Here is a 57,375-nt window from a genome sequence, read left to right as displayed (position 1 = left end):
GTTGGCGGACGGGAGCAGCATCACCTCCATCAGCTTGCGCTGGGTGAGCCGCTGCCCCTCGGTGACGGGGGCCGTGGACTCGCTCGCCGAGGCCGACTCGGCTGCGGCCTGCGCGTCGACCGTGATCGTCGGCCCGTCCTCGCCGTCCTTGAGCGGGTGGTCCCGGAGGACAACGTACGCCGTCATCACCTTGGTGACGCTCGCGATCGGCACCGGCTGCTGCTGCGGCCCCTTGACCCCGAGGACGCCGGCCTTCGCCACGGCGACGGCCGACTGCCCGTCCGTCGGCCACGGGAGGTCGAGGTCGGCGACGGCCCCGGGCGCCGGGATCACCAGCGCCCCGTCCGCCCGGGCGGCCCCGCCCGCGCCGGGGCCCGACCCCGGACCGCCGTCGGGCAGGGCGGCCAGCGCGCCCCCGCCGACCCCCGCGACCAGCAGCCCGGCCAGCGCCCGGAGCACCCCGCGGCGGGGCACCCGGCCCCGGCCGGACGCGGTGCGACCGTCCCGGCCGGCGGGTTTCGCAACGACTTTCGCAACGGCTTTCGTAACGACGGACACGACGGCTGCCTCCCGGAGCAGAGGGACACGGGCCCCGGTGCCGCCGACGGCCACCGGGTGTGCCCACAGCCTCCGGGACCAGCGCTTCCGCCCGGTCGGAGCGGGACTTCCACCGGCGCGCAGTCGTGTATCAGCCGTGTACCGGTGGCCGCCGACACGCCTCGGCCCGTACCGATGCCGTCGGAGGGCACACCCGTGCGGAGGCGGACGAGTTGCCGGAATGGGAGCATGGTCGTAGTGATGACGGCCGTCCGGACACCCGGAGATCCGGAGCCCCGTGGACCCGGAGACCTGGGGATTCCGGTTCGGGGGATGGACCGAACTGCGCGGGCTTGCGGGCTCTCGGCGCGGGAACTGCTCGCCCATGGTGCACATCCGTGAGGAGCTCCTCCCATGCCAGGGCCCATTCAGCCACCACCCGACCACTTCGCACGGTCCGGCGAGAGCGTCGAACTGCGACCGCCGAACGGCCCGCCCGCGGTCCCCGGCTTCGACCCCGCCGAGCTCCCGCCGGAGCTGCTGGAGGCGCGGGCCGCGATCGAGGGGGTCCTGAGCGGGCAGGGTGACGAGCGCCGCGCGGTCCGGTCCGCGGGCGGCGTCAGCGAGGCGACCGACATCCAGGGGATCGGCATCGGCAGGTCCGCACCGTCGGAGCACGGACCGGCCGGCGGTGCCGTGCGGCTGGGGCGGCCCACGCTGACGGTCTACCTGACCCGGCCGAGGACGGCCGAGGACGTCAGGGCGGTGCTCGTCGACCGCATGGGCGTCGGCGCCGCCGCGTCACCTGGGGTGGTCGTGGTCCCGGTCGTGACCGGGCCGATCGCGGCACAGACCTTCGAACTGCGGCAGCGGCCGGCGCCGGGTGGCGCGTCGGTTCTCGGCAACCCCAACGCCCTCGGCTTCGGCTTCGGCACCCTGGGCTGCCTGACCACCGGCCGCTCCTCCCCGCGCGACCAGCGGACGCTCATCCTCAGCTGCAACCACGTCCTCGCGAACAGCAACCTGGGGCAGCTCGGGGACTGCGTCGACCAGCCCGCCACCGGCGACTTCGGGGTCTGCCCGGACGACCTCATCGCCGTGCTGGAGCGCTTCGTCCCGGTGACCTTCGGCGGGCCCGTCAACATCGTGGACTGCGCGACGGCATGGGCGGACCCGGCCAAGGTCAGCCCCAACGTCCTGGCCCGGGGGCCGGGCGGGACGTTCGAACTGGCGATCAGCTCCACGACCGCGGCCGCGACGGTCGGCCTCGCGGTCGGCAAGAGCGGGCGGACGACGGAGGTGACCGCGGGCACCGTCCAGGAGGTGGGCGCCTCGCACTGGGCCGACTACCCGGGAGGCAACTCCGCCTTCTTCTCCGGCTCCATCGCGATCACCGGAAACCCCGGGCCGTTCGCCGGGCCCGGGGATTCCGGAGCGATCGTCTGGACCGACGACGACAACCGCAACCCGGTCGGCCTGTACTTCGCCGGCACCACCGACCGGAGCAAGGCGTTCGCGAACCCGATCGACATCGTGACCCAGGCCCTCGACGTCTTCATCACCGGCACCCTCTGAGCGTGCCGCCGCCGAACACCACCGTCACCACGGGCCGGGTCAGCGGCCCGCCCTGACCCGCCCCGCCGTCACCCCCACCGGCCGCGCCGGGCGCTCCACTCCGCGAGCCACCCGGCGAAGCCGGACGCGCCGACGGGGTCCTCGTCCGGGCCGGGGTACGGGAAGGCGCAGCCGTCGGCGAGCAGCCAGACGGTGCCGCGCCTCGGGCCGGCGGTCACCAGGACCCAGGAGGAGCCGGGGCTCTCGGTGCCGAGGACGACGGAACCGTGCCGGTGGAGCGCGGTCATCCGGGCGAGGTCCTCGGCCGGGTCGTAGTCGTACTCCCACTGCCATTCCTCGGTGAGCGGGAACGGCGCGGCCGGATCGCGCGGGGCCGAACCGTCGAACGGCACCGGGCAGAGCCAGTTGACCGACTCCCAGGTGCGCCAGCCGTCCGGCAGCCGGCCCAGCGGCAGCAGGCCGTACTCCGTCGACGGCCCGGCGGTCCCGGCGGTCCCGGCGTGCTCGGCGGTGAGTCCGTTGGCAATGTCGGCGACGAAGGTGCGGTACGGCTCGGGCAGCACGACACCGTGCCGGGCCTCCCAGGCTGCCACCCCGGCTCTGCCCAGGGGAGGTTCGGCCCGGGCCCCGGTCAGGGCCGCGCGCAGGGCGTCGAGGTCCCGGCCGCTCGGCGCGGGCCGGTCCAGTGTCACGGAGCCAGGAATACCGGCTGGGTCCGACAACCGCCGGGCGTCACTGCGCCGCGGCGGCGAGGAGCAGGTCTGCCAGGGCGGCCGGGCGGGAGAACATCGGCCAGTGGCCGGTGGCCAGTTCGGCCGGCTGCCAGTGCGGGGAGGTGAGCAGCTCGGCCACGTCCTCGTCGGGCTCCTCGCCCGCGAGAAGGCACGTGACGTACGTCGTGGGCAGGGCGGCGAGGGGGCCGGTCAGGGTGGCGGGCTCGGTCAGGGTGGCGCCCGGGTGCGGGGTCGCGCCGGCGACGATGCGGGCGGTCTGCGCCGCGGTGAGGCCGTGGCCGGCGAAGTGCTCGGGCCGGGCGCACGGCCAGGAGCCGCCGTTGGCGGCGAGGGCGGCCCGGAGCGCCGTGCCGCCGTCCGGCCAGCCGTCGGCGAAGGAGCGGCCGTCGACGGGGACGGCCGCGTCGACGAGGACCAGCCGGGCCAGCCGGTCGCCGATCCGCTGGGCGGCCTGGCCGACCGGGACGCCCGCGTAGCTGTGGCCGACCAGCACGACCCGGCGCAGGTCGTGGCGTTCGACCTCGGCCACGACGTCCTCGACGTGGGTCCGCTGCCCGGCCGGGACGTCCCGCTTCTCGGCCAGCCCGGACAGCGTCAGCGGGTGGACGGCGTGCCCGGCCGCGCGCAGCGCCGGGATCACGTCGGCCCAGGCCCAGGCGCCGAGCCGGGCACCGGCGACCAGTACGAAGTTCACCATGGCCGCACCGTAGTGGAGCGGCCCGGAGGGCGTCGCGCGGATATCCGTGACCGGCGGCCGGGCCCGGTCAGCCGAGGACGGCGTCGACCTCCACCTCGACCAGCCAGTCCGGGTCGATGAAGCGGGAGACCTCGACGAAGGTGGTGACCGGGCGGATCGCCCCGAAGCGTTCCCCGTGCGCCCGGGCGGCCTCCTCCCAGGCCGTCACGTCGGTGAGCATGATCCTGGTCCGCACCACGTCCGTCAGCGAGGCGCCCGCCTCCGCCAGCGCGGCCTCGGCGATGTCCAGGCACCGGACGGTCTGGGCATGGACGTCACCGGGCCCGACGGTCCCGCCGTCCGCGCCGATCGGCGCGGTGCCCGCCACCGCGACGTAGGGACCCTTGCGGACCGCCCGGGAGAACCCGATGCGCGGTTCCAAGGGCGAACCCGAACTGACCAGCCGACGCGTGTTGTCCATCGCGCCATGCTGGCAGAGCGGCGGGCGGAGCGGCCACGCCGTCCCGAGGTTCGGACACGGGCGGCTCGGCGGCCCCGTGGAACGACGGCCCGGCGGATGACGGCTCTGACGGCTCAACGGAACAGGTGCCGGTCCTCCGGGCGGCCGATCGGCAGCGCGAGCCCGGGCAGGAAGGATGAACAGGCCCCGGCGCCCGGGCCGCGCAAGGCCCGGGGCCGGGGCGGTCCCGCCGGGCGTCCTCAGGACCCGGCCACGGCCGTGAATTCGGCGGTGCGGACGGCGTCCCCGTGCTTGAAGTCGAGGTAGAGCCGGTACGGGCCGGCCGTCGGCGCCACCGCGTGGAAGGTGATCTCCGGGCCGGGCGCGGTGACCCCGTCGCCGGGCTCGCCGTTCGGGTGGACGTGCAGGTAGGCGAGGTCGGCGGCGCGCAGGGCCACCAGGTGGCCGTAGGCGGCCAGGTAGGGCTGGAGGTCGGCGACGGGGGCGCCGTCGCGGGTCACGGTGAAGGTGAGCGGCGCGCCGGCGCCGGCCGTCAACTGCCCGGCCAGGGTGACGGTGTAGCCGTCGACCGTGGCGGTGGCCGAGGCCTCCGGCAGCGGGTGCCCGGCGCTCTCGCCGGGGAGGGCGAGGTCCACGCCGAGGGTGAGCGGGGCGGCGCCGACGGCCTTGAAGTCGGCGTAGGCGTGGTAGGCGGCGGGCCCGTCGAAGGGGTTGGCCACCCGCCAGGTGCCGTCCGCGTCCAGCGTGGGGTGGACGTGCCGGTAGCCGGAGAGGTCGCGGCGGACCACGATCAGGTGCAGCAGGGCCTCGTGCTGGGGCTCGTACGCGGTGACGGCCTCGCCGTCCGGCCCGGTGATCCGGAAGGTGAACTCGCCGTCGGGGCCGACGTTCTCCGGTATCAGGGTGTAGCCCTGGTCGGAGGCCGCCAGCCCCTGCGGAGCGCCGTGCCCGGCGTGGTGGTCACCGTGGCCGTGGTTCTCGTGGTGCTCGTGGTGGTCACCGTGACCGGCGTGGTGCTCGTGCGGGTGGTGCGGCTGGTGCTGCTCGTGGCCGTGCTGCTGATGCGTGTTCATACCGTCCACGAACGCGGCCCGTTGCTCCCGCGTTCCCCGCAGGCGTCTGCTCCGAGCGAACTCGTGCGGCCGCGCGCGAAGCCCGCGCGCGGCGCCCGCGCCCGGCGCCCTAGACTCGACGCGCCCCGGGCGCGCACTCCCCTCCCCCGCGCCGCGCCCTCCCTCCGAGGGCGCACCGGCTCACGGTCCCGCGCCCTCGCACGCCGTTTGCTCGCGAACGACGCCCGGCGGCGCTGACGAGCACCGGGACGGCCGATCCCTCCGTTCCGGAGCCGACCGACCCCCGGTGGCGGGCGGGTCGGGCGTTGCCCGGCGCGCACCGGCGCGCCTACCGTCGGGGCGTCACCGGTGGCGGGCACCGGCGTCCACGGACCCGCCCCCGCCACCAGGCTCGCAGCGGGCCGCATCCCCGAGGCGCGCCATGGGCATGCAGGGACTGTCAGGCTCTCGCGTGACGGCCCTGACCACAGGTATGACCAAGGGACGGCCATGGCACTGCAAGACCCTTCTCCGCGTGACGACTTGACCCGGGACGGGTGGGAGCCGCCCCCGACCACCGGGGACGGGTGGGAGCCGCCGCCGACCGCCCGGCCCCTGCCGGACCGCCCCGCCCCCGGCATCACCGTCGCCGTCTACGAGGGCGACCCGCTGTCCCGCGCCGGCGTCGCCGAACACCTGGCCCAGCAGCCCGACATGGAGTTGCTCCGGCCGGAGGGCCGTGCGCCCGGCCGGACGGAGGACATCGCCGTCGCCCTGGTCGACCGGCTGGACGCGCCGACGGCGGAGCGGCTGCGCGAACTGGCCGCCGGGGGCGAGCGGCGGATCGTGCTGGTCGTCGGGGAGGGGGAGCTCGACGGGCACCGGCTGGACGAGGCCCTGGAGGCCGGCGTCCACACCGTGCTGCGCCGCCACCAGGCCACTCCCACCCGGCTGGTGGAGGCGATCCGCGCGGCCGCCCGGGCCGAGCGGCGCCCGGGAGACCTCGTGCGGCCGACCGGTCCGCCGCCCCCGTCCGAGCGGGCCCTCACCGACCGGGGTGCCGACGCGCTCGCGGCCGGTGAGGACGGCCACGGCGACCGGCTCTCCCTCCAGGCGTTCGGGCCGATGACGGCGCGCCGCGGCGCCCGCGAGCTGCCGCTCGGCCCGCCCCGGCACCGGGCGGTGCTGGGGCTCCTGCTCACCCGGCCGGGCCAGGTCGTCCCGGCCGACGAGCTGATCGAGGAACTGTGGGGCGGGCGCCCGCCGCAGCACCCCTCGGCCACCCTGCAGACGTACATCTCCCACCTGCGCCGCGCCCTGACCCCGGGGCCCGGGCCGCACGAGGCCACCGGCCTGCTGCGGCACCGTCCGCCCGGTTACGTCCTCACGCTCGACCCCGACCTGGTCGACGTCCACCGGTTCGAACGGCTGGTGGCCGACGGACGCCGGCACGCGGCCGCGCGGCGGTTCGCCCCGGCCCGCGACCGCCTCGCCGAGGCCCTCGGCCTGTGGCGCGGCAGTCCCTTCCTCGAACTCACCTCCTACTCCCGGCTCGCCGAGGAGGGCGCCAGGCTGGAACACCTGCGGCTGGAGGCCGTGGAGATCCAGGCCGAAGCGTGGCTGGCCCTGGACGAACCGGACCTCGTGGTGTCGGCGCTGGAGCGGGACGCCCGCCGCCACCCCGCGCAGGAGCGGCTGATCGGCCGGCTGATGACCGGGCTGTACCGGTCCGGCCGGCAGGCCGAGGCGCTGCGGCTCTACGAGCGCACCCGCAGCTACCTGGCGGACGAGCTGGGGGTCGATCCCGGCGCCGAACTCCAGGGCGTCCACCTGGACATCCTCCGCCAGGCGCCCCCGGCGGAACCCGCCGACGAGCTGCCGGGCCCCCGCCCCGCCGGGCGTCCGGCGGCGGGCCTCCCGGCGGCCCGGGCGGAGCGCGCCCCCGCCCCGCTCTCCCCACCCGCCCAGCACGGCGCCGACGCGGCGACGCCGTCCGGACCGGCGGACCCGCACCGTGAACCGCCGGCCCGGCTCCCGCAGACCGCGCACCTCTTCGTGGGCCGGGAGCGCGAACTCGGCGCGCTGGCCTCGCTCGCGCAGGACGCCCTGCGCGGCGGCGGGCACCTGACGGCCGTCCTGGGCGAGGCGGGCATCGGCAAGACCGAGCTGCTCGCGACGCTGACCGCCCGGCTGGAGGCGGACGGCGTGGAGGTGGTCCGGGGCAACTGCTGGAGCGGCGACGGCGTTCCGCCCTACTGGGCCTGGCTGCAGGTGCTGCGTCAGCTGGCGGCCTCACGCCCCGAGGAGTTCCGGGACGCCCGGGACCGGTTCGGCGACCCGGTGGCGTCCCTGCTGCCCGAGTACCGGAGCGCCGCCAGCGGAGCCGCCCCGCCGCCGGACGGGCCCGACTCCCGGACCAGGTTCCTCGCCCACGACGCCGTGTGCGAGGCGGTCCTCGCCGTGGCCGCGCAACGGCCGCTGCTGCTGGCGCTGGAGGACCTGCACTGGGCCGACCGCCCCTCCCTGGAGCTGCTCAGGATGCTCAGCACCCGTACCCACGGCAGAGCGCTGGCCCTCCTGGTCACCGTCCGGGAGTCGGGCATCAGCATCGAACCGCCGCTCGGTGAGCCGACCAGCGAGATCCTGGGCAGCCCGCGCACCCGCACCGTCCACCTGGACGGCCTCCCGGAGCGGGCGGTCGGCCTGCTCGCCGCCGCCCGGGCCGGTTCCGAGGTCGGCGCCGAGGTGGTCCGCACGCTGCACGAACGCAGCGGGGGGAACCCGTACCTGCTCGGCCAGTTGCTCTCCCTGCTGAACGACGGCAGCCAGCTCCTCGACCGGGCCACCGTACGGGCGGCGCTCACCGAGGTTCCGGCCAGCGTCAACGGCGTACTGCGCCGCGGCTTCTCCGCGCTGCCCGAACCCGTTCTGCGCGTGCTGCACGGCTGTGCCGTGCTCGGGACGGAGGTGGACCTCCGGCTGCTCAAGAAGGTGCTGGGCGAGCGGCACAGCCTCGCCCAGGCGATGGAGCCGGCGGTCGAGGCCGGGCTGCTGCGGCAGGACCCCCAGGACCCCCGCCGGTTCTCCTTCACCCACACCATCGTCCGCGAGGCCCTGCTGGGCCAGATGCGCGGCGAGGAGCGGACCCGCCTGCACGCCAGGACGGCCGACGCCCTGCGCTCCTGCCCCGGCAAGGCCGACAAGGAGGCCGACCGGATCGCCCACCACGCCTGGCAGGCGTTCCCCCTCCTGCCCGCCGACCAGGTCGTGCCGCACCTGCTGCGGGCGGGCGAGCAGGCCGGTCTGCGGCTGGCGTACGAGGAGTCCGAGATGTGGCTGCGCCGTGCCCTGCGCCTCCTCCCGGGCCTGCCCCCGGACGATCCGGCCGCGGCGGAGCTGGAACTGTCCGTGCAGTACCGGCTCGGCCGGGTGCTGGCCGCCACCCGCGGTTACGGGGACTCCGAGGCGGAGGCCGCGTCCCACCGCAGCCTGGTGCTGCACACCGCCGCCCACACCGCCGCCCACACCGCCCAGGAGCCCCTCCTGCTGTGGGAGCAGTGCTGCGCCCAGCTGGTGACCGGCCGCTACGCCCGGTGCATGCAGTCCGTCAAACAGCTGCGGCAGCTCGCCGAGTCCACCCAGGACCCGGTGGCGGTGCTCTGCGCGGCCTACGGCTCGGGGGTGCTGACCCACGTGCGCGGCCAGTACACCGAGGCGCTGGCGGAGCTGGACCGCGCCTGCGAGGTCGCCGACCGCCTCCCCTCGCACCAACGCGCCGCGCTGGCACCGGTGCTGATGCACGACCCGCGGCTGCCGTGCCGGGGCTACCGGGCGCTGACCCTGTGGCTCCTGGGCTCCCGGGCGGAGGCCCGGCAGCAGTGCGAGGACCTGCTGGTGCTGACCGAGTACGACAGCCGGCCCGCCGACCGCGCGTACGCCCTCTACTTCCGCGCCCTGCTGGCCGCCCTGTCCGGCGACGTCGAGACCGCCGCCCGCTCCAGCGCCCTGGGCCTGGAGACGGCCGCCGGCTACGGGCTGCGCTACTGGACCGCCATGCTGCAGGTGTGCCAGGGGTGGGCCCGGGCGCACTCCGCCACCGCGCCGGGCGACGGCGTCGAGCTGATCCAGTCGGCGCTGGCCGACCTGCGCGCCGGCGGGACGGCGATCCGTCGCCCGCTCCACCTGGGGCTGCTCGCCCAGTCCCAGCACGCCGTGGGGCTGGTGCACGAGGAGGCGGCCACGCTGCGCCGGCTGGCCATGGAGGTCGGCCTGCGCGGGGAGTACGCGTACCTGAGCGAACAGTTGTCCTTCAACGACCTGGGGAGCCGCGGCCGCGACGCCCGCCGCTGAACCGGGCGCCTCGCCTGCCTCCGCGCCCGGGGCCCGGCCACCGCCGTACCCAGGGGGCTGCAAGGGATCGGCAAGGGGAGGCGCAGCGGACGGGCGAGGTCTCGGCAAGGTGCCCGGCGCAGACTCGTGGCAGCGGTCGACGGATCACGTCGGCCGGGCGCCGGCGCGTCGGGTGGTCCCGACGCGCGGGCACCGCAGCCGAAGGAGGGCCCACCTTGTTCGACACGGACACCGGTTTCGCGCGCATCGAATCCCCCTACCAGATCCACCTCGCCCAGCGGACGCTGCCCCGGGCCGAGGTGGCCGAGCTGCACGCCACCGTGCCGCTGGAGCGCGCGGAGCTCATCTCGCGCAGCGACCCGAAGCACGAGAAGCAGTACCGGATGAAGCTGTTCTACCTGATGCTCAACAACCAGCGCACCGCGGTCGCCGACGAGCTGCCGCCCGCGTGGGCGTCGCTGCTGGACGAGTTGACGGGCAGCCGGTTCACCGAGTGGCTCTCGGCGGGCACCGGCGTCGACCTCGACGGCCTGTTCCTGGACATCGGGGTCTACACCCACCGCGAGGGCGACTACCTCTCCCCGCACAAGGACAAGACGGACAAGGCGATCACGGCGCTCCTCTACCTGAACGAGGACTGGCCGACCGACGGGGGCGGGGAGTTCGAGGTCCGGGCCTCGGGCCGGTCCGCCGAGAAGCCGGTGCTGAGCCTGCCGCCGCGGCCCGGGCAGTTCCTGGCGTTCGTGCCCACCGACCGGTCCTGGCACTCGGTCTCGCGGGTGGCCGAGGGGAATCCGGTCACCCGGCTGACCGTGCAGGTGGAGTACTGGTTCGAGCGGATCGACCGGTACCGCGCCGAGATGTCGTCCAAGTGACCCCTCCCGGTGGGGCGTTCGAGTGAGTCGTCCCCGTGACGCGAAGGAGCCGATGTGCTGTCCACCGACCGGCCGCGGTACTTGCTGCTGAACACGAAGAACCTGCTGCACCGCCTCCCGGAGTGGTTCCCGGACGCCGGGGCGGAGCTGGTCGTGGTCAGCACCCCGGGCGCCCTGGGCGGAGCGGACCGCACCGACCGGGCGAAGGACTTCCTGCACCTGCACCTGGTGGACGGCTTCGACCACCCGTCCGTGGAGGGCGAGTTGGCGGAGCTGGCGGAGCGCTTCGGCGTGCGGCGGATCCTGTCGACGGGCGAGCGGGACGTCCTGCGGGCGGCCCGGCTCCGCGAGCGGCTGGGGCTGCCGGGGCAGGGCGTGGCGGCCGCCACCGCCTACCGCGACAAGTGGGTGATGAAGTCGGCGCTGGCCGCCGCCGGGGTGCCGGTGGCACCGATGCGCAGGCTCCACCACCTCCGCGACCTCACCGGCTTCGCCGAGGAGTTCGGGTTCCCGGTGGTCGTCAAGCGCCTGGACGCCGGCGGTTCGAACGGCACCCGGGTGCTCTGGGACGCGGCGGCGCTGCGGGAGTTCACCGCCGACTGGGACCCGGGGCGACCGGGCGCACCGCAACTCGCCGAGGCCTGGGTCGAGGGCGACTTCTACCAGGTGAACGGCCTGATGGACGACGGGCGGATCGTGCTGGGCCAGCCGTCCTGCCACCCGTACTCCGACTGGTTCTCGGTGGCCTTCGACGCGCCGGGCATGAGCGGCATGATGCCCGAGGGGCATCCGCTGGCCGAGCGCCTCGGGCGCACCGCGGCCCAGGTCGTGGCGGCGCTGCCGCCGACCCCCGGGATCTGCGCCTTCCAGGTCGAGCTCTTCCACACCCCGGACGACCGGCTGGTGGTGTGCGAGGCGGCCTGCCGCGCCGGGGGTTCGCGCATGGTCGACACCCACGAGGCCACCCTGGGCGTCAACCTGCACGGCGCGAGCCTGCTCGGCCAGGCCGGGCGCGGCGAGCTGGTGACCCTGCGGCCCACCGGGCGGCGCCAGGGCTACTCCCGGTTCCCCCCGGCCCGCGGCGTGCTGCGCCGGCTGCCCCGGGAGTGTCCGCTGCCCTCGACCCTCAGCTACACGGCCACCGGCGAGGTGGGGCGCCGCTACGACGGCTCGACCGCCCTGGGGCCCTACGTCGCCGAGGTGGTGTTCACCCTCTCCGGCCCGGACCCGGCCGCCGAGATGCGCGAGGTCGAGCAGTGGTGGGACGACAACGTGGAGTGGGAGGAGCGGTGCAACGCCGTTCCCGACCGATGGAAGGCCACCAGGCGCGCACCGCACGCCGGGTGGCGGGCGACCGGCCGCCCCGGGCCGGCCGGCGACTGACGAAGGAGCGATCCATGTCCGAGCGAGCGGAGACCACCGGCCCGCCGCGGCCGGGCCGCGGCGAACCCCTGCGGGTGCTGGTCATCTGGCCGCCGCAGGTGCTCAGTTACTTCAACGCGGGCCACCACCTGGCGCTGTACCAGGTCGCGGGGCACCTGCGGGCCGTCCTGCCGGGCGGCGCCGTCACGGCGGTCGACGCCAGTGTCGAGCGCCGCACCTGGAAGGACGTCGGCAACGACCTGTTCCAGCACCAGTACGACGTGATCGCGGTCATGAACGACTTCGACGGCGTGGACGGGCTGCGCCGGTTCGTGTCGTACGCCCGGTCGCTCAGCCCGCGGTCGAGGATCGTCACCTTCGGCCGGCTCAGCGGCGTCAACCCGGCCTACTTCCGGACCTTCGACCTCGACGCCGTCGTGGAGAACGGGGACTTCGAGGCGGGCGTGGCCGCGGCGGTGGAGGTCTTCCGGGGCCTCGCCCCGGCGGCGCCCGGCGTGCACCTGCGGCACCCGGACGGCTGGCGGGCTCCGGTCCGCCCGGGCGCGGTGCTGCCGCCGGAGAGCTGGCACCTGCCCGAGCCGCACGAGATCCCCTACCAGCGGTACGACGAGCTGTACCACGACGACGCGAACAAGTTCTGCGGCATCCCCCGGCGGCGCGAGCTGGTCGTCCCGGCGGCCCGCGGCTGCCCGATCGGCTGCTCGTACTGCGAGGTCCACCCGATCTTCGGCAAGCGGGAGCGCCGGCTGACGGTGGCCCGGACGCTGGAGTACATCGAACGGTCCTTCGCCGCCGCGCCGTTCGAGTACGTGGCCTTCTACGCCCCGACCTTCACGCTGGACCGCCGCTGGACGGCGGAGCTGTGCGAGCGGCTCACCGAGCGAGGCGCGCCGTACCCGTGGAAGTGCGCCACCACCGTGCACCACCTGGACGAGGAGCTGGTCGGGGCGATGGGCCGGGCGGGCTGCGTGCGGATCAGCATCGGGCTGGAGACCCTCGACCCGGACGGGCACGACGCCCTGCCCAGGTCGAAGCGCAAGTCCGAACGGGACCTGGAGGCGCTGTCCGGGTGGTGCGCCGCCGCCGGGATCGAGCTGAACTGCTTCGTCATGGTGGGCCTGCCCGGCAGTTCGACCGCCGGGGTGCGGCGGACCGTCGCCAAGGTGCAGGAGCTCGGCGGCCGTTCCCGGCCCACCGTGTACACGCCCTGGGACGCCGCCCGTCCGGACATGTCGGACCAGGAGATGGCCGCGTTCAACCGCCAGCTGTTCGTGCCCGGGACCCACGACCTGGGCGCCGAGGAGCTGCGGGAGGCCTACGACGTGGTGTTCGGCCGTCAGCCGGACGTCACGGCCGTGTTCGAGAAGGTCCCGCAGCGTAGCGGCGCCCTCGACGGCCCGGACCCGCTGGTGGTGGCGCCGTGACCCTCGGAACCCTCCCGGACGGTCCGGGCACCCTCGACTCCCCGTTCCGGCGGCCGGCGGACGGGCTGTTCCGCAGCCGGCGCACCCGGGTGCCCGGCGAGGTGAACCTGAAGAGCTGCGGCCTGCTCCACCCGCGGGCGGCCGCCCTGCACGGGCGGACCCTGGCCGGCCTCGACCCGGTCGACGTCCTGACCTACCCGGTGCTCGGGCCGACGTACGCCCTGCTCGCCGAGCGCCTGGGGACGACGCCCGACTCACTGGTCCTCACCGCGGGCAGCGACCCGGGCCTGGGCCTGCTGGTCCGGGCCTTCCCCACGGCCTCCCGGATCGTGCTGCACGACCCCGACTTCGACGGCTGGTCGAAGTTCGCCCGGATCGCCGGCTGCGCCCTGGACCGGGTGCCGGCCGACCCGGCGACCGGCCGCTTCCGGCTCGCCGACCTGCTGCCCCGGCTGCGCCAGGGGCCGCCGGCCTTCGTGGTCGTCACCCAGCCGCACAGCCTCACCGGCCAGGTCCACGACGCGGAGCAGCTCGCCGAACTGGCGCGGGCCGTCGGGGAGCACGGCAGCCTGCTGGTCGTGGACACCGCCTACCTGGCCTTCTGCGCGGGCGGTGAGGAACTCGTCCGCGGCATCACCGGCCGGCGGCACGTGGTGCGGGTGAACAGCTTCTCCAAGTGCTACGGGCTGTCCGGCGCGCGGATCGGCGTGGTCGTCGCCCACCCCGACACGGCCCGGCACCTGTTCGACCTCGACCCGGAGGCGCCGCTGTCGGCGGTCGCCGTGGCCCTGCTGCGGGAGTCGTTGCGCCGGCACGAGGTCTTCGAGGAGATCTGGACGGAGATCCGCGGGCTGCGGGACCGCTTCGCGGCACGCGTCGAGGAGACCCTGCCCGGCTGGCGGGCCCGGAGCGGCGGCGGGAACTTCGTCACCTGGGACGTCCCGGGCCCGGACCGGGCCGAGTCGGCGGCCGCGTTCCTCCTCGGCCACGGCATCGTGGTCCGCAACCTGTCGGGCGCCCCCGGCCTGCCCGCGGCCCTGCGCATCGCGGTCGCCGACGGGCCGACCGTGGACCGGGTGGTCGACCTGCTCGGCGCCTGGCGCGAGGAGTGCCCCGGATGAGCGCCCCACGCCGTACCGGTCCGGCCGGCCGCGGGCCGGTACCCGCCGGCGGCACCCGGACGATCGCCCTCCCCGGGCTGCCCAACGTCCGTGACAGCGGCGGGCTGTCCGGGCCGCGCGGGGCCACGCTGCGGCGCGGGATCCTGCTGCGCGGCCCGGCCCCCTCCCCCGCGACGGCCCCGGCCCTGGACGGCCTGGGCGTCCGGACGGTGGTCGACCTGCGCCTGCCGACCGAACGGGAGCGGGAGGACGGACCGGCGGGCACCCGGGCCGAGGTGCTGCGGCGCCCGGTGTGGGGCGACATGAGCGGCATCCGCGGCACCCGGCGTCCGGCCCAGAGCGCCTACCTGGCCAACTACCGCAGCATGCTGGCGCTGGCGGCGCCGGTGGCCGCGGAGGTCGTCGGGCTGTTGGCGCGCGGCGGCCCGGCCCCCGTCTACGTCTGCTGCACGGTCGGCAAGGACCGCACCGGCGTGGTCTGCGCCCTGGTCCTGCGGGGCCTGGGCGTCAGGCTCGCGGAGGTCGCCAACGACTACGCACTCACCGGCCGCGCCTACCGGGCCCTGCGGCCGGGGGACCCGCGCCCCAGCTGGTCCTACCAGGGCTCACTCGACGAACTGCGGATCCGCACCGCCTCGCCGGCGGCGACGATGCACACCCTGCTCTCCGGCCTGGAACGGGAGCACGGGAGCGTCGGCGTCCTCCTCGAACGGCACGGGCTGTCGCCGCTGACCAGGCGGGACGCCGTGGCGCGGGTCTTCGAGCAGCGCGTCCGACCGGAAGGGACACCACCATGTCCGTAGTCGACATCCCGGCGCTCGCCGGTGCCGAGCTGCTCCACGACCCCTACGAGTACGCGGTGGTGCCGCGGTCCTTCACGGACCCGGCGGCGGCGCTCGCGCTGCGCGAGGAGTTCACGGCGACGGGGTTCACCCGCGCCGAGCGGCGGCCCGACGGCGGGGACGGCAAGAAGTACCTGATGCACAACCGGACGCTGGTCTCCGACGGGCGGCCGGACCGGCGCGGCGTCGACTCGCTGTCCGACACCTGGCAGCGGCTGGTCGCCGACGTCCTGTCGGACGACTACCGGGCCGCGCTGTCCGCGCTCACCGGCACCGGGCTCGACGACTGCACGGTCGAGGCCAGGATGACCCGCTACTCGCGCGCCTGCTGGATCGAGCCGCACACCGACCGGCCCGACAAGGCGGTCACCCACCTCTTCTACTTCAACCGCGCGTGGCACGCCGAGTGGAACGGCGACCTGCACGTGCTGCGCGGGCCGCGGATGGCGGACGTCGCCCGCCGCGTCCCGCCGCTACTGGGCACCTCGGTGGTGCTGGTCCGCTCCGACCGCTCCTGGCACGGCGTCCCGCCGGTGGCCGAGGAGTGCCCCGAGGACCGGCTCGCGCTGCTCGTCCACTTCGTCCGTCCGTGACCGGAGGAACCATGCACGTCCTGTCCGACCCCGCCGTCGCCGTCTCCGTCGCCACCACCGTGGACGTCACCGGCGACCTCGCCCGCACGGGCTTCGCCGTCGTCGACGGCGCCGACTTCCGGCTCACCGCGCCCGTGCGGGAGAGCCTGGACGCCTTCGCCGCGTCCTACGACGACCTGCCGCTCGACCCGTTCCTGCCGGACGGCGGCAGCTACCGCTACCGGCGCCACACCCGGTACGCCTACGACCTCGACAGCGGTGAGCTGGCGGTGACGGAGAACCCGGGCTACTTCCAGACCCGCGAGAACAACCCCTTCGCGGGCGGTCGGATGCGCAAGTACGAGGAGCTGGACCCGTCGGTCCGGTTCGGCGCGTTCCTGTCCGCCCTGATCGCCTTCAACGTCGGCCGGCTGCCGGCGGACCGGGCCCGGCGGTGGGCGGTGCAGGCGCACTGCGTGCGGATCGTCGCCCGCGCCGACGCGGCGGGCAGGCCGACGCCGGAGGGCGTGCACCGGGACGGCTGCACCTTCATCAGCCTGCACATGGTGCGCCGTCACAACATCGAGGGCGGGCTCACCTCCGTCTACACCCCCGAGGGGGAGCCCGTCGCCGAGAAGCTCTTCTCCGCGCCCCTGGACTCGCTGTACGGCGAGGACGTCCGGATCCGCCACGGCGTGGGGGACGTCGCGGTCGCCGACCCCGCGCTCGGCCCGGGCACCCGCGACATGCTCCTGATGAGCTACGACCCGCTGTAGCCCGCGCACCACCACAGGCAGATCCGGCTCGCGGGACGGTAGGGGACATGGACACTCAGGACAACGGCGCCGTCGTCATATCGGGGGCCTCGTCGGGGTTCGGCCGCCGCACGGCCGAACTGCTGGCCGGGACGGGCCGCACCGTGGTCGCCGTGGCGCGGCGCGGCCCGCGGCTCGACGCCCTCGCCGCGGGCGCGCACACCGGCCGGATCATCCCGCTCGTCGCGGACGTCCGGGACCGGGACGGACTGGAGAAGGCCCTCGGGGGGCTCCCGGACGACTGCCCCCCGATCACCGCGCTGGTGAACAGCGCGGGCCTGTCCCGGGGGTTCGGCCCGGTCCAGGACGCCGATCCCGCGCACTGGCGGGACATGGTGGACACCAACATCACCGGGCTGCTCCACACGACCGCGCTGCTGCTGCCCCGGCTGATCGGCAGCGGGCGCGGGCACATCGTCAACATCGGCTCCATCGCGGCCCGTTACCCGTACGCGGGCGGGAACGTGTACGCGGCGACCAAGGCGTTCGTCCACCAGCTCAGCCTGAGCATGCGGACCGACCTCGCGGGCACCGGGGTCCGCGTCACCTGCGTCGCCCCGGGGATGGCCAGGACGGAGTTCGCGCTGGTCCGGTACGAGGGCGACGAGGAACGGGCGGACCGGCTCTACGAGGGCGTCGACCCGCTGACCGCGGACGACGTCGCGCAGGCGGTGCTGTGGTGCCTCTCCCGCCCGGCCCGGGTCAACGTGAACCTGGTCGAGATCATGCCCACCGACCAGCCGTTCGGCCTCGGCTTCGCCCCGCGCCGTGCGTGATGCCGTCGTGGTGCGCGCGGCCCGGCCGGAGGACGTGCCGGCGATCGCGGAGCTGTCCGCCGCGTTCGCCGCCGAGGACCTCCTGCTGGCCCGGACACCGGAGCAACTCCACGACCGGGTGGGCGAGTTCCTGACCGCCGTCGGCGCCGGCCGGCTGGTCGGGTGCGTCGGGCTGGCCCGGCGCCGACAGCACCTGCTGCTCTACAACCTCTGCGTCGTACCCGACCTGCACGGACAGGGCATCGGCCGCCTCCTGGTGGACCGGTGCGCCGCGCTCGCCCCGGCCCTCGGCTGCCGCTCGCTGGCCGCCGCCTCGAAGCACAGCGGCGGGTGGTTCCTGCGCCACGGGTTCACCGAGGCCGGGCCGCAGCACGGACCCGCCGACCCGGGCGCCCTGCTGGTGCCGGGGCGGGGGTCACGGCTGTACCTGCGGCCGGTCCCCCGGCCCGCGGCCGGCCGACCACGCGTCCACCACAACTCTTCTGCAGGGAGCCCCGAACGATGATCATCTGCGGACTCAAGCTGACCCACGACGGAGCCGTCGCACTGGTCGAGGACGGCCGGCTGGTGTTCAGCGTCGAGATGGAGAAGCTGGCCAACAACCCGCGCTACAGCACGATCTCCGACCTCGGCGTCGTCCCCGACGTCCTCGCCGCCTTCGGCTACCGGCCCGACGACGTCGACGAGTGGGTCGTCGACGGCTGGGACGGCGACAAGCCCGGCACCGTCACCACCTCCGAGGGCGGCGCACCGCTGGAACTCGCGGTCGGGCCGTACCGCGAGTCCGCCCACTCCCCGGACCTGATCCGCCCCTCGGTCACCGGCGAGTTCCCGCTCGGCGGCCGCCGGCGCGCCTACACCGGCTACACCCACGCGGCGGGCCACGTGCTCAGCACCTACTGCTCCAGCGCCTTCGCCCGGCGCCGCGAGCCCGCGTTCGTCCTGATCTGGGACGGCGGCATGTTCCCCCGGCTCTACTGGGTGGACCCGGCCGCCGGGGTGGAGAACGGCGGCTCGCTGTTCCCCCTGATCGGGCACACCTACGCCACCGCCGGCCACCACTTCGGCCCGTTCCGCCGGGCGCGGCAGTCCGCGACGGTCGACGACCTGTCGGTGGCGGGGAAGCTGATGGCCTACATCGCCCTGGGCCGGGCCCGGCAGCCCGTCCTGACGGTCCTGCGCGAGACCTTCCACGAGGCCTTCGAGAGCGACACCCCGCGGGCGGTGGAGTACCGGCGCACCGTCGGCGGGTTCGGCAGCCTGTCCGAGCCCTCGATGCCGCCGCTGCACGCCTTCTTCCGGGCCGTGCGCGCCCGGGTCGAGCCGCTCGGCGTGCCCGACGAGGACGTGCTGGCCGGCGTGCACCTGTTCCTCCAGGAACTGCTCGTCGAACGCCTCGACGCCACGATCCGCCGGTGGAAGGGCGACGGCCCGTGGAACCTGTGCTTCTCCGGCGGGTGCGCGCTGAACATCAAGTGGAACAGCGCCCTGCGCGCGCTGCCGCTGGTGGACGCGATGTGGGTCCCCCCGTTCCCCAACGACGCCGGCTCGGCCATCGGCGCCGCCGCGCTCGGCATGATCCGGCGCGGCGGGATCCGGCACCTCGACTGGCACCCCCGGCTCGGCCCGGCGCTCGGCCCCGCGCCCGAAGCGGCCGGCGGGCTGCCGGACGGCTGGACGGCCCGGGACTGCGGGCCCCGGGAGCTGGCCCGGGTGCTGCACGAGACCGGTGAACCGGTGGTCGTGCTGCACGGCCGCGCCGAACTCGGACCGCGGGCGCTCGGCGGCCGCAGCATCCTCGCCACGGCGACCCGCGCGGACATGAAGGACACCCTCAACCGGGTCAAGGGCCGCGAGCACTACCGGCCCGTCGCCCCGATCTGCCTGGAGGCCGAGGCCCCGAAGGTCTTCGACCCGGGCACGCCCGACCCCCACATGCTCTACGACCACGAGGTGCGGCCCGAGTGGGCCACCCGGGTGCCCGCGATCGTCCACCTGGACGGGACGGCGCGGCTGCAGACCGTCGCCCCGGCGGACGACCCGGTGCTGGCCGAGGTCCTCGCCGAGTACCACCGGCTCAGCGGCGTACCGGTGCTCTGCAACACCAGCGCCAACCTCAACGGCAGCGGCTTCTTCCCCGACGTGGCGTCCGCGATCGGCTGGGGGGCCGTCGACCGGATCTGGAGCGAGGGCGTGCTGTACCTGCGGACCACCGCGACCGGGTCATGACCGCCGCCGCTGGACTGCGCGGCCGCACCGTGCTGGTCAAGGCGGGCGGCAGCGTGCTGGCGGACCGGGCGGCCGGGCGGTCCTTCGCGGCGGACCTGGTCGCCCTGTGGCGGACCGGGGTCCGACCGGTGGTCGTCCACGGCGGCGGCCCGCAGATCGACGCCCACCTGGGCCGGCTCGGGCTGCGGCCGGAGTTCGTCCGCGGCCTGCGGGTCACCTCCGCGCAGACCCTGGAGGTGGTCCGGATGGTGCTCGCCGGCCAGGTGCAGCGCCAACTCGTCGGCCTGCTCAACGAGCACGGCCCGCTCGCCGTCGGGCTGACCGGCGAGGACGCGAACACGCTGACGGCGGTCCGCCGGGCCGTGCTGGACGACGGCGAGTGGGTCGACATCGGCCTGGTCGGCGAGGTCACCGCAGTGGACGACGGCGCCCTGCGGGCACTCCTGGCGGACCGTCGCATCCCGGTCGTGTCCAGCCTCGCCCGGGGCACGGACGCGGTGGTCTACAACGTCAACGCCGACCTGGCCGCGGCCGCCCTCGCGGTGGCCCTGGACGCCGCGTCACTCGTCCTGGTGACGGACGTCCCCGGCCTCCACCGGCACTGGCCCGACCCGGCCAGCCTGATCCCCGGGCTCACGGCCGACGAGGCCGAGGAGCTGCTGCCGCGGCTGTCCCACGGCATGGCCCCCAAGGTGGAAGCCTGTCTGCGGGCGGTGCGTTCAGGGGTCCCCGCGGCGACCATCCTCGACGGCCGGGCACCGCACGCGCTGCTGGCGCACTTCGGCGCCGGGGAGCGGCGCGGCACGACGGTCGTGCCGTGAACCGACGGGAGCACCCAGCATGACCTCGGACCTGACGGGCGGACACACCGGCGGCCCCGGACTCGGGCCGCCGGGCCCGACCCGGGCGCAACGCCGCTACCTGCTGGCGATGACGATCGACAACGTCGGCAACGGCCTGTGGGCCCCGCTCGCGCTGATCTTCTTCACCCGGGCCCAGGGCCTGTCGCTCGACGGGACGGGCACCGCGCTCACCGCCGGCGGCCTGCTCGGGCTGGCCGCCGGACCGCTCGGCGGCAACCTGGTCGACCGGTGGGGGCCGGAGCGCTTCGTCCTGCTCGGCAACCTAGCGCGGGCGGGCGTCTTCCTCGGCTACCCGGTGATCACCTCGCCCTGGCAGGTCGCGGCGGTCACCTGCGTCTTCACCGCCGCGGACCGGCTGTTCTGGACCGCGAACACCCCGCTGCTCGCCCGCCTGGCGCCGCCCGGCGACCTCACCCGGGTGCTCGCCGCGCAGAACGTCCTCCGGATCAGCGGCTGGGCGGTCGGCGGCGGCCTGGGCGCGGCCCTCGGCGGCCTGCTGATCGGCCGGCCCGGCGGCCTGCACCTGCTGGCGTACGCCAACGCGGCCAGCTACCTCGCGGCGGCCGCCCTGGTGCTCGCCGTCCTGCCGTCCGTCCGACGGCCGTCCGGACCGCCACCGTCCGGACCGCCACCGTCCGTGCGGCAGTCGGACGCGCGGCAGTCGGACGGCGGCCGGGCCGGGGCCGGGACGGGAGCGCCCGACGGCTGGCGGGCCCTGGCCGGGGACCGGCCGTACCAGCTGTTCTGCCTGGTGCAGGTCCAGTTCGCGCTGCTCTCGGAGAGCCTGACGGTGATGCTCCCGCTGGTCGCCCTGGAGGTCCTGCACGGCCCGGCCTGGCTGCCCGGCGCGGCGGTGGTCACCACCTGCGCCTCCCTGGTGCTGCTGCGGCGGTCCGCCGTCCGGTACGGCGAGCGCCACTCCCCTGCGCACGCGCTGCGCCTCGCCTGCCTGGCCTTCGGGGCGGCCTTCCTGGTGCTGGCGCCGGCGGGCCGGCTCGACCGGGCGTGGGCGGTGCCGGTGGTGCTCGGCGCCGCCTTCGTCGGCACCGCGGGTGACGCCCTGTTCGCCCCCGTGACGACGGCCGTGGCGCACCGGGCGGCGCCGGCCGAACTCGAGGGGCGCTACAGCGCGGCGTTCCAGCTGTCCTGGGGGGTGGCCGGCACGCTGGCCCCGGTCGTCGGCGCCCGGCTGCTGACGGTCGGGAACGCCGTGCTGTGGCTGACCGCGGCCGCCGGGTGCGCCCTGACCGCCCCGGTGGTCGGCCGGGTCCTCGCTCCGCTGACCGCCGGGCCGGCCCCAGGGGCGGAGCGGCTCCCGGCCCGGAGCGGGGGCTGAGGTGCGCAGGATCGTGGTCGCCGGGATCTCGGGCGCCGGCAAGACCACCCTGGCGGCGGCCCTCGCGGCCAGGCTCGGCCTGCGCCACATCGAGATGGACGCGCTCCACCACGGCCCCGGCTGGACCAGGCGGGCGGAGTTCGAGGACGACGTACGGGCCCTGACCGAGGGCTCCGGGTGGATCTGCGACGCGCAGTACCACTGGCTGGTCGGCGACCTGCTGGGCGGGCGCGCCGACACCTTCGTCTGGCTGGACCTGCCGAGGCGGACGGTGATGATCCGGGTGGTCCGCCGGTCACTGGCCCGGGTGATCACCGGCCGGGTGCTCTGGAACGGCAACACCGAGACCTGGCGGGCCCTGCTGTTCGACCCCCGGCACCCCGTCCGGTGGGCCTGGTCGCAGCACGGCAGGCGCCGGTCCGAGACGGCCGCGTTCCTGGCCGCCCACCCCGGCGTCCCGGTGGTCCGGCTGCGCAGCGCCGCCCAGGCCCGGCGCTGGCTCCGCTCCGTACCGCCGGCGCCGCCCCCGGCCGCCTGAGGCGGGGGCGGCGGGCGGCGGGGGGCGGCGCCGGTCGGTCAGGACGCCGGGACGGGCCCGGCCGCGGGGACCGTCCGGACGTCGGCGCCCAGCGCCCGCAGGTCGCCGGTGATGTCCCGGTAGCCGCGGTCGAGGTGGTGGTGGTCGCGCAGCACGGTGGTGCCCGGCACCGCCAGGGCGGCCAGCAGGAGCGCCGCGGCGGCCCGCAGGTCGGTGGCCCGGAGATCCCGGCCGCCGGTGCGGGGCGGGCAGGGCCCGTCGATCCGCAGCACGTGCTGGTCCTGGGTGGTGCGCATGCCGAGGGCGGCGAGTCCGGGGGCGTAGCCGAAGCGGTGCTCCCAGACGCCCTCGGTGATGGTGGTCGGCCCCTGCGCGTAGGCGGCCATCAGCGCCAGGAAGGGCTGGCTGTCGCTGAAGACGCCGCGCGAGGCCGCGGTGAACTCCACCGGGCGCAGCGGGCCTTCGGCGGGATGGGCGGTCAGCCCGTCCGCGGCGGTGTCCACCCGGACGCCCATCCGGGCGAACAGGTCGAACTCCGGGCGCAGGGCGTCGACCGCGCGGGCCATGCCGGGCCCGGCGACGTGCAGCGGGCCGTCCCCGAGCGTCACGGCCACGCAGATCCAGGTGACCACCTCGATGAGGTCGGGGATCAGGGTGCGCCGGGTCGGCCGCCGCAGCGAGTCCGCGCCGCGGCCGCGGATCACCACGGTCTCCGGGCCGGTGTGCTCGATGTCCGCGCCGAGGTCGCGCAGCACCGCGATCAGGTCGGTGACGTCGGGCTTCGGGTAGAGGTGGTGCAGGGTGGTGGTGCCCCGGGCGACCGCCCCGGTCAGCAGCGCGGTCTTGGTGGCACCCCCGTAGCGGGGGCCGCTCATCAGCGCCCGGTTGCGGGTGTAGTCGAGCAGGTCGACGGTGCACCCGGTCAGCTCGGTGGCGGTGACCTCGATGGCACCGTCGGGGGCGACCCGGCCGACCGCCCCGAAGCGCTCCATCACGCTGAGGATGTGCTCCACCGGCCGGCCGTGCGGGCCCTCGCCGATCGGGCAGCCGCCGCTGGCCGGCATCCGCACGGTGCCCGCCCTGGCCACCAGCCCGGGCAGCAGGTACATGGAGCCGTGGATCGCCCCGACCAGGTCGGCCGGCAGCTCGCTGCGGCAGAACGCGGAGGCGTCGAGGGTGAGCGAGCCGTCGGCCCGGTCGGCGGTGCCACCGAGCGAGCGGAACAGCCGGCCGAGCACCTCGGTCTCGACGATGTCGGGGCAGTTGTCGATCCGCACGGGGGCGTGCGCGGCCGCGGCGGCCGCCGCGGTGGTGACGAGCGAGTGCTTGAACCCGGAGGTGCGGACGGAGCCGGAGAGCCGCTTGCCGCCGTTGACCTCCAGGGCCGGTTCGGGCGACGGGGAGCGGTGCGGAGGACGGGTTTCCATGCGTGGTCGACCCCAATCAGGACGTCGGTGAGGGGCCCGGCGGTGAGCGGGCCCGGTGGTCACGGGCTCACCCGGCCGAAGGCGCCGAAGGCGTCGTGGGTGATCGGCATCAGTTCCGACCACGCCCGTTCCATCTGCTCCGCGACGACCTCGATCTCCCGCTGGGGGTGGGAGACGTACACCGCGTCGGGGCGGTGGGTGCGCAGGCTGAGGAAGTGCATGAGGGCGCGGGCGTTGCACGTGGCGTACACCGCCGAGAAGGTGGAGACCGGCAGCACCAGGCGGGCGATCTCCCGGGCGATGCCCCGGTCCAGGAGCCGCCGGTACTCGGCGTAGGCCGCGCCGTAGGCCCGGGTGGTGGAGCGGAGCAGCTGCTCCCGGTCGGCGGCGGTGCCCGCGACGTACCGGTAGTGGCCGGGTTTGCCCTCCTGGCGCAGCAGGCGGTCCTCGTCCGGCACGTAGAAGACCGGTTTGACCTCCCGGTAGCGGGCGCTCTCCTCGTTGAAGGACCACGTCCGGTGGCGCATCAGGTGGCGCACCGTGAAGATCGGCGCGTCGATCAGGAAGGTCATCGAGGTGTGCTCGAACGGGCTGCCGTGCCGGCTGCGCATGAGGTACCGGATGAGTCCGCGGGTGTGGTCCTCGCCGCGCTCCTCGCGCTCCGCCGCCTCGCCGACCGTCGACACCCGGGCGGCCTTGAGCACCGCCAGGTCGCTCGCCGCGTGGTCGACGATCCGCACCGTGATGTCGCTGCGCAGTTCCGGCCGGGGGGACTCGGGCGCGTCCTCCCGCTCCCTGGTGCCGTCGTCGGGGGCGACGACCTGGACGTCCGTCATGCCGTACCGCCTTCGTCTCGTTCCGCCCGTGGGTGCGGGCTTGCCGATGGACGTCGACGAGCATGCGACGGACCCCCTGCCGTCCCCTTGTCCTTGCGCTGGCGGCTCCTCGCCGGTTGCCTTGCAGGCCGGCGTCACGGGCGGGTTCGGTGCTCACCCGTGACGCCGCGGTCGGGCGGTCAGGCGGTCGGTCAGGCAGTCAGGCCGGCGGTCAGGCGGGCGGTCAGGCCGCCGGGCCGGCCTCCCGGTGGCGCCACCGCACCGGGTCGACGGCGGTGGTCCGGGGCGCCGCGGCGGGCGGCGGGCGGTACCCGGCGCAGGAGAGCACCAGCATCTCGCCGTCCCCCGGCTGGAACTCGTACGCCACCCGCTCCACCCGGCTGCCGATCCCGGCCCCGGCCAGTTCCTCGCGCAGCCGGTCCAGGCCGTGGTACCGCTCGCCGGTGTCGTACACCATCAGGGGGAACAGCCGGACCTCCCGCCGTGCGACCCGGGCGAGTTCCAGCAGTGCGGCCCGGTGGAACTCCTCGCCCAGCCGGTTGCCGTAGGAGAAGACCAGGTGCGAGCTGAGCACCAGGTCGAAGGAGGCGTCCGGGAAGGGGAGTCCGGGCAGCGCCCCGGCGACGTAGCGCTCCGGGCGGGCGGCGATGTCGGCCCGGAACAGCCGGGAGTTGGCGGTCCACTGCCGGATCAGGTCGTCCGTGTCGGCGTACCAGGACGGGGTGAAGCCCGTCGTCTCCCGGACCAGCAGTTCCCGCTTGAAGCCGGTCTCCCGCTCGACCAGCAGGCCCAACTGCTCCCGGTGCACGGCGTATTCGCGGTCGACGGCGACCGCGTCGATCCCGCGCCGCCCGGCCTCGGCGACGAAGCTCGCCGCCCCGGCCGGGCAGTCCAGGACGCGCTGTTCGAGGTCGCGGTCGGTGAGCGCGAACATCGCGCGGTACTCGGCGAAGGAACGGGCGCTGACCAGCACGGCTCAACCCCTCCCGACGAACGGCATGGTGGCCGGCAGCACCACCAGGGACTGGATGGTGGTGTCCGGCGGCTGCGCGGCCATCAGCAGCAGGGCGTCGGTGAAGCGCTCGACCGGGATGGTCGCCTCCACCGCCGACGTCCCGTCGGCCTGCGCCGCGGCGGGCTGCGGGGCGCCGTCCGGCGGGCTGACGTTGCCGACGTCGATCTGCCCGCAGGTGATGCCGTACGGCCGGCCGTCCAGGGCGAGCACCTTGGTGAGGCCGAGGACGGCGTGCTTGGCGGCCGTGTAGGCGTGCGAGTGGGGGCGCGGCACGTGCGCGGAGGGCGCGCCGTTGTTGATGATCCGGCCGCCCTGCGGCTGCTGGACGCTCATCAGCCGGAAGGCCTCCCGGGCGCACAGGAAGCTGCCGGTGACGATGGTGTCCAGGACGCGGTTCCAGTCCTGGAACGAGGTCTCGGTGATGGGCCGGCGCGGGGCGGCGGCACCCGCGTTGTTGAACAGCAGGTCGAGCCGGCCGTAGCGGTCGCGGACGGCGTCGAACAGCCGGGCGACCTCCTCGGGGTTGCGGATGTCGGTGGGCACCGCCAGCACCCGTTCCGGGTCGGCGGCTCCGCTGTCGACGGCGAGTGCGGCGGTCTCCTCCAGCGCGTCCTTGCGGCGGCCCGCGAGCGCCACCGTCCAGCCGGCGCCGGCCAGGGCCAGCGCGGAGGCCCGGCCGAGCCCGCTGCCGCCGCCGGTGACCAGGGCGACCTTCCCGTCCGGTCGGCTCACGGCGCCCATGTCTCCCCCTCGTTGAGCCAGATCCGCAGCATCCGCCGGGCGTACCGGCCGGGTTCGTCGCGGTACGCCGAACGTCCGTGCAGGACGCGGCTGTTGCGGATGATCAGCAGGTCACCGGCGGCCATCGGCAGGCCGAAGGCGATCTCCGGGCGGTACAGCACCTCGTCCAGCACGCCGAGCGCCTCCCACTGACGGTCCGTCAGTTCAGGCCCGCCGCGGTCGGGCGATGAGCGGACGGTGCGGGTCTGGTAGTAGCAGCCGATGGTGCCGTCCTTCCTCGGGTACAGGATCGGGGTGACGACCAGCTGCGGGCCCGCCCGGCCGGTCCGGTCGAAGGTCCAGTCCTGGCTGAGCGTGGCCAGGGCGTCCGGCCGCTCCTGGCCGATCAGGTCGTGGACGTGCCGGGCGCTCGCCAGCTTGGTCAACCCCCCGCCGTGGCGGGCGGGTTGGAGGCAGAGCAGGACGAGCAGGTCGCAGGTGTCGCAGTGGAAGCCGAGTTCGGTGTCGCCGTCCCCGTCGTGGTCGCGCAGCACCGAGGTGAGGTCGCCGCGCCCGTTCTGCGGGACGATCCGGCCGTAGTCCCGCAGCAGGAAGGACAGCACCTCGGTGATCTCCCGCTCCGGCCGGTCCGGGTCGACCAGGTTGGCGACGTGGGTGATCCCGACCGAGTCGACGGCCTCCCGGACGAAGGCGCGCAGCCGCTCGCGCACCGGCCCGGCCGCGCCCCAGCGCCGGGCCCGGGCGTCGGTCCACAGCAGGCGCCGCTCGCCGTCGCTCAGCGGCAGCGACCACATCTGCCGGCGGGCCTCCAACTCCAGGCTGCTCCAGCCGATCTCGGTCACGGTATGCTCGTTCACAGCGCCTCCTCCCGCCCTGTCCCGGCCGCGACGGCCTTGGACCAGAGCGCCAGTGCCTCGTCGACCTGCGCGGCCGTGACGACCAGCGCGGGAATCATCCGGACCACGTTGAGGTGGATCCCGCAGAGCAGGAGCAGCAGTCCGAGCTCGGCCGCCGCCTGCTGGACCCGCCGGGCCGTCTCCGGGTCCGGCGAGCCGTCCGGGCGGCAGAACTCGCCGGCCGCCATCAGCCCGCGCCCCCGGACGTCGCCGATGCCCGGCACCCCGGCGGCGACCGTCCGCAGGCCGTCCAGCAGCCGCTCGCCCTGCTCGGCCGCGTTCTCCACCAGCCGTTCCTCACGCAGCACGTCCAGGGTGGCCAGGGCGGCGGCGCAGGCCACCGGGTTCCCGCCGTAGGTGCCGCCCTGGGAGCCGGGCCAGGCGCGCCGCATCAGCTCGGTCGGCGCGGCGACGGCGGACAGCGGGAAGCCGCTGGCCAGGCCCTTGGCGGTGATCAGCACATCGGGCCGCACCCCGGCCTCGTACTGGTGGGCCCAGAACCGGCCGGTGCGGCCGAAGCCGGTCTGCACCTCGTCCAGCACCAGCAGCAGGCCGTGCCGGTCGGCGCGCTCGCGCAGCCCGGCCAGGAACCCGGCCGGGGCGGGGACGTAGCCGCCCTCGCCGAGCACCGGTTCGACGAACAGGGCGGCGGTCTCGGCGGGGGCGGAGACGGTGGCCAGCACCTCGTCCAGCCCGCGCAGGGCGTGCGCCACCGCCTCCTCCTCGGACAGTCCGAGCCGGAAGGCCGCCGGGAAGGGCGCCACCGCGACCCCGGGCGGCAGCGGGCCGATGCCCGCCCGGAAGCGGGTCCCGGCGGTGGTGAGCGAGGCGGCGCCCATGGTGCGGCCGTGGAAGGAGCCCTCGAAGACGATCACGTTCTGCCGCCCGGTGGCGTGCCGGACCAGTCGCAGCGCCGTCTCCACCGCCTCCGTCCCGGCGGTGGCGTAGCAGATCGAGTCCAGACCGGGCGGCAGCACGTCGCCCAACCGGTCGGTGAGGGTGAGCAGTTGGTCGTGCAGCACGGTGGTGTACTGGCCGTGCAGCAGCCGGCCGGCCTGTTCCCGGACGGCCTCGACCACCCTCGGGTGGCAGTGGCCGGTGCTGGTCACGCCGACGCCGGAGGTGAAGTCGAGGTAGCGGCGGCCGGCGGCGTCGTAGAGGTGGAGGCCTTCGCCGCGGACGGCGACGACGGGGGTGGCCTGCTTGAGCACGGGGGAGAGCTGGGACAACGGAGTCTGCCTTCTCTCGGTCGGGATGGGACGGGTCGGGCGGAACGGTTCAGCGGGGTGGCGGCAGGTGGCCCGCCTCGGCGGCCCAGGTCTGCGCGGCCGCCCACCACTGCGCGGTCGGCGCGGCGAAGCGGACGCCCAGCCGGTCCAGCACGGCGGTGGTGTACCCACAGTCCACCCGGACGTTGCGCTCCTCCTGCTGGGCCCAGGCGGCGGCCAGCCGGGCGGCCGTCGGGTGCCGCCGCTCGGCCCGGGCGATGGCGGCCGCGAAGCCCGCCTCGTCGGTGAGCCGGACGGGGTGGCCGTACGCGGCGAGCCAGCCCACCAGTTCGTCGTGCGGCGTCCGGGCCGGGTTCTCGACGTGGTACGCGCCGGGCGCCGCGTACGGGTCGAGCGCGATCGCGGCGATCCCGGCGGCCACCGTGTCCACGTACGAGAACGCGAAGGCCGTGTCCGGTCGGCTGGGGGCGGCGCCGGCCAGCAGGTAGCCGCGCACCAGCTGGTAGACCCGGTTGTCGCCGGGGTTGGCCTGGAAGGCGCCGGTCCGGCTGTGCGCGGCGATGTGGCCGCTGCGGTACAGGTAGGCGGGGTGCCCGCCGGCCGCCCAGGCCCGGACGGCCTGCTCGGCCCGGTACTTGCTGCGCTCGTACGGGGTGCGGAACCGCTGGCCGATCCACAGGTCCGCCTCGCCGAACCGGCGCGGCGGGCCGTCCACGCCGCCGGACACGGTCAGCGTCGAGACGTGGTGGAACCGGGCCTGCGGGGTGTGCTCGCCGACCCAGCCCAGCAGTCGGCGCACCGCCGCGTGGTTGGCCCGCTCCAGTTCCTCGGGCGCCGCGACCAGCCGGACGTCCGCCGCCGCGTGCACCACGATCCGGGCCTCCCGGGCCCGTTCCAGCCCGGCCGGGGACAGGCCCAGGCCGTCCCGTTCGAGGTCCCCGGCGACGACGTGGGCGGCCCGCCCACCGGCCAGCCGCCGGACGGCTCCGGCGTCGTCGGCGGCCCGCACCAGGCAGGTGACCACGGCGCCGCGCCGCCGGAAGGCGTCCAGCAGGTGCCGCCCGAGGTAGCCGGTGGCTCCGGTGAGCAGCACCCGGGCGGGTTCCCGGACGGCCGCCCGGGCGGTGGGCGCCACCCCGGGGTGCAGCAGCTGCCCGGAGGTGGACAGCGGCGAGCGGACGGGCCCGTCGGCAGTGGGCCCGCCGAGCACCGCGGCGAAGCGGTCGAGGACCCGCCGGGCGGCCGGGTGGCCCACCCCCGGCCATCCGTACACCAGGTCGGCGACCAGGCGCCGCTCCACCACCCGGGCGGTGAGCCGCAGCCGGTACAGCGGGTCGCCGCCGGTGCAGCGGGCCGTACCGGCCTGCTCGTCGGCCACGGTCCAGTCCAGCGCGGGTTCCTCGGGCAGCCGGAAGGTGCCGAGGAAGTTGAACCCGACGTCCGGCCGAGCGCCGGGGGCGTCCATCGGCCCGACGGGTGCCTCGCGCAGCCGGCGGGCCGTCTCGGCCGGTCCGGCGCCGCCCGGAAGGTCCAGCTCGACGTGCTTGACGGCGGTGAACCAGCCGACGGTGTCCAGGAATTCACCCGGATCGCCGACCGCGTCCCGGCCGTGGGTCTCGACCTCCACGGCGAGCCGGGCCCCGCCGCGCCGCCCGGTGGTGACCCCGGCACGGGTGGCGACCCCGGCGCGGGCGACGGCTCCGGCGAAGGCGTCCAGCAGGACGGCCTCCAGCCCGGCGCCGCCGCCGTACCGGGCGACCAGCCGCGCGGTGGCCCCGGCGTCCAACGCCCAGCTGAGCGCGGCCGGTCGGACGGGCGGACCGGCCTCGGCGGCGGGCCGCACCGGCACCGTGGTCGGGGTGGCGGTCGGGGCGGCAGCCGGAAGGGCGGCGGCCGGGGCGGCGGCGGCCCACCGGTAGAAGTCGGCGGTCGGCGGCAGCCCGGCCGGTTCACCGTCCAGCACCGCCCGGTAGGCCCGGGCCAGGTCGTCCAGCAGGATCCGCCAGGACAGCCCGTCGACCACCAGGTGGTGGGCGATCAGCGCGAGCCGCTGGTCGGTGCCGGGCGGGCCGGTGAACAGGTGGGCGCGCAGCAGCCGGCCGGCCAAGGGGTCGAGGCTGCGGTGGAGTTCGGTGCAGACCCCGGCGACGGTGTCGGCGATCGCCCGGGTGGCGCGCGGGATGCGGGAGTGCGAGAGCGGGTCGAGGTCCGCGACGGCGAGCGGCTCGCCGGGGCCGTCCGGGCCGACGGGCCGGCGCAGCGCCGGGTGGCCCTCCAGGACGGCCGCGAGTGCCGCCGAGAGCGCGGCCGGGTCGACGGCGGCGCGGCAGCGCAGCAGCACGGACTGGTTCCAGTGCCGCAGGTCGTCGACCGACCGCTGCCGGTACAACCAGCGCTGGGCGGGGGCCAGTTGACCGCCGCCCGGGTGCCGTGGCGCCGGTGCGGCGGAGCCGGCGGGCACGGCCGCCGAGGCCAGCCCGGCCGCCGTCGGGTGCCGGTAGAAGTCCTCGTGGGCGACCCGCAGCCCGGAGCGCCGCAGCAGCGCGATGGTGCGCATGGCGAGGATGGAGTCCCCGCCGAGGCCGATCACGTCCGTCCGCGGCCCGATCCGGGGCAGGCCGAGCGCGCCGGCCCAGAACCGGGCGATCTCCCCGGCCAGAGCGTCCCCGGCCGCATCCGTCGCACCGCCCGGACCCGCCGGACCGGCCGAACCCGCCGGACCGGCTTCGTCGGTCGGCTCGGCGCGAGCCTCGACCAGCCGGTCCACCAGCTCGGCCAGCCGGGCCCGGTCCAGCTTGCCGTTCGGCCCGAACGGGAAGTCGGGCAGCACCAGGACCGGCTGCGGCACCGAGTAGCCGGGCAAGCGGGAACGCAGCCGCTCGACCAGCCCCGACAGGTCGACGGAGGGATCCAACAGGCGGACCACGCCGATCAGTTGGCCCCCGGGGGAGGTCTCCCGCAGCAGCGCCGCCGAACCCGCCACACCCGGGTACCCGTCCATCGCCCGTTCGACCTCGGCGAGGTCGACCCGGTACCCCCGGACCTTCACCTGGCGGTCCACCCGGCCGAGGAACACCAGGTCGCCGTCGGCCCGTCGGCGGCACAGGTCGCCGGTCCGGTAGGTCCGCCGGCCGTCCCGCCGGACGAAGCCCCGGGCGGTCTCCTCGGGCCGACCGAAGTACCCGGCGCTGACGCCCCGCCCGCCGATCAGCAGTTCCCCCACCGCGCCGTCGGCCACCGGCCGTCCCGCGCCGTCCACCAGGGTGAGCAGCACCTCGCCGATCCCGCTGCCGATCGGCACGGTCGCCTCCCCGTCCGGGAGTTGGCGGGCGGTGGTGGCCAGGAAGCAGGTCGCGCCGACGGTCGTCTCGGTCGGCCCGTAGTGGTTGACCAGCCGCTCGGTGACGCCGTCGTCGAGCAGGGCGGCCGCGAGCGGGCGGGGCAGCGCCTCGCCGCCGAGCAGCAGGGTGCGCAGCGGCGGGGTGCCCGCCGGGCGGCCCTCCAGCAGCGCGGCCAGGTGGGAGGGGGTGGTCTTCACGGTGTCGACCCCGGCGCGGCGCAGCGTGGCCCAGAACGCCGTGGGGTCGCGCGTCTCCCGGTCGGGCACCACGTGCACCGAGCCGCCGGTGGCCAGGGCGAGCAGCCAGGCGGTGTGGCCGAGGTCGGCGGCGAGGGTGGTGACGTGGGCGAGCCGGGGGGCGTCGGCCTCGGTGAGCCCGAGCCGGGCGGCGAGGGCGTGGGCGTAGTGGACGGCGTTGGCGTGGGTGACGGTCACGGCCTTGGGCTCGCCGCCGGATCCGGAGGTGAACGACAGGTACGCCGGGTCCTCCCCGCCGGGCGGGGCACCCTGCCACTCCGGCTCGTCCACCGGCCCGTCCACCGGCCCGCCCGCCAGCACGTCCACCACCTCGGCGCCCGGACCGGCGGTCCCGCCCTCGGTGGCGAGCACCCGCCCCACCCCGACGGCGGCCAGCCGCCGCGCCAGGTCGGCGGCCGTCCAGTCCGGGTCGGTCAGCACGGCGGCCGCGCCGGAGCGCAGCACCCCGTGCAGCAGGACCAGCATCCGGGCGTCCCGGGGGCCGAGCAGGGCGACCCGGTCGCCGCGCCCGGTGCCGTCGGCGGCCAGCCGGGCGGCGATCCGGCCGGCGGCGGCGTCCAGGGCGCGGTGGTCGAGGGTGCGGTGGCCGTCGCCGACGGCGGGCCGGTCGGGGTGGGTGCGGGCGCGCTCGGACAGCAGGGCGGTGAGCGAGCCGGTGTCGGGCGGGGTGGCCCGGAGGCGCTGGGTCGCGGAGGTCACGCCGGCTCGTCCCCCGTCCGCACCGCGCGGCCCGCACGGGCCGTACTGGCCGTACTGGCCGTAGGGGCCGGGCCGACCTCACGGTGGGGAACGGGCGGGTCCAGGCCCGCCGGGTCCCCCGCCAGGTACCCGTCCAGCACGGTGCCCGCGCGCAGCCGTCCGGCCAGTTCCCAGGCCAGCATGCGGTGCAGGCCGTCGACGTGGATCAGCCCGTGCCGGACCACCAGGCCCGCGTAGTCGGGGTGGTCGACCGGCGCGGTGGCGAGGTAGAGCGCGGTGAACGGCGCCCGGCGGAGCAGCCGGAGCTTGGCCGCGCAGAGCGGGTTGGCCGTCGCCCAGTCGGCGCCGCCGGAGCGGACGCGTTCGGCCGCGCGGGCGACGGTCAGCCCGCTGCGTGGGACGAGTTCGCGCTCGCCGCCCTCGCTGAGGTGCCAGGGCAGGACGACGCCGAGGACGTCGGCCCGGGTCAGCCGGACCCGCCACCAGCCGCCGGGGACCTGCTCGTCGGCGCGTTCCAGGTTCTCCTCGCCGTACAGGTTGGTGTTGGCCTCGTGGGCGCGTTCCACCGGATGGTCCCGCAGGAAGGCCCGGTGGACCTCGGAGTAGGCGACGGCGCTGACGATCTCCACGACGGTGCTCCTCAGGCGGTTCAGACGGTTCCGGTGTACTCGGTGAAGTGGTGTTCCGCGAACAGGTCGGGCCACTGGCCGTCGGCCAGGTCGAGTTCGCGGGCCCGGGCGAGCATCTGCCGCCAGTGCGGCTTCACCGGGCGCCAGCGCGCTCCGACCTGGCAGTAGGAGGCGTCGATGAAGTAGCGGGGCCGGCCCGGTCCGCCGGGCGCCGGTCTGCGGGTGTGGAACAGGGCCGAGTTGAGCAGCACCGTGGTGCCGGGCGGCAGCCGGTCGAGGACCACCTCACCGGGCAGTTCGCCGGTGCCGTGGTGGGCGTAGGCGCCCTTGTCCGCGGTGCGGCGGTGCGAGCCGGGCAGCACGGCCAGGCTGCCGACCCGCTCGTCCAGGCCGGTGAGGTAGTGCAGCGCGTGGACCATCAGCAGTGACGGGTCGGAGCGGTCGTTGGGCTCGCAGTCGTGGTGCCACGGCTTGCCGGGGACGTCGGGGGCCTGGCGGTCGCTGTGCAGGTGGTGGAAGACGAAGGACCGGCCGATCAGTGCGGTCAGTGCCCGCAGCAGCGGCGGGTGGGTGAGCAGTTCGCCGTGCGCGGGGAGTTCCAGTTCCAGCACCGGGGGCGGCCCGTGCCGGCGGGGGTCGGTGCAGGCCGCGATCGAGCGGGCCCGCAGGCCCTCGTCCACCCAGCGGTCCACCTCGGGGGCGAGGCGTTCGCGCAGGGTTTCGGGGAGCAGCCCGGGCAGGACCAGGTACCCGGATTCCAGGAACTGACGACGGCGCTCGACGTCGAGGGCCTCACGCCCGGTGGAGAACACGGTCACCGTACCGACCCCCTCCTTCCGGTCGACGGGACGCACAGCGGGACTCGGCACAGCAGGACTCGACACAGCAGGCCGGGGCACGGCGGGACAGCGCGGTTCGGGCATGGAGGCACACGGGTCCGTCCTGACTTCGGGTGGCGGCGGTGTCGCCCGTCGTCGCCACAGACAGCTGGATGCGCGTTCGGAATCGCGACCGGGTCCACGTACCGGACCCAGGATCGCCACGAAGAGCCAAGCTTCGATCACGCAAGGTGATCCGCCCCAGGAGTATGAACCGGCCTTCGCGTCCACGACAAGACCAAAGCCAACCCGTGGCCACCTTCCCGCCACCGTGCCGTTCAGCTCCGGCCACCAGTCGATTCGCACCCCAACCGAAACTCCGGCGCTCCCCCGCCTCGATGATTCGCCGTCGGAACAGCGGATACGGCAGAGTTGGCGGCATGAGCGTTGACGCCCGGAGTCTCCAGCACAGCCCCGGACCGGCCAGGCGGCGGCCGGTCCAGCAGCGCAGCCAGGAGCGGTACGGCCGCATCCTGGACGCCTGCGCCCGGCTGCTGGACGAGGTCGGCGCGACCGCCCTGACCACCAAGGAGGTCGCCCAGCGCGCCCAGGTGCCGATCGGCACCCTGTACCAGTTCTTCGCCGGCAAGGAGGACCTGCTGGCCGCCCTCGCCACCCGCAACCTCGACCACTACCTCCAGCGCCTGGACGACCGGCTGGCTGGCTCCGCCCCGGTCGGCCCGGCCGGGTTCACCGACCTCGCGGTGGAGGAGTTCGTCGCGATGAAGCGCGCGGTGCCCGGTTTCGGCCAGGTCGACTTCGGGCTCGCCGGTACGGCAGTGCCCTCCGGGGTGCGGAACGAGAAGCACCTGCTGGACTCCGGCGTCGACAACAACACCGCCGTCGCCCTGCGCCTGCAGGCGCTCGGCGGCGAACTGTTCGAGGCCGGCGACCCGGCGGCCACCACGCTCGCCCTGCGGGTCGCCCTGGAGGCGGCCGACGCCGTGCTCAAGCTGGCCTTCCGGGGGGACCCGCAGGGCGATCCGGCGCTGATCGCCGAGTGCAAGCGGCTGGTCCGCGGCTACCTCGCGCAACAACTGCCCGCCCATTGACCCCCGCCCCTCGGGCCGGACCCGCCCCGCCAGGTCCCGCCGGACCCGCCTGGCCCGCCTGGCCCGCCCCTCCCGTCGGTCCGAGCCGTTGCGAGCCCGTCGCCCGCGCAGCACAGTGGATAGCGGAACGCCCGCACGACCCGAGGAGCAGACCATGCACGCAGCGGTAGGTGACCAGCTCCACATCCACAGCAGGTCCGTGGGCATGGTGGACCAGAAGGGCGAGATCATCGAGGTGCGCGGCACCAACGGCGAACCGCCGTACGTGGTCCGCTTCGAGGACGGCCACGAGGGCCTGGTCTACCCCGGCCCCGACTGCAACGTCGAATCCCGCCTGGCGGAACGCTGACCCACTCCCCCACCACCCCGCGCCGGGCCCGGGCGAGGTGGTGAGGAGGGGTGTCCGCGCCCACGACCCCGCTGCCCGGAGCGCTCGCCGGGCTCGCGCCACTGCTGGACCACTACGGGTACCTGGCGGTGGCGCTGCTCGTGCTGCTGGACAACTGCGGCGTCCCGGTGCCCGGGCAGACCGTCCTGGTGCTCGCCGCGGTCTACGCGGGCACCGGGCACCTGGACCTCGCCGCCGTCCTGCTGATCGGGGCGGCCGCCGCCACCCTCGGCAACATGCTCGGCTACCTGATCGGCCACACCGGCGGGCGCGCCTTCGTCCACCGCTGGGGCCGCTACGTGCTGCTCACCCCGGCCCGGATGGAACGCGCCGACGGCTTCTTCGCCCGGCAGGGCGGCAAGGTCGTCACGGTCGCCCGCTTCGTGGACGGGCTGCGGCAGTACAACGGCATCATCGCCGGGACCACCGAGATGCCCTGGCGCCGCTTCGCGGTCTTCAACCTGCTCGGCGCCGTGCTGTGGACGGCCGTCTGGGGCACCTTCGGCTACGTCGCCGGGGCCAACATCGGGTCGGTGTACCGGACGGCGATCCGCTACCAGCTGTGGTTCGCGATCGGGCTCGGCCTGCTGGTCGCGGCGTTCCTGGTGCGGCAGGTGCTGCGCTACCGGCGCCGCGGCCGCGAGGGCACCGACGCCGGCGGGTCCCCCGGGGGACCCGAGGGGCCCGAGGACGGTTAGCCCAGCGGGAACACCTCGAACGGCACCGCGAAGCGCGTCCCCAGCCGGGTGCCCGCGCCCCGGCCGAAGCCCTCCAGGAACTCCCGGGCATCCGCCATCGCCCCGCCCAGCCCGGCCAGGTACGCCTTGTGCTCCTCCAGCGAGGCGACGCCCAGGTCGAAGGTGTCGGTGGTGTCCACGGCGTGCCGGGCCTCGGGCGAGGCGGCCGCCCAGATCTGCCGCACCCCGTTCCAGGGCTGGTGGCCCTCGTCCAGCAGTTCGCGGAACACCCAGCGGTTGGCGGCGTCGCGCACCCCGTCCAGGGTGGCCCGGCCGACCGCGATGTGGTCGGCCTGGTTGAGGAACGTGCCGCCGTAGGTGTCCCGGAAGTTGCCGGTGATCACGATGTCCGGGCGGTGCCGGCGGACCACCCGGGCGATGTCGCGGCGCAGCGGCAGCCCGTACTCGACCACACCGTCCGGGTACCCGAGGAACTCGACGGTCTCCACCCCGACCACCCGCGCGGAGGCGCGCTGCTCGGCCTCGCGCAGCGGGCCGCACCGCTCGGGGTCCATCGAGTCGATCCCGGCCTCGCCGCTGGTGACCATCACGTAGACCACCTGCTTGCCCTGGCCGGTCCAGCGGGCGACGGCGGCCGCGCCGCCGTACTCCAGGTCGTCGGGGTGGGCGACGATCGCCACGGCGGTCCGCCAGTCCTCGTCGACGGGCTGGTAGGGCTCGGGCGCCTGCTCGGTCATGCTGCTCTTCCTTCACTCGCGGCTCGTACGGCTCTCGGTCATACGGTCGTACCGCAGGCGACTCTAGAAGACCGCGTTCCCCACACCGCGTCAGACACCGTCCCCTCGACCGGGCTTGCCCCTGACGCACGGGTCAGGGGTTAGCGTCCGGGAGTTCCGCGGCGGTCCCACCGCCGCGCCCCTCTCCCTTTCCCGCCTTCCCGCGCGAGGAGCGCCGCCATGCCCCTGCCCACCACCGCCCGCGTCGTCCGACTGACCGCCCGGCCCGACGGCCTGCCCGGCCCCGAGCACGTCACCGTCACCGAGGAACCGCTGCCGGCCCCCGGGCCCGGCGAGGCACTGGTCCGCAACCGGGCCTTCCTGGTCTTCCCCGGCCTGCGCATCCTGATCAGCGGCCAGGGCTCCGACCTGCCGCTCCCCCACATCGCCCCCGGCGACGCCCTGTTCGGCCCGGCCCTCGGCGAGGTGCTGGCCGCCCCGGCGGACGGGCCGCTGCGCCCGGGCGACCTGGTCACCCACATGCACGGCTGGCGGGACCAACTGGTGGCGGACGCCGATCGGTTCACGCCCGTCCCGGCCGGCTTCCCGGACCCGACGGCGCTGGTCTCCGCCGCCTCCGCCGGCTACGGCGGACTGACCCGCAGCGCCCCGGTCCGCCCCGGCGACGTGGTCCTGGTGACCGCCGCGGCGGGCGCGGTCGGCACCCTGGCCGGGCAGATCGCCCGGCTGCTCGGCGCCGCCCGGGTGATCGGCACCACCCGCTCGCCCGCCAAGGCGGAGCGGCTCACCGCCGAACTCGGCTACGACGCCGTCCTGGTGCCCGGCGGGCGCCCGTTCGCCGAGCAACTGGCCGAGGCCGCACCGGAGGGCCTGGACGTGGTGCTGGACCTGGTCGGCGGCGAACAGCTGACCGCCGCGGTGGACGCCGCCCGGCGCGGTGCCCGGTTCGCGCTGGTCGGGGCGGTGTCCGGGCAGCTCGACCCGGCGCGCCGGGGCGGCGACTCCCCCGCGGTGATCGACAGCCTCCGGGTCACCACCCACGGCCTGAGCCTGCGGGGCTTCACCCTGCTCGACCACCCCGACCTGGAGGCCGAGTGGCGCGGACGCCTCGGCAGCTGGCTGTCCGGCGGAAAGCTCGTCTTCCCCCGCACGCCGGTCACGGGCATCGAACGGGCCCCACAGGCGTTGACCCGGGTGTTCACCGGCGACACCTTCGGAGCGACCGTCGTGGAGCTCTGACACCGAGGAGGCGGGATGCGGATCGGCGACGCGGCGGCCGCGGCGGGCACCACCCCCAGGGCCCTGCGCTTCTACGAGCAGCGCGGGCTGCTGCCCCCGCCCACCCGCTCCGGCTCCGGGCAGCGCGAGTACGGGCCCGCGGAGGTCGCCCGGGTCCGGGTGATCCGTCAACTGCTGGCCACCGGACTGACGGTGGACGACCTGGCCAGTCGCCCCCACCGGCTGATTCTGCTCACCGAGGACCCGCCGCAGCGCTGCACGGCCGACCCGGGGCCGGAGACCTTCGCCCCGGTGGTCACCGCCCGGCTGGCCGCCCTGGACGCGGAGATCGCCCGGCTCACCGCCCGGCGGGAACGGCTCGCCCGGCACGCCGCGACGGGGGGCGCCGACGTGCCGGGCGAGGACTGAGGGGGTCAGCCGGCCTCGGCGGCGAGCCGGGGCTCCGACGCGGGGGCGGCGGGCTGCGGCCAGCTGATCCGGGTGGCGCAGAGCGAGACCACCGCGGCGGAGGCGGCGACGGCGGCCATGCCCCAGACCAGGCTGGTGCCGCCGGCGATGAAGCCGATCACGGCGGGACCGGCCAACAGGCCGGTGGTCCCCATGGCCGCCACCAGGGAGAGCGCGTCCGAGCCCCGGCGGGCGGCGGCGACGTAGACGCAGGGGGTGACGGCGGCGACGCCGAGGCCCACGCAGGCGAAGCCGAGCAGGGTGGGCACCACGCCGCCGGTCAGCAGGGCGAGGGCCAGGCCGAGGCCGGCCAGCAGACTGCCGGTACGGACGATCCGGCCGTCGCCGAAGCGGGTGCGCCAGCCGTCGGCGAAGATCCGGGCGCAGACCATCATCACCGAGACGACGGCGATGCCCAGCGGGGCGAGTCCGGCCCCGGCGTCCACCACGTCCTTGAGGTAGAGCGCCGACCAGTCGTTCATCGCCCCCTCGGTGACGGTGCCGAAGACCATCGCCAGGCCCATCCAGAGGGTGGCGGCGGCCGGCAGGGCGAAGCCCCGGCGGGTCTTCGTCCCGGCCTGCTCCGCGGCGGCGGCGGCCCCGACCGCATTCTCGGCCCCGTCCGGGCGCTCGGCGAGCAGGCCGGGCCGGGCGGCCAGCGCCAGCACCGCCAGCAGTGCGGTGGCCAGCCCGAAGTGCACGGCGAGGCTGCCGGTGAAGGCGTTGACGCCGGAGGCCAGCAGGGCGGCCAGCAGCGAGCCGGCGCTGAACGTGGCGTGCAGCCTGGACATCGTGGTGCGCTCGAAGCGGGCCTCCAGGGCGGCGCCCTGGGCGTTCATCGCCACGTTCAGACAGCCGACGGCGACGCCGTCGCAGAACAGCACCAGCAGGGTGACCGGGTAGTTCGGCACCACCGACAGGGCGAGCAGGACCACGCCCAGGGCGAGCGCCGACAGCACCGAGAGCAGCCGGGAGCCGAACCGCCGCATCAGCACCGCCACCAGCGGGAACGACACCGCCGCGCCGATCCCGCAGGTCATCAGCAGCAGGCCGATCTGGGCCTCGCCCAGGTCGAGCCGGGCCTTGAGCGCGGGCACCCGGGACACCCAGGTCGCGTACTGGAAGCCGAGCGCGAAGAACAGTGCGCCGATGGCCAGTTGGGAGCGGCGGAACTCGTCGCGCGCGGGGGAGGTCATGTGCATCAGCCCACTTCGGCTCTGGGTGCGGATCCGGGAGTCGGGTCCGCGGGGTTCGGGGCGCGGTCCAGCGGCTTGGCCATGTAGACGGCCGCGGCGCCGTAGCTCGCGGGCAGCCCGATCTCCGGCCGGGCGCGGTAGCCCAGCCCGGTCCACAGCACCTCGGAGCCGCGCACGGCGACCAGCGAGAGGGTGCGGTGGCCGGCCGCCCGGCCGGTCTCCTCCAGGTGCCGCAGCAGCCGCGGCGCCAGGCCGCGGCCGCGTGCCCGCTCGGCGATCACCAGGTCGTGGGCGTGCAGGTTGCTCTCGGTGGGCCGCACCGCGGAGACGGTGGAGGCCAGGCTGAGGTCCGGGCACCGGAACAGCGGGTACGGCAGGGCGAGCAGGTAGCCGGCGAAGCCGTCCGCGTCCTCCAGCACGAAGCAGGTCGACGGCGAGGCCCGGTGCCGGGAGCGCAGCGCCGCACCGCCCTCGGAGAGGCCGCTGGCGGCGTAGGCGCGCTCCTCGGCGGCGATCACCTCCGGCCAGTCCTCCTCGCGGAGCAGCCGGATCCGGGTCTCCGCCGTCGGGGTGTCGGTCGTCGCCGTGTCGGTCATCGGCGGACCTCCTCGGGGTGGTCGCCGCCGACGCAGGTGTACGGCAGCGGCGGGAAGCCGTTGAAGCCGCGGGTCGCGTAGGCGGTGGCGTAGGCGCCGCAGGAGTGGATCCAGACCGGGTCGCCGGAGGCGATCGCGTGGGGGACGCGCACCGCGCCGTCCTCCTGGGCGTACGCGTCGTCGCTGTCGCAGGTCGGGCCGGCCACCACGGCGTTGACGAACTGCCCGCCGGGGTGGGTGGGGAACTCCAGCCGGTACTGCAACTGGTCCATCTCGTACAGGCCGTTGAACTTCCCGCAGCTCAGGTAGAGCCAGTCCTCGCGGGTGCCGTCGAGCCGGTGGCGGGAGGAGAGCCGGGCGACGTGGGCGCGGATCGCGCCGTGGTCGGCGACCAGGTGGCGGCCGGGCTCCAGGACGAAGTCCAGCGGGGCGGCGTTGACGGCTCGCAGCCGTTCCATGCCCTCGCGGATGACCGTGAACATCTTGTCCAACGGCGGTTCGAGCGGCCGGCCGCCCCGGTCGAGGACGCCGAGGGCGGGCAGTCCGCCGCCGAGGTTGATCCGGTCCGGGGTGATGCCGCGCCAGTTGAGCGCCTCCAGGACGGCGGCCAGCGAGTCGACCGCCGCGGTCCAGGCCTCGGCGGTCATCTGCTGGGAGCCGACGTGCACGGACAGTCCGGAGGGCACCAGCCCGGCGGTGCGGGCGGCGCCGAGCACCCGCAGGGCGTCCTCGGGCGAGCAGCCGAACTTGTGGCTGAGCCCCCACAGGGCGCCCTCGCCGGTGGTCGCGATCCGGCAGAACACCCGTGACCCGGGGGCGTGTTCGGCGATCGCGGCGACGTCCTCCAGGCTGTCGGTGGCGAACTCGCGCACGCCCAGCCGGTAGGCCTCGGCGATGTTGCGGTCGGACTTGATGGTGTTGCCGTAGTGGACCAGGTCGGGGGCCACCCCGGTGCGCAGCGCCTGGGCGATCTCCTGCGGGCTGGCGGCGTCGAAGCCGGAGCCGAGCCGGGCGAGGTGGCCGAGCACCTCGTCGACGGGGCAGGCCTTCATCGCGAACCGGACGGCGACGCCGGGCAGTTCGGCGCGCAGGGCGGCGTACTGGCGGCCGATGCCGTCGAGGTCGTAGATGACGGTGTCCTCGGTGGCGGCGGCGAGCGCGGCCCGGAGGGCGGTGTGGTCGTGCTGGTCGGGGCGGGGCGCGCGGTCGGCGTGCACGGTGGCGGAGGCGGTCGGGGCGCGGTGGTTGGTCCTCCCCCGATCGGTCCGCTCGCGCGGTTCGGCGGCCCGCTCGCGCGGTTCGGTGGAGCGCTGCGCCCCGGCGGGGTGGCGCTGCTCGGGGATGTGGCGCGGTTCGGGGATGTGGCGCGGTTCGGTCGAGCGCCGGGGCTCGGTGGAACGGTGCGGTTCGGTGGATTGCGATATCACGTGTGAACTCCCGGTGCGGCTAGCGCGGCAGCCGGTCGGCGGGCGTGGTCCTACTGGCCCGCACGAGCGGGCCCCACGCGTCGATCAGCAGGGCGAAGTCCTCGATGTCGGCCTGCGCCCGGTCGAGCAGCTGCGCCCGTCGGGACGCCAGGTGGTCGGCGAACTCGGCGTATCTGCCGCCGAGTTGCCGGTAGCAGCGGTCGAGCTCGGCGAGCCGCCGGTGGTTCTCGGCGCGGTCGGTCGCGGCGCTGCGGCGGGCGGCGTCGGCGATCATCCCTGGGCGGACGTGGTGGTGCTCGTCCAGCAGGGTGTCGCCGGCCCGTTCCATCTCGGAGTAGACGGGGTGGAGGTAGAGCATGGAGAGCAGGAACTTGGCGTAGCGCTCCTGGTAGGCGGTGAAGCCGGAGCCGGTGCGCCGCTCCGGGGTGTAGTAGTTGACGATGTGCCGGTTGTGGGTCACCCCGGGCAGGGTGGCGTCGTGCACCAGGTGGTGCAGGAAGTAGTCGCTGCCGATGGTGTCGGTGGCGGGCGGCAGCGGGACGCGTTCGTAGACCTCGCGGTCGAGGGCGATGTTGCACATGTCGATCCGCCAGATGTCGGGCGGGCCGAGTACGGCGCGGTCGGCGGTGAACGGGTCGGTGCCGGCGCCGGTGAAGGAGTCGGCGACGAGGTCCCGCCGCTCCTGCTCGGTGGCTCCGGTGGGCGCCCAGAGCGCGACCAGGTCGTGGTAGACGTCCGGGTCGAGGGCGCGGATCTCGCCGAGGTCGACGGAGGGTTCGCCGATGAAGGAGGCGCCGACCAGGGCGACGGGCTTGTCGGCGTCGGCCGGGTCGAGGGTGTGCTCGGTGACGGCGGCGGCCGCGTCGGCGGCCTTGAGGCCGATGGTGGCGAGTTCGTGGTCGATCGGGAAGACGGGGGCGCCGTCGTGCCACTGGTAGCGGCTGTCGGAGTCGCGGCGGTGCACGGAGGCGCAGCCGAGGGCGGCGGCCAGCAGGAAGGCCCGGTTGGTGCAGGCGCCGTAGGAGACGGCGTCGGGCAGCATCAGGTCGAGCAGCCGGTCCGGGTCGGGGTGGACGGCGCGCTCGATCACCTCGCGCAGGAAGGCGCGTTGGGCGTCCTCGTCGAGGTGGTGGGCGACCACGCCTTCGACGGCCGGCAGTGCGGCGACGGCGGCGGCGTGCCGGGCGCGGTCCGCCGGTTCGGCGGAGTCGAGCACCAGGAGGTGCACCCGGACGCCGAAGGTCCGGGCGGCGTGGGCGGCTTCGGCACCGACGGCGGTGATGGTGTCGGCGCAGGCGCGGTTGGTGGGCAGGGTCAGGCAGACGGCGTGCATTCCCGCTCCCCCGTGGGCTGTTCGGCACCCGAGTCCTCGAAGCTCCGGCCGGTCCAGGACCGCAGGCCGAGCAGCTTCTCCCCCAGTTCGGTGAGTTCGGCCGGGCCGTAGCGCAGCGCCTCGGGCCGGTCGGCGTCCCCGACCAGGGTGCGGTTCCAGTCCGGGGTGGCGAGGGTGCGCCAGGACTCGACCCGGGAGCGGCGCAGCGGCTCGGCCTCCTCCAGGGCGGGCATCATGGACAGGTACTGCACGGAGCGCACGCCGTTCGCGGAGGTGTTCGGGGCGACGCCGTGGGCGAGCAGGCCGTTCCAGATCAGCAGGTCGCCGGCCTTCAACTCGGGCCGGACGACGGGGAACTCGGCGCGGTCGATGTCGGGGCGGATCGGGTCGCGGTCGGCGGGCTGGGCGGCCTGCCACTCGTTGTGGCGGCGGAACAGTTCCGGGTCGCACTGGAAGCCGCCGTGGTCGGGGGCGGTGTCGTTGAGCGCGATGATGCCCTGGACGCGCTGCGGCAGCATGGCGCGGGTGGTGTCGACGTCCCAGTGCAGTTCGATGTCGAAGCCCTGGTCGGTGGGTTCGATCAGGGCGCGGTCGCGGTTGCGGACGTTCGGCGGGTTGAGGTTGAGCCGGTCGAGGGTGACCCAGAGCTCCTCGCAGTCCCAGACGTCCACGAAGGCGTCGTAGACGCGCTGCGACTGGCGGCTGTCCCAGATGAGTTGGTGGTGGTAGGCCTCGACGAAGCCGTAGATGTGCAGGTGCCGGTCGAGTTCGTCGCGGTGGTCGCGCTCGCGGTACCAGTCCTCGGGGCGGTCGGGCGACAGGCCCTGGAACTCCCAGGCGAAGTCGAGCAGTCGCTGCGCGGCCGCGGCCGGGATCGCCTGCCGGACCACGACGTAGCCGTAGGTCTGCCAGTGCGCGAAGTCCTCCTCGGAGAGCACCCGTAGCGGGTGCTTCTTGCGCAGTTCGCGCAGGGCGGTGGCGGCGAGGTAGCTCTCGGTGTCGGCACTGAAGTAGGGGCGCGCGGAGGCGGCCCGGTACAGATATTCCTCGGGGTGTTCGTCAGGGCTCGGCATGGGCGGTCACTCCGTGGTTCGTGGTCGATGCAGCGCGTTCTCGGGCGCCCGGTGCGGGCGCGGCGAGCCGGTGGCCGGTCGTCGGCCGGAAGGGGAATTCGGGGCGCGGACCGGCTCCCGGTCCGCATGCGCTCCTTCTCGCCTCGGCCCCCGAGCGGCGCACAACGCCACGTCAGGGGGCCAACTCACCCGTCCGGCAAGGGCACTCACCCCACATCAGCCTGCGCCGGACCGCGCTTCCCCATACGTTGGACTAGACCAACTAATGGTGTCAACCCTTTCCCGCAGGTTACCGATTGGGAATCAGCGCAGTTCACGGCGGTTCTGGAGGTCCGCTTTATGTTTCGGAGACTGACATAAGGCGGGGTATGTTTCGAGAATTGACATAATCGCGCGGAGTTGAACCCCACGCGCCCCGCATCCGTTGCGCACGTACGTTGGGTCTGTGGCACGCACCCGGCCGGCACCTCCCCGACGGACCCGCCCCCGACCGGCGCGGCCCCGGCTGGCCCCGCCCGGCTGGCTGACCGCGAGCCTGCGGCCCCGGGACGCGCCGGTCCCCTGGGCCGCGGCGGCCCGCGCCGCCGTGGCGCTCGCCGCCCCGCTCGCCGTCGGCACCGCCACCGGCCGGACCGGCTACGGCGCGCTGGTGTCGATGGGCGCGCTGTCCGGGGTGATCGGGGACACCGCCGACGCCTACCGGATGCGGGTGTTCAACATCGCCGTGCCGCAGCTGTTCGGCGCGCTCGGGGTGCTGGTCGGCACCCAGGTGTTCGGCACCGGCTGGACGGCCGTGGTGGTGCTGACGGTGGTCGCGCTGGTGTCCGGCATGATCTCCTCGGTCGGCGCGGTCGCCTCCGTCTCCGGCCTGCTCCTGCTGCTGAACGCCGTGGTCGGGGCCGGCCTGCCGATGCCGTCCCCGTGGTGGCTGCCGCCCGCCCTGCTGCTGCTCGGCGGCCTGCTGGTGCTCGCGCTGACCCTGCTCGCCTGGCCCTTCCGCAGCGGTACGCCCGAGCGGGCGACGGTGGCCGACACCTACCGGGCGGTCGCCGGACTGCTGGAGGCGGCCGGCACGCCCGAGTACGAGGACCGGCGCCGGGAGCTCACCCAGTCGCTCAACCACTCCTACGACCTGCTGCTGGCCCGCCGCGCCCGCCGGCACGGCCGCTCGGCCACCCTGGTGCGGCTGCTCGCCCAGCTCAACGCGCTGATCCCGGTGGTCGAGGGGGCGGCCGCGGCCCAGCTGCGCCCGCCCGCGGAGGGCCCGCTGCCGCCCGCCTACCCGGCGGCGGTGCGCGCGCTGGCCGCCGCCGTCGAACACGGCCGGACCGGCCCCGGCCCGCCGCCCGCCCCGTCCGGACTCCGCCGAGTCCCCGAACCGCCCGACCTGCCCGAACCGCCCGACCTGCCCGAGCCGCGCGGCCCGTCCACCCGCGCGCTGGCCCAGGCCATCCGGCACGCCGCCACCGTCGTGCACGAGGCCGAGCCCGACCCGTACGCCGCCGACGACCGGCTCGGCCGCCCCGCCGGCCTGCGGGTACGGGCCCGCCGGACGGCCCGGGCGCTGCTGCTGTCCGGCGCGTCCTGGCGGTACGGGCTGCGGCTGGCGCTGTGCATCGGGCTGGCCCAGGTGCTGGTGTCGGTGATCGCCGTGCCGCGTTCGTACTGGGTCTCGCTGACGGTGACCTTCGTGCTGAAACCGGACTTCGGCTCGGTGTTCTCCCGCGCGGTGCTGCGCGCGCTCGGGACGGCCGCCGGGCTGCTGGTCGCCGTGCCGGTGCTCGCCGAGGTGCCGCACGGCTGGTGGGAGGTCCCGGTGATGGCGGCGCTCGCCACGCTGATCCCGGTGCTGTCCGCGAAGGGGTACGCGTTCCAGACCGCCGCGATCACCCCGGTCATCCTGATGCTCTCCGACCTGCTCAACCACCAGGGCTTCCACCTGGTGCTGCCCCGGCTCTACGACTCGCTGATCGGCTGCGGCATCGCCCTGCTGGCCGGGTACCTGCTCTGGCCGGAGTCCTGGCACACCCGGATCGGCGACCGGCTGGCCGACGCCGTCCAGGACGCCGCCTCGTACGTCTCGCTGGCCTTCACCACCGCGCCGGGGCGCGACGAGCCCGCCCGGGCCCGCTACCGGCGCCGGCTCTACCGGGACCTCTCGGCGGTGCGCAGCGAGTTCCAGCGGGCGCTCACCGAGCCCCCGCCGGTCGGCGCCCGGGCGGAGGCCTGGTGGCCGCTGGTGATCGCGGTGGAGCGGATCGTGGACACCACCACCGCCACCCGGGTGCGGGTCGAGCACGGCGCCCCGGTGCCGACCCCGGCCGAGGTGGGCGCCGTCGCCCGGGAGCTGACCGACCTGGCGCAGGCGCTGCGCAGCGGCACTCCGCTGCCCCCGGGCGACCCGGGCGCGCTCGCGCCGGACTGCGCGCTGGCCCGGCTGCACCACGAGGTGCGCGCGGCCCGGGCGGTCGCGGCCTCCTGACCGACTCGCCGCGGCGCGGCAGGCCGGGGCCCGGGCCGGTCAGTCCTGGATCCGCCGCCAGGGCCGGTCCGCCTCCAGCTCGTAGGCCAGCTCCAGCAGCAGCCGCTCCTGTCCGTGCGCGGCCGACAGGTGCACCCCGATCGGCAGGCCGCCGGGTGCCGCCCCGGCGGGCAGCGCGATGCCGGGGCCGCCGGTCACGTTGTTGACCGGGGTGAAGGCGACGTAGCGCAGCAGCCGGTCGATCAGCTCGTCGAAGGCCACGTTGGGGCTGAGGTGTCCGATCGGCGGGGCGGTGTGGGCGAGCACCGGGGAGAGGACCGCGTCGTGCTCGCGGAAGATCCCCGCGTACACGGCCTCGGCCCGGCGCAGTCGGCGCAGCACGCCCGGGATGCGCCGGTACTCCGCCCGGAAGCCGTTGCGCAGCCCGGTGGTGAGCCCGTCCAGCTTCCCGGCCCGGAAGCCCGGGTCGAGCAGCACCCGGCCGGTGAGCGCGATCACCCAGGCGATGTAGCCCCAGTACGCCAGGAAGTCGCGGGAGAACTCCTCGCCGAAGGGCAGGGTGGCGGGCACCACCCGGTGCCCCATCGCCTCCAGCCGGGCGGCGGTCTCCTCGACCACCCGGCGGGTCGCCTCGTCGGTCTTGGCGGTGGGCGAGTCGACCACCAGCCCGATCCGCAGCCGGCGCCCGCTCGGGCCCTCGACCAGGCCGAGCGGGGGCAGCCCGGGGTTGCGGTGGTGGCGTTCGGCGGCCGCGAAGAAGGCGGCGGTGTCGCGCACCGTCCGGGTCACCACCCCGTCGGTGACCAGGTCGATCGGCAGTTTGCCGCCCTGGGCGTTGGTGACCAGCCGGCCGCGGGTGGGCTTGAGGCCGACCAGGCCGCAGCAGGCCGCCGGGATGCGGATCGAGCCGCCGCCGTCGTTGGCGTGGGCGATCGGCACCACCCCGGCGGCGACCAGCGCGGCCGCGCCGCCGGAGGAGGCGCCGGGCGAGTGGGAGGTCTTCCAGGGGTTGCGCACCGGCTGGGCGGTGGCGAACTCGGTGGAGGCGTTCAGGCCGAACTCGGGCAGCCTGGTCTTGCCGAGCACGGCCAGGCCGGTGGAGAGCAGCTGGTCGGCGAAGGGCGCGTTGCGGCGGGCCGGGCGGGCCCGGAAGGCCTCGCTGCCCATGCCGGTCGGCAGGCCGCGCAGGTCGACGTTGTCCTTGAGATAGGTCGGCACGCCCCAGAGCGGGCCGTCGATGCCCGCCCGGCTGATCCGGGGCCGGTCGTGGGCGGCGTGGGCGACGGGCAGCAGCGCGGCGTCGATCCGTCCGGCGCGGGCGACGGCGGCGGCGACCAGCTCCCGGGGGTGGGCCTCACCGGCCCGGACCAGGGCGGCCAGGGCCACCGCGTCGTGTGCGCCGAGGGCGTCGTCGGTGAACGCGTGGGCCCGCTCGTCGGCCATCCCAACTCCCAACCGGTAGTACCGAACTGACTGGCGGTACCAGCCGGTAGTACCAGCCGGTAATAGTGCGGAGCTCGCAGTGTAGGCGCGCGGCACCGCGCGCGGAAACCCCCTGCACCCGCCCCCGGAACCGCCCTCCGGGCCCCCGGCGACCCCGCCCCGGGCGCCGGGCCGGGCCCCGCCCGGGCGTCAAGGCCGCCCCGGCGCACGGGCGTTCGGCCTGCGCCCCCGCGTTCACCCCACCCGCCGTTCCCGGACCGTTTCACCGGCGGCCGCCGGGAAAGATCACCGACGCCCGACCGACCCGCCCTCCCCGAGGTGACGCCCGTGCACACGCAGTACCGCCCCACCGGCCGCTACACCTCGGCCACCGCCCCCGGCGCGCTCCCCCTGCTCGGCCACGCCCCCGCCCTGCTCCGCAACCCGCCCGACTTCGTGGCCGGCCTGGCCGCCCACGGCGACCTCGTCCGGATCCGGCTCGGCCCGCTCGACGCGTACGTCGTCTGCCACCCCGACCTGGTCCGCCGCCTGCTCACCGAGGACCGCACCTACGACAAGGGCGGCATCGTCGTCGAGAAGGCCCGCGAGGCCTTCGGCAACGGCCTCGCCACCTGCCCCGCCGCCGACCACCGTCGCCAGCGCCGGATGCTCCAGCCCGCGTTCCACCGCGACCGGCTGCCCGGCTACGCCGCCCTGATGGCCGAGGAGATCTCCGGCGCCACCGCCGGCTGGCGCGACGGCGACGTGGTCGACGTGCCCGCCGCGATGTACCGCCTCTCCACCGCCGTCACCGCCCGCTGCCTGTTCGCCGCCCACGAACGGGCCGGCTCGCTGCCCGTCCACGCCGCCATGGACCAGGTCGCCCGCGGGGTCGCCCGGCGGATGGTGCTGCCGCTGCCCGGCGTCGACCGGATCCCCACCCCCGGCAACCGCCGCTTCGCCCGCGCCCGGCGGGACCTCCGGGAGATCACCGACCGCCTGATCGGCGACTACCGCGCCGCCGGCACCGACCACCACGACCTGCTCTCGATGCTGCTCGGCGCCCGCGACGAGGACGGGCGGGGGCTGTCCGACGACGAGGTCCACGACCAGGTGGTCACCTTCCTGCTGGCCGGCATGGAGACCACCGCCGCCACCCTCTCCTGGGCCTGGACCCTGCTCGCCGCCAACCCCGCCGTCCGCGAGCGCCTGCACACCGAGCTCGACACCGTCCTCGACGGCCGCCCCGCCCGCCACCAGGACCTGCCCGCCCTGCCGCTCACCGCCCGGATCGTCAGCGAGACCCTGCGGCTCCACCCGCCGGCCTGGATCCTCAGCCGCACCACCGCCACCGCCACCGAGCTCGGCGGCCACCCCCTCCCGGCCGGCGCCACCGTCCTGTACAGCCCCTATCTGCTGCACCGCCGGGCCGACCTCTTCCCCTGCCCCGACCGCTTCGACCCCGACCGCTGGCTCACCACCGCCCGCCCCGCCCCCGGCACCTACACCCCCTTCGGCCTCGGCGCCCGCCGCTGCATCGGCGACGCCTTCGGCACCACCGAGGCCGCCCTCGCCCTGGCCGGCATCGCCGCCCACTGGACCGTCACCCCCACCCCCGGCAGGCCCGTCCGCCCGCAGCGCAGCGCCTCGCTCTCCCCCCGCCCGTTCACCGCCACGCTCGCCCGCCGGATCCGCTGAGGGACCCTGCGGGCATCCGGCAGCGCGGTTCGGTACTGTCCCGAAGGTGGCCGGCCGCATCCGGGCCGGCCGGGACCAACCGCTCGACCGGGACACCATCAGAACATGAACGCTCGACCCCCGTTGGGGCTCCTCAGCACGCTGCTGCGCGCCGTCCGCACGTACCCGCGGCGCTCGCCGCTGACCCTCGTCTACGTCGGGCTGCTGCTCCTCGGGCACGCCTGGGTCGAGTACGGCCTGACCGAGGAGCAGGCCGACGACCTGCGGACCTACATCAGCACCAACCTGGACAACCTGCACGACCACCCGGTCCGCGCCCTGGTCGGCAGCGCCCTGCTGTACGACGGCACGCTCACCGACATCACCTCCACCGGCTTCGGCGGCACCCTGATCACCCTCGGCCTCGGCATCGTCGTCGGCCTGGCCTGGGCCGAACGCCGCTTCGGCACGCCCCGCGCCGCCGCCGTCTTCCTCGCCGGGCACGTCGGAGCCACCCTGGTCACCGCCCTGGTGATCCTGCTCGCCCTGCACCAGGGCTGGTACCCGGAGAGCGTCCGGGAGGCCTCCGACTACGGCATCAGCTACGGCGCCCAGGGCGCCCTCGCCTTCGCCACCCTCGCCCTGCCCCGCTGGGCCCGGCTGCCCTGGGCCGCCTTCGTGCTCGCCTGGCCGCTCACCGGCGACGAGGAGTGGCCGGGCCCGCTGCCCGAGTTCACCACCGTCGGCCACCTCCTCGCCGCCGCCCTCGGCTTCGCCCTGGCCGCCGCCACCGCCCGCGGCCGGCGCCGCGCCGCCGTCCCGGCCGCCGCCCGCAGCGGCGGCTGACCGCCCGGGCAGCGGGCGGGGCCGGCGGGCGGCGGGGTCCGGAGGCGGTCAGCGCGGCGGTCAGCGCGGCGGGCGGCGCTCCTCGGCGAGCGTGGTCAGCAGCCGCTCGATCGCCGCCAGCCGCTCCCGCAGCTCGTCGACGTCGCCCTTGGTGGCACTCCGCTCGGCCTCCCGGAGGGTGACCAGCAGCTGCCCGTCCGGCTCCAGCCGGGCCCGCGCCACGTCGCTCACGGCGTCGCCGTTCTGCACCCGGATCGCGTGCTCCAGCTCGGACGGGCGCAGCGCCAGTTCGCGCAGCGCGCCGGGCACCAGCCGGCCGTCGCGGACCACCGTGGTGGGCGCCCCCTCCAGGATCCGCGCGGCCCGCGGGTCGCGGGCCAGCCAGCGGGTGACCCCGGCGTTCACCGCGATCAGGGTGACGGCGCCGATCGCACCGCCCAGCAGGCTGTTGTCGTTGCCGATGATCGCGTTCTGCACCACGTTGGAGAGCAGGAACACCACCACCATGTCGAAGGTGTTCAGCCCCGCCAGCCCGCGCTTCCCGGCCAGCCGGAACAGCACCAGGATCAGCACGTAGACGGCGATCGTCCGGAGGATCTTCTCCACGATCGGAATCTGGACGACCACCAGGTCATGCCACACGGCCCCGCTCCTCCCACCAGGACGCTCCGGAACGACCGTCCGGAACGGGGCCGACGCTACTCCCCGGCGACGGTCAGGAGCGCCGCTTCGGCTTGCCCCGCCGGGCCGCGGCCGGGCCGCCGCCCCGGCCCTTCTGGGCACCGGTCCGCTGGCCGCCCGCCTTCTGCGCGCCCGCCTTCTGGCCGCCGGCCTTCTGCTGCTGCGGCTTCCGCGGCGCCGCCGCCTTCTTCGGCTGGCTCTTCGGCTGGGCCTCGGCCGGCTGCCCGGCCCCGCGGCCGCGCGAGCTGTTGACGGTGCGCCCCCGGACGATCCCGATGAACTCCTCCACCAGGTCCGTGGTCCGCTCCTGCGGCCAGCCCAGCGCGACCTGCGACTGCGGCGCCTCCGGCACCGGCCGGTAGGTGAGGTCCCGCCGGTGGTGCAGCCGGGCCAGCGACTGGGGCACCAGCAGCACGCCGACGTTGGCCGCCACCAGCTCGACCGCGTCCGCCGTGGTGTCCGGGCGGGCGATCGCCGGGCGCCCGGGCAGGGTCTCGGCCGTGAAGCCGAGGGTGTCGTCCAACGGGTGGAAGACCACCTCGTCGGCGAGCTCGTCGAGGGCGACCTCCTCGGCGGCGGCCAGCCAGTGGTCCTTGGGGAAGACCACCACGGTGGTCTCGGTGTACAACGGGATCGCGCTCAGCACGTCCTTGTCGACCGGCAGCCGGACCAGTCCGGCGTCCACCGCGCCCTCGCGCAAGGTCCGCTCGCCGTCGGTGGAGGGCACCGCGACGAGGTCGAGCGGCACGTCCGGAAGCCGTTCGACCCAGACCCGGGCCCATTTGCCGGGGGTCACACCCGGGACGTACGCGAGCCGGAAGGGCGGGTTCACCTGCATGTCTGTCACAGGGCAAGGCTACCGACCGTGACCGGAAGCGCCCGCGCACTCCCTTACCCTTGTTCCATGACATCGCTCAAGCAGAAGACCAGCCAGACCATGAAGCCGGCCACGGCGGCCAAGAAGCTGGGGATCTACCTCGCAGCCGCGCCGACCGACTTCCAGGAGGGCGTGGTCTCCCGCGAGGAGCTCAACGCGCTGCAGGCCGAGCCGCCGCAGTGGCTCCTGGAGCTGCGCAAGAACGGCCCGCACCCGCGCCCCGTGATCGCCGCCAAGCTCGGCATCTCCATCTCGGGCCTGGCCCGCGGCGGCGTGACCGAGGCGCTGACCACCGCCGAGGTCGACGCCATCAAGGCCGAGAACCCGCTGTGGCTCCAGCACGAGCGCGCCAACCAGGTGGACCTCCGCAAGGAGACCGCCCGGATCAAGGCGAAGCACGAGAAGGAGGCCGCCGAGAAGGCCGCCAAGGAGAACCAGGGCAGCTGAGCCCCTCGGGGGCCGGCCTTCGACCCCCTCGCTCCACCGGTGCCGGCGTTCGTCCAGGGAGGACGGACGCCGGCACCGTCATGCCCGGCGGCCCGCAGGCGTCGGCGGACCACTGAAATCCGCCGGGTCGACGGCGCGTTCACCACGAACGGACGGAACTCCTTTCCCGCCGCCGCGTATTGACCGCGCCGTCGCCGACTCCGAATAATCAGGCCGATCGGGGCACCCCAGGTAAACCCGTGTCGACTGACCACACCGGACCCGGGAGCGACCCTTGACCGCCCAGCCCGCCGACCCAGCCCAGCAGGCCGACTCAGCCCAGCGGGCCGACTCAGCCGAGCAGGGCGAACTGGCCGCCCTCGCCGAGGAGTTCTTCACCGCCGAGAACGACCACGACCCCTTCGAGGCCACCCTCGCCGGCACCGGGGGCTACGCCCACGAGGTGCCCGACCCGTCCCGCGCGGCCGCGCTGCGCCACCGCGAGGTGCTCCAGGGCCTCGGCGCGCGGCTGGCGGCGATCCCGCTGGACGGGCTGACCGGCGAGGACCGCACCACCCACCGGGTGCTCGCCCGGCTGATCGACAACAACTGCGGCCGGATCACCCACGGGCTGGCCGATTTCAGCGTCTCCGCGACCATCGTCGCGCCGCACAACACGGTGTTCAGCTCGCTCGCCATGACCGCCGTCGACCAGGAGGGCGCCGACTCCTACCTGGAGCGGCTGGCCGGCCTGCCCGGCTACTTCGACGCCGTCCTCCAGGTCGGCCTGGACGCCGCCGCCGAGGGGCGGCACCCGCTGCGCAGCGGCGTGGACGCCGCGATCACCCAGCTGGACGGCTACCTGGCCGCCGACCCGACCGCCGACCAGCTGCTGCGCCCGCTCCAGGGCCGCCCGGAGTTCGAGCGGGCCCGGACAATCCTGCGCGACGGCGTCCGGCCGGCCGTGGCCCGCTACCGGGCCGGGCTGGCCCACCGGCTGGCGGCATCCGCCCGCCCGGACACCGAGGCCGGGGTCTGCCACGTGCCCGGTGGCACCGAGGGCTACGCCGACGCCGTCGCCCGCTTCACCCGGCCCGGGCTGGGCCCGGAGGAGGTGCACCGGATCGGCCTGGAGACGGTCGCGGAGCTGCGCGAGGAGTTCGCCGAGCTGGGCGCCGAGGTGCTCGGCATCAACGGCACCGACGCCGTGCTGACCGCGCTGCGCGAGGACCGCTCGCTGCGCTTCGGCAGCGCGGCGGAGATCGTCGCCCTGGTGGACGGCGCCCTGGACCGCGCCCGGCGCGCCTCGGCCGACTGGTTCCGCCCGTACCCGATCGCCGACTGCGTGACCCGGGAGATCGACCCGCTGGAGGCGGAGACCGCGCCGCTGGCCTACTACCAGCCGCCGGGCCCGGGCGGGCTGCCCGGCACCCACTGGATCAACACGCTGAACCCGGAGAGCCGGTTCAGCTACGAGTACGAGGCGATCGCCTTCCACGAGAGCGTGCCCGGCCACCACCTCCAGCTCGCGATCGCACGGACCCTGCACCAGCTGCCGCGGTTCCGGCAGCAGCCGAGCGGCCAGCTGACCGCGCACGTCGAGGGCTGGGGCCTGTACACCGAGCGCCTGGCCGACGAGATGGGCCTGTACAGCTCGGAACTGTCCCGCTTCGGCATGCTCTCGATGGACGCCCTGCGCGCGGTACGCCTGGTGGTGGACACCGGGCTGCACCACTACGGCTGGTCCCGGGAGCGGGCGATGGCCTACATGCGGGACAACACCGCCACCCCCGAGGCCAACGTCCGCAACGAGATCGACCGTTACATCGCCTGGCCGGGCCAGGCCACCGCGTACCTGATCGGGCGTCGGGAGATCGTCCGGCACCGCGAGCGGGCGCAGGCCGCGCTCGGCGGGCTCTTCGACGTGCGGGAGTTCCACCACGAGGTGATCGGGCACGGCAGCCTGCCGCTGGGCGTGCTGGAGGACCTGATCAGCGACTGGATCACGGCGCTGCGGTCGGTCTGACGGTCCGGCCGGTGCCCGGGTGGCGTCCCGCCGGTGGGGGGACGCGGGGGGACGCCACCCGGCAGGAGTGCGAAAACGATTCCGCACGCCCGCGACAGTCCTCCCGCGCCGGACGCGGCGTCACCCCTTCGGCCCCCTCGACACGGTAGTGTCCGCTGGCGCGGCCCTCGGCAGCTTCGTCGACCGGCCGCCCGTGCCACCCGCAACGACCTGGAGGAACTCCGTGCCGGCACCCGCCCGAGGCGCACTCGCCATAGCCGCGGCCGTCCTGCTCGCCGCCGCCGCAGGCTGCTCGTCCGGCGGCGGCCACACCGCCAAGGACGGCTCCGGCGGCAAGGCCTCCTCCCACAGCAGCAGCGCCCACGGCTCCGCCCCGGCGGCCCCGGGCGACGCCGCCCAGCCCGTCCCGGCCGCGATCGTGACCGGCCCCGGACCGAAGAGCTCCTACGACGCCCAGCCGCAGCCCGCGGCGGGCAGCTGCCACTACCACTACACGGCGGACAAGCAGCCGCTGCCCGACCCGAACTGCACCCCGGGCGCGATCAGCCCGGCGGTCAACCAGGGCAACATCAACGACACCATCTGCAAGCCGGGCGGCTACACCTCGACCATCCGCCCGCCGGTGAACGTCACCGGCAAGGAGAAGACCGAGAACGCCAGGTCCTACGGCTACACCGGTCCGATGGGCGACGCCGAGTACGACCACCTGATCAGCCTCCAGCTCGGCGGCGACCCCAACGACCCGCGCAACCTGTGGGTCCAGCCGCCCTCCCCCGGCCACGTCCCGGGCAAGGGCCCGAACAACCCCAAGGACTCGGTGGAGACCCACCTGCACACCGCGATCTGCAAGGGCCAGGTCACCCTGACCGCCGCCCAGCAGGCGATCGCCGCCGACTGGACGACGGCCGAGGCCAAGCTCGGCATCAGCAAGGGCGGGGCCGCCGCCACGCCCACCACGGAGCCGGACGCCGACGGGGACTGACCGGCCCGGACCGAACCGTTCGGTCCGGCTCAGAGCGAGCCGACCAGCTCGGCGATGGTGTCGAACGGCCGGTACTCCGCGAGCTCCGCCCCCAGCGCGCGGGCCCGTTCGCGGAACCGGCCCTCGGCGAGCACCTGCTCCACCGCCCGGCCGACCGCCTCCGGGGCCGGGCGGCCGGTGCGCAGGTCCAGCCCCACACCGGCCCACTGCACCCGGGCCGCGACCTCCGGCTTGTCCTCGCTCGCCCCGGCCACCACCACCGGCACCCCGTACCGCAGCGCGGTCTGCACCCCGCCGTAACCGCCGTTGCTCACCAGTACGTCGGTGTGCGGCAGCAGCCGGTCGAACGGCACGTACCCGGCGGCCCGGACGTTCTCCGGCAGCCGGCCGCCCAGCAGTTCGGCCAGCGCCCGCGGCCCGTCCGGGCGGGCGGTGGCGGCCACCACCAGCACGTCCCGGTCCGCCAGCGCGCGGACCGTCGGGGCGACCAGCTCGCCCAGGTCGTCGTTGGCCAGCGTCCCCTGGGTCACCACCACGACCGGCCGCTCACCGGTCACCTCCGCCCACCACCCGGGCAGCGGCCACTCCTCGCCGACGTTCCCCGGCAGCGCGCCGATCAGCCGGTACGAGGCGGGCGCGTCGGAGCGCGGGTACTCGAAGCCCGGCACGGTCAGCTGGAGGTACCCGTCCGGCACCGTCACCTGGGCCAGCCCGCGCGGCCCCTGCGGCAGTTGGACGCCCGCCTCCGCGAACACCTTCTCCGCGTACCGCTGCAAGGGCTCGCCGCGCCGGTCCATCTCCTCCTGCAAGGAGCGGTTGCGGATCCGCCCCTCCTCCCCCGGCAGCGGCGGCAGCGCCAGCCCGAACGGCGCGGTGTCCGCGCTCGGCAGCATCGCCGGGGTGATCCCGACCCCGATCAGCGCCGGGCGCTCCGCCCTCGGGCGGGCGAGCGCCAACGGCAGCACGCCCTGGACGAAGGCGTCCGCGACCACGGCGTCGGCCGGGAACTCCGCCAGCAGCGCGAGCAGGGCCCGGTACTGGTGCGGCACCGGGTCGAGGAAGACGTGCCGCACGTCGAAGGCGATCCGCTCCGGGCCGGGCGGCAGCTCTGCCCGCCCCGGGAAGGACCCGTCGAGGTCGCGGTCGTCCCAGTCCGCCTCGGCGGGCAGTGCGGCGAAGCGCACCCCGGCCCGCCCGGCCGCCTCCGCGAAGCGCGAGCCGCCGAGGAAGACCACCTCGTGGCCGCGCGCGGCGAGGTCGGCGGAGATGGCCAGCAGCGGGCTGACGTGCCCGTGCGCGGGCAGGGCGGTGGTGATGATCCTGGACAGCGGAGACTCCTGTGGTCGGGCCCGGTTCGTACGGGGCTCACCGTAGGCAGCCGTGGTAGACGTCCGATGAACGGCTCATCTGCCGAGCACCGCGCCCCCGTTCAGCCCGATCACCTGCCCGGTGAGGTAGCCGGCCGCCGGCGAGGCGATGTAGGCCACCGCCTCGGCCACGTCCCCGGGCGTGCCGGCCCGGCCGACCAGGGTGTCGGCGACCTTCCGGGCGTGGAACTCCTCGTTCCGGTCCGCGCCGAAGATCTCGGTGTCCGCCACGTAGCCCGGCGCCAGCACGTTCACCGTGATCCCGTCCGGCCCCAA

51 protein-coding genes (2 of these 51 running past the window's edge) are annotated in these 57,375 nt (G+C 75.4%); 26 read left to right on the top strand and 25 right to left on the bottom strand.

The annotated features are described in order from the left end of the window. Positions 1–474: the beginning of a D-alanyl-D-alanine carboxypeptidase family protein gene (locus ACZ58X_RS10910; protein ID WP_470333334.1), read on the bottom strand. 537 nt of this gene lie to the left of the window's left edge; 474 of the gene's 1,011 nt are visible here — the first part of the coding sequence; its start codon is at positions 472–474; the stop codon falls past the left edge of the window. A gap of 477 nt (positions 475–951) precedes the next feature. On the opposite strand from ACZ58X_RS10910, the gene ACZ58X_RS10905 reads away from it, so the two are divergent. Then, complete coding sequence (locus ACZ58X_RS10905) at positions 952–2,112, top strand: chymotrypsin family serine protease (protein WP_470333333.1); 1,161 nt, start codon at positions 952–954, stop codon at positions 2,110–2,112. Between the two features lie 68 nt (positions 2,113–2,180). Here the strand turns inward: ACZ58X_RS10905 and ACZ58X_RS10900 are convergent, their stop codons facing one another. The 4 genes from ACZ58X_RS10900 to ACZ58X_RS10885 form a co-directional block, all read right to left on the bottom strand. Beyond that, the gene (locus tag ACZ58X_RS10900; RefSeq protein ID WP_470333332.1) at positions 2,181–2,804 is read right to left on the bottom strand and encodes an SMI1/KNR4 family protein; all 624 of its coding nucleotides are present in this window, start codon (positions 2,802–2,804) and stop codon (positions 2,181–2,183) included. A gap of 40 nt (positions 2,805–2,844) precedes the next feature. Beyond that, entirely contained in the window at positions 2,845–3,543 is a 699-nt protein-coding gene (locus tag ACZ58X_RS10895) for an alpha/beta fold hydrolase (RefSeq protein ID WP_470333331.1), read from the bottom strand. Positions 3,544–3,610: 67 nt separating this feature from the next. After that, positions 3,611–4,003: a RidA family protein gene (locus tag ACZ58X_RS10890; protein ID WP_360233908.1), complete on the bottom strand. Its 393-nt coding sequence runs from the start codon at positions 4,001–4,003 to the stop codon at positions 3,611–3,613. A 239-nt stretch (positions 4,004–4,242) separates the two neighbouring features. Next, a complete protein-coding gene (locus ACZ58X_RS10885; protein WP_470333330.1) occupies positions 4,243–5,076 on the bottom strand; it encodes a hypothetical protein in 834 nt (277 codons plus the stop codon). A 489-nt stretch (positions 5,077–5,565) separates the two neighbouring features. Between ACZ58X_RS10885 and ACZ58X_RS10880 the strand changes: the two genes are divergently transcribed. The 14 genes from ACZ58X_RS10880 to ACZ58X_RS10815 all read left to right on the top strand — a co-directional run bounded on the left by ACZ58X_RS10880 (position 5,566) and on the right by ACZ58X_RS10815 (position 22,179). After that, the gene (locus ACZ58X_RS10880; RefSeq protein ID WP_470333329.1) at positions 5,566–9,405 is read left to right on the top strand and encodes a BTAD domain-containing putative transcriptional regulator; all 3,840 of its coding nucleotides are present in this window, start codon (positions 5,566–5,568) and stop codon (positions 9,403–9,405) included. 215 nt (positions 9,406–9,620) lie between these two features. Beyond that, positions 9,621–10,280: a 2OG-Fe(II) oxygenase gene (locus tag ACZ58X_RS10875; protein WP_470333328.1), complete on the top strand. Its 660-nt coding sequence runs from the start codon at positions 9,621–9,623 to the stop codon at positions 10,278–10,280. 54 nt (positions 10,281–10,334) lie between these two features. Continuing rightward, a complete protein-coding gene (locus ACZ58X_RS10870) occupies positions 10,335–11,663 on the top strand; it encodes an ATP-grasp domain-containing protein (protein WP_470333327.1) in 1,329 nt (442 codons plus the stop codon). 14 nt (positions 11,664–11,677) lie between these two features. Further along, positions 11,678–13,087: a B12-binding domain-containing radical SAM protein gene (locus ACZ58X_RS10865; RefSeq protein WP_470333326.1), complete on the top strand. Its 1,410-nt coding sequence runs from the start codon at positions 11,678–11,680 to the stop codon at positions 13,085–13,087. Further along, on the top strand, positions 13,084–14,208 hold the full coding sequence (locus ACZ58X_RS10860; protein WP_470333325.1) for an aminotransferase class I/II-fold pyridoxal phosphate-dependent enzyme: 1,125 nt from the start codon (positions 13,084–13,086) through the stop codon (positions 14,206–14,208). The genes ACZ58X_RS10865 and ACZ58X_RS10860 overlap by 4 nt, the downstream gene beginning before the upstream one ends. Beyond that, positions 14,205–15,011 carry a tyrosine-protein phosphatase gene (locus ACZ58X_RS10855; RefSeq protein WP_470333324.1) on the top strand — a complete coding sequence of 269 codons (807 nt, stop codon included), beginning with the start codon at positions 14,205–14,207 and terminating at the stop codon, positions 15,009–15,011. The genes ACZ58X_RS10860 and ACZ58X_RS10855 overlap by 4 nt, the downstream gene beginning before the upstream one ends. Continuing rightward, positions 15,002–15,643 (top strand): 2OG-Fe(II) oxygenase, encoded by a 642-nt coding sequence (locus tag ACZ58X_RS10850; protein ID WP_470333323.1) that lies wholly within the window; start codon positions 15,002–15,004, stop codon positions 15,641–15,643. The genes ACZ58X_RS10855 and ACZ58X_RS10850 overlap by 10 nt, the downstream gene beginning before the upstream one ends. Continuing rightward, on the top strand, positions 15,640–16,398 hold the full coding sequence (locus ACZ58X_RS10845; RefSeq protein ID WP_470333322.1) for a 2OG-Fe dioxygenase family protein: 759 nt from the start codon (positions 15,640–15,642) through the stop codon (positions 16,396–16,398). The genes ACZ58X_RS10850 and ACZ58X_RS10845 overlap by 4 nt, the downstream gene beginning before the upstream one ends. A 47-nt stretch (positions 16,399–16,445) precedes the next feature. Continuing rightward, entirely contained in the window at positions 16,446–17,213 is a 768-nt protein-coding gene (locus ACZ58X_RS10840; protein ID WP_470333321.1) for an SDR family NAD(P)-dependent oxidoreductase, read from the top strand. Further along, positions 17,206–17,718: a GNAT family N-acetyltransferase gene (locus tag ACZ58X_RS10835; RefSeq protein ID WP_470333320.1), complete on the top strand. Its 513-nt coding sequence runs from the start codon at positions 17,206–17,208 to the stop codon at positions 17,716–17,718. Before ACZ58X_RS10840 ends, ACZ58X_RS10835 begins: the two co-directional genes overlap by 8 nt. After that, positions 17,715–19,442 (top strand): carbamoyltransferase N-terminal domain-containing protein, encoded by a 1,728-nt coding sequence (locus ACZ58X_RS10830; protein ID WP_470333319.1) that lies wholly within the window; start codon positions 17,715–17,717, stop codon positions 19,440–19,442. The genes ACZ58X_RS10835 and ACZ58X_RS10830 overlap by 4 nt, the downstream gene beginning before the upstream one ends. Further along, positions 19,439–20,263, top strand: coding sequence for an acetylglutamate kinase (gene argB / locus ACZ58X_RS10825; protein WP_470333318.1), 825 nt, complete (start codon positions 19,439–19,441; stop codon positions 20,261–20,263). Before ACZ58X_RS10830 ends, argB begins: the two co-directional genes overlap by 4 nt. 19 nt (positions 20,264–20,282) lie before the next feature. After that, positions 20,283–21,641, top strand: a complete 1,359-nt coding sequence (locus tag ACZ58X_RS10820; protein WP_470333317.1) for an MFS transporter — start codon at positions 20,283–20,285, stop codon at positions 21,639–21,641. A 1-nt stretch (position 21,642) separates the two neighbouring features. Beyond that, positions 21,643–22,179 carry a P-loop NTPase family protein gene (locus ACZ58X_RS10815; RefSeq protein WP_470333316.1) on the top strand — a complete coding sequence of 179 codons (537 nt, stop codon included), beginning with the start codon at positions 21,643–21,645 and terminating at the stop codon, positions 22,177–22,179. A 38-nt stretch (positions 22,180–22,217) separates the two neighbouring features. Here the strand turns inward: ACZ58X_RS10815 and ACZ58X_RS10810 are convergent, their stop codons facing one another. From ACZ58X_RS10810 to ACZ58X_RS10770, 9 genes are all read right to left on the bottom strand, one after another. Beyond that, positions 22,218–23,606: a hypothetical protein gene (locus tag ACZ58X_RS10810; RefSeq protein ID WP_470333315.1), complete on the bottom strand. Its 1,389-nt coding sequence runs from the start codon at positions 23,604–23,606 to the stop codon at positions 22,218–22,220. A gap of 59 nt (positions 23,607–23,665) precedes the next feature. Then, positions 23,666–24,442: an FAD-dependent thymidylate synthase gene (thyX, locus tag ACZ58X_RS10805; protein ID WP_470333314.1), complete on the bottom strand. Its 777-nt coding sequence runs from the start codon at positions 24,440–24,442 to the stop codon at positions 23,666–23,668. 223 nt (positions 24,443–24,665) lie between these two features. After that, the gene (locus ACZ58X_RS10800; protein ID WP_470333313.1) at positions 24,666–25,415 is read right to left on the bottom strand and encodes a methyltransferase domain-containing protein; all 750 of its coding nucleotides are present in this window, start codon (positions 25,413–25,415) and stop codon (positions 24,666–24,668) included. 3 nt (positions 25,416–25,418) lie between these two features. After that, positions 25,419–26,198 (bottom strand): SDR family oxidoreductase, encoded by a 780-nt coding sequence (locus ACZ58X_RS10795; protein WP_470333312.1) that lies wholly within the window; start codon positions 26,196–26,198, stop codon positions 25,419–25,421. Then, positions 26,186–27,055: a TauD/TfdA family dioxygenase gene (locus ACZ58X_RS10790; protein ID WP_470333311.1), complete on the bottom strand. Its 870-nt coding sequence runs from the start codon at positions 27,053–27,055 to the stop codon at positions 26,186–26,188. Before ACZ58X_RS10790 ends, ACZ58X_RS10795 begins: the two co-directional genes overlap by 13 nt. Then, positions 27,052–28,323 carry an aspartate aminotransferase family protein gene (locus tag ACZ58X_RS10785; protein WP_470333310.1) on the bottom strand — a complete coding sequence of 424 codons (1,272 nt, stop codon included), beginning with the start codon at positions 28,321–28,323 and terminating at the stop codon, positions 27,052–27,054. The genes ACZ58X_RS10790 and ACZ58X_RS10785 overlap by 4 nt, the downstream gene beginning before the upstream one ends. 49 nt (positions 28,324–28,372) lie before the next feature. Further along, positions 28,373–32,620, bottom strand: a complete 4,248-nt coding sequence (locus tag ACZ58X_RS10780; protein WP_470333309.1) for an AMP-binding protein — start codon at positions 32,618–32,620, stop codon at positions 28,373–28,375. Next, a complete protein-coding gene (locus ACZ58X_RS10775) occupies positions 32,617–33,249 on the bottom strand; it encodes a DUF6309 family protein (RefSeq protein ID WP_470333308.1) in 633 nt (210 codons plus the stop codon). The genes ACZ58X_RS10780 and ACZ58X_RS10775 overlap by 4 nt, the downstream gene beginning before the upstream one ends. A gap of 20 nt (positions 33,250–33,269) precedes the next feature. Continuing rightward, positions 33,270–34,067, bottom strand: coding sequence for a phytanoyl-CoA dioxygenase family protein (locus tag ACZ58X_RS10770; protein ID WP_470333307.1), 798 nt, complete (start codon positions 34,065–34,067; stop codon positions 33,270–33,272). Positions 34,068–34,507: 440 nt separating this feature from the next. Here ACZ58X_RS10770 and ACZ58X_RS10765 point away from each other — a divergent pair, with 440 nt between their 5' ends. The 3 genes from ACZ58X_RS10765 to ACZ58X_RS10755 all read left to right on the top strand — a co-directional run bounded on the left by ACZ58X_RS10765 (position 34,508) and on the right by ACZ58X_RS10755 (position 36,265). Continuing rightward, positions 34,508–35,179 (top strand): TetR/AcrR family transcriptional regulator, encoded by a 672-nt coding sequence (locus ACZ58X_RS10765; protein ID WP_470333306.1) that lies wholly within the window; start codon positions 34,508–34,510, stop codon positions 35,177–35,179. Between the two features lie 154 nt (positions 35,180–35,333). Continuing rightward, complete coding sequence (locus tag ACZ58X_RS10760; protein WP_470333305.1) at positions 35,334–35,528, top strand: DUF1918 domain-containing protein; 195 nt, start codon at positions 35,334–35,336, stop codon at positions 35,526–35,528. A gap of 50 nt (positions 35,529–35,578) precedes the next feature. Beyond that, entirely contained in the window at positions 35,579–36,265 is a 687-nt protein-coding gene (locus ACZ58X_RS10755; RefSeq protein WP_470333304.1) for a DedA family protein, read from the top strand. Here ACZ58X_RS10755 and ACZ58X_RS10750 read toward each other — a convergent pair. After that, complete coding sequence (locus tag ACZ58X_RS10750) at positions 36,262–37,002, bottom strand: PIG-L deacetylase family protein (RefSeq protein ID WP_470333303.1); 741 nt, start codon at positions 37,000–37,002, stop codon at positions 36,262–36,264. The two genes, ACZ58X_RS10755 and ACZ58X_RS10750, sit on opposite strands and share 4 nt — an antisense overlap. 219 nt (positions 37,003–37,221) lie before the next feature. Here ACZ58X_RS10750 and ACZ58X_RS10745 point away from each other — a divergent pair, with 219 nt between their 5' ends. Then, the gene (locus ACZ58X_RS10745; protein ID WP_470333302.1) at positions 37,222–38,241 is read left to right on the top strand and encodes an MDR family NADP-dependent oxidoreductase; all 1,020 of its coding nucleotides are present in this window, start codon (positions 37,222–37,224) and stop codon (positions 38,239–38,241) included. 15 nt (positions 38,242–38,256) lie between these two features. Further along, positions 38,257–38,649 carry a MerR family transcriptional regulator gene (locus ACZ58X_RS10740; protein WP_470333301.1) on the top strand — a complete coding sequence of 131 codons (393 nt, stop codon included), beginning with the start codon at positions 38,257–38,259 and terminating at the stop codon, positions 38,647–38,649. Between the two features lie 5 nt (positions 38,650–38,654). Here ACZ58X_RS10740 and ACZ58X_RS10735 read toward each other — a convergent pair whose 3' ends face one another. The 5 genes from ACZ58X_RS10735 to ACZ58X_RS10715 form a co-directional block, all read right to left on the bottom strand. After that, positions 38,655–39,890: an MFS transporter gene (locus tag ACZ58X_RS10735; protein ID WP_470333300.1), complete on the bottom strand. Its 1,236-nt coding sequence runs from the start codon at positions 39,888–39,890 to the stop codon at positions 38,655–38,657. Next, positions 39,890–40,480: a GNAT family N-acetyltransferase gene (locus ACZ58X_RS10730; RefSeq protein ID WP_470333299.1), complete on the bottom strand. Its 591-nt coding sequence runs from the start codon at positions 40,478–40,480 to the stop codon at positions 39,890–39,892. The genes ACZ58X_RS10735 and ACZ58X_RS10730 overlap by 1 nt, the downstream gene beginning before the upstream one ends. Next, positions 40,477–41,697: a type III PLP-dependent enzyme gene (locus ACZ58X_RS10725; RefSeq protein ID WP_470333396.1), complete on the bottom strand. Its 1,221-nt coding sequence runs from the start codon at positions 41,695–41,697 to the stop codon at positions 40,477–40,479. The genes ACZ58X_RS10730 and ACZ58X_RS10725 overlap by 4 nt, the downstream gene beginning before the upstream one ends. A gap of 229 nt (positions 41,698–41,926) precedes the next feature. Continuing rightward, on the bottom strand, positions 41,927–43,240 hold the full coding sequence (locus tag ACZ58X_RS10720) for a DUF6271 family protein (RefSeq protein WP_470333298.1): 1,314 nt from the start codon (positions 43,238–43,240) through the stop codon (positions 41,927–41,929). After that, complete coding sequence (locus ACZ58X_RS10715; RefSeq protein ID WP_470333297.1) at positions 43,222–44,313, bottom strand: phytanoyl-CoA dioxygenase family protein; 1,092 nt, start codon at positions 44,311–44,313, stop codon at positions 43,222–43,224. The genes ACZ58X_RS10720 and ACZ58X_RS10715 overlap by 19 nt, the downstream gene beginning before the upstream one ends. A 445-nt stretch (positions 44,314–44,758) precedes the next feature. Between ACZ58X_RS10715 and ACZ58X_RS10710 the strand changes: the two genes are divergently transcribed. Beyond that, complete coding sequence (locus tag ACZ58X_RS10710) at positions 44,759–46,795, top strand: FUSC family protein (protein WP_470333296.1); 2,037 nt, start codon at positions 44,759–44,761, stop codon at positions 46,793–46,795. Positions 46,796–46,834: 39 nt separating this feature from the next. On the opposite strand, the gene ACZ58X_RS10705 is transcribed toward ACZ58X_RS10710, so the two are convergent. Continuing rightward, entirely contained in the window at positions 46,835–48,238 is a 1,404-nt protein-coding gene (locus tag ACZ58X_RS10705) for an amidase (protein ID WP_470333295.1), read from the bottom strand. Positions 48,239–48,565: 327 nt separating this feature from the next. Here ACZ58X_RS10705 and ACZ58X_RS10700 point away from each other — a divergent pair, with 327 nt between their 5' ends. Beyond that, positions 48,566–49,915 (top strand): cytochrome P450, encoded by a 1,350-nt coding sequence (locus tag ACZ58X_RS10700; RefSeq protein WP_470333294.1) that lies wholly within the window; start codon positions 48,566–48,568, stop codon positions 49,913–49,915. A gap of 105 nt (positions 49,916–50,020) precedes the next feature. Next, positions 50,021–50,740 (top strand): rhomboid-like protein, encoded by a 720-nt coding sequence (locus ACZ58X_RS10695; protein ID WP_470333293.1) that lies wholly within the window; start codon positions 50,021–50,023, stop codon positions 50,738–50,740. 60 nt (positions 50,741–50,800) lie between these two features. On the opposite strand, the gene ACZ58X_RS10690 is transcribed toward ACZ58X_RS10695, so the two are convergent. Next, the gene (locus ACZ58X_RS10690; RefSeq protein WP_470333292.1) at positions 50,801–51,382 is read right to left on the bottom strand and encodes a DUF421 domain-containing protein; all 582 of its coding nucleotides are present in this window, start codon (positions 51,380–51,382) and stop codon (positions 50,801–50,803) included. A gap of 73 nt (positions 51,383–51,455) precedes the next feature. Continuing rightward, a complete protein-coding gene (locus tag ACZ58X_RS10685) occupies positions 51,456–52,268 on the bottom strand; it encodes a LysR substrate-binding domain-containing protein (protein ID WP_470333291.1) in 813 nt (270 codons plus the stop codon). A 57-nt stretch (positions 52,269–52,325) separates the two neighbouring features. On the opposite strand from ACZ58X_RS10685, the gene ACZ58X_RS10680 reads away from it, so the two are divergent. From ACZ58X_RS10680 to ACZ58X_RS10670, 3 genes are all read left to right on the top strand, one after another. Beyond that, the gene (locus ACZ58X_RS10680) at positions 52,326–52,745 is read left to right on the top strand and encodes a DUF5997 family protein (RefSeq protein ID WP_470333290.1); all 420 of its coding nucleotides are present in this window, start codon (positions 52,326–52,328) and stop codon (positions 52,743–52,745) included. 274 nt (positions 52,746–53,019) lie between these two features. After that, a complete protein-coding gene (locus tag ACZ58X_RS10675; protein WP_470333289.1) occupies positions 53,020–54,750 on the top strand; it encodes a DUF885 domain-containing protein in 1,731 nt (576 codons plus the stop codon). Between the two features lie 223 nt (positions 54,751–54,973). Further along, a complete protein-coding gene (locus ACZ58X_RS10670) occupies positions 54,974–55,732 on the top strand; it encodes a hypothetical protein (protein WP_470333288.1) in 759 nt (252 codons plus the stop codon). 29 nt (positions 55,733–55,761) lie between these two features. On the opposite strand, the gene ACZ58X_RS10665 is transcribed toward ACZ58X_RS10670, so the two are convergent. Further along, positions 55,762–56,967, bottom strand: a complete 1,206-nt coding sequence (locus ACZ58X_RS10665) for a glycosyltransferase (protein WP_470333287.1) — start codon at positions 56,965–56,967, stop codon at positions 55,762–55,764. 168 nt (positions 56,968–57,135) lie between these two features. After that, positions 57,136–57,375, bottom strand: the 3' end of a protein-coding gene (locus tag ACZ58X_RS10660) for an SDR family NAD(P)-dependent oxidoreductase (protein WP_470333286.1). It continues 534 nt past the right edge of the window; the window shows 240 of its 774 coding nt (coding positions 535–774); its start codon lies off the right edge, out of view; it ends in the stop codon at positions 57,136–57,138.

The organism is Kitasatospora sp. NPDC040550 (assembly GCF_055594965.1).
The sequence above is the reverse complement of the archived record's forward strand: the minus strand, read 5'-3'. Positions and strand labels throughout refer to the sequence as shown.

Coding starts and splice junctions, on each gene's coding strand:
- ACZ58X_RS10905 (WP_470333333.1), top strand. CDS start 952: ATGCCAGGGCCCATTCAGCCACCACCCGACCACTTCGCACGGTCCGGC.
- ACZ58X_RS10895 (WP_470333331.1), bottom strand. CDS start 3,543: ATGGTGAACTTCGTACTGGTCGCCGGTGCCCGGCTCGGCGCCTGGGCC.
- ACZ58X_RS10890 (WP_360233908.1), bottom strand. CDS start 4,003: ATGGACAACACGCGTCGGCTGGTCAGTTCGGGTTCGCCCTTGGAACCG.
- ACZ58X_RS10885 (WP_470333330.1), bottom strand. CDS start 5,076: ATGAACACGCATCAGCAGCACGGCCACGAGCAGCACCAGCCGCACCAC.
- ACZ58X_RS10880 (WP_470333329.1), top strand. CDS start 5,566: ATGGCACTGCAAGACCCTTCTCCGCGTGACGACTTGACCCGGGACGGG.
- ACZ58X_RS10865 (WP_470333326.1), top strand. CDS start 11,678: ATGTCCGAGCGAGCGGAGACCACCGGCCCGCCGCGGCCGGGCCGCGGC.
- ACZ58X_RS10855 (WP_470333324.1), top strand. CDS start 14,205: ATGAGCGCCCCACGCCGTACCGGTCCGGCCGGCCGCGGGCCGGTACCC.
- ACZ58X_RS10850 (WP_470333323.1), top strand. CDS start 15,002: ATGTCCGTAGTCGACATCCCGGCGCTCGCCGGTGCCGAGCTGCTCCAC.
- ACZ58X_RS10840 (WP_470333321.1), top strand. CDS start 16,446: ATGGACACTCAGGACAACGGCGCCGTCGTCATATCGGGGGCCTCGTCG.
- ACZ58X_RS10830 (WP_470333319.1), top strand. CDS start 17,715: ATGATCATCTGCGGACTCAAGCTGACCCACGACGGAGCCGTCGCACTG.
- argB (WP_470333318.1), top strand. CDS start 19,439: ATGACCGCCGCCGCTGGACTGCGCGGCCGCACCGTGCTGGTCAAGGCG.
- ACZ58X_RS10820 (WP_470333317.1), top strand. CDS start 20,283: ATGACCTCGGACCTGACGGGCGGACACACCGGCGGCCCCGGACTCGGG.
- ACZ58X_RS10810 (WP_470333315.1), bottom strand. CDS start 23,606: ATGGAAACCCGTCCTCCGCACCGCTCCCCGTCGCCCGAACCGGCCCTG.
- thyX (WP_470333314.1), bottom strand. CDS start 24,442: ATGACGGACGTCCAGGTCGTCGCCCCCGACGACGGCACCAGGGAGCGG.
- ACZ58X_RS10795 (WP_470333312.1), bottom strand. CDS start 26,198: ATGGGCGCCGTGAGCCGACCGGACGGGAAGGTCGCCCTGGTCACCGGC.
- ACZ58X_RS10765 (WP_470333306.1), top strand. CDS start 34,508: ATGAGCGTTGACGCCCGGAGTCTCCAGCACAGCCCCGGACCGGCCAGG.
- ACZ58X_RS10760 (WP_470333305.1), top strand. CDS start 35,334: ATGCACGCAGCGGTAGGTGACCAGCTCCACATCCACAGCAGGTCCGTG.
- ACZ58X_RS10750 (WP_470333303.1), bottom strand. CDS start 37,002: ATGACCGAGCAGGCGCCCGAGCCCTACCAGCCCGTCGACGAGGACTGG.
- ACZ58X_RS10745 (WP_470333302.1), top strand. CDS start 37,222: ATGCCCCTGCCCACCACCGCCCGCGTCGTCCGACTGACCGCCCGGCCC.
- ACZ58X_RS10740 (WP_470333301.1), top strand. CDS start 38,257: ATGCGGATCGGCGACGCGGCGGCCGCGGCGGGCACCACCCCCAGGGCC.
- ACZ58X_RS10735 (WP_470333300.1), bottom strand. CDS start 39,890: ATGCACATGACCTCCCCCGCGCGCGACGAGTTCCGCCGCTCCCAACTG.
- ACZ58X_RS10730 (WP_470333299.1), bottom strand. CDS start 40,480: ATGACCGACACGGCGACGACCGACACCCCGACGGCGGAGACCCGGATC.
- ACZ58X_RS10720 (WP_470333298.1), bottom strand. CDS start 43,240: ATGCACGCCGTCTGCCTGACCCTGCCCACCAACCGCGCCTGCGCCGAC.
- ACZ58X_RS10715 (WP_470333297.1), bottom strand. CDS start 44,313: ATGCCGAGCCCTGACGAACACCCCGAGGAATATCTGTACCGGGCCGCC.
- ACZ58X_RS10705 (WP_470333295.1), bottom strand. CDS start 48,238: ATGGCCGACGAGCGGGCCCACGCGTTCACCGACGACGCCCTCGGCGCA.
- ACZ58X_RS10695 (WP_470333293.1), top strand. CDS start 50,021: ATGAACGCTCGACCCCCGTTGGGGCTCCTCAGCACGCTGCTGCGCGCC.
- ACZ58X_RS10680 (WP_470333290.1), top strand. CDS start 52,326: ATGACATCGCTCAAGCAGAAGACCAGCCAGACCATGAAGCCGGCCACG.